The 55,985-nt window shown below is 67.5% G+C and carries 49 protein-coding genes and 2 pseudogenes (1 of these 51 running past the window's edge); 24 read left to right on the top strand and 27 right to left on the bottom strand.

Going from position 1 to position 55,985, the window contains the following annotated elements; genetic code table 11:
* Positions 1-291, top strand: a pseudogene (locus AE618_RS28550) (hypothetical protein); the annotation flags it as partial.
* Between the two features lie 243 nt (positions 292-534).
* The gene (locus tag AE618_RS20300; protein ID WP_054210909.1) at positions 535-2,295 is read left to right on the top strand and encodes a mucoidy inhibitor MuiA family protein; all 1,761 of its coding nucleotides are present in this window, start codon (positions 535-537) and stop codon (positions 2,293-2,295) included.
* Positions 2,296-2,415: 120 nt separating this feature from the next.
* Here the strand turns inward: AE618_RS20300 and AE618_RS20305 are convergent, their stop codons facing one another.
* Both AE618_RS20305 and AE618_RS20310 read right to left on the bottom strand, forming a co-directional pair.
* On the bottom strand, positions 2,416-2,994 hold the full coding sequence (locus AE618_RS20305) for a tyrosine phosphatase family protein (protein WP_054210910.1): 579 nt from the start codon (positions 2,992-2,994) through the stop codon (positions 2,416-2,418).
* A 286-nt stretch (positions 2,995-3,280) separates the two neighbouring features.
* Complete coding sequence (locus AE618_RS20310) at positions 3,281-4,492, bottom strand: amidohydrolase (protein WP_054211014.1); 1,212 nt, start codon at positions 4,490-4,492, stop codon at positions 3,281-3,283.
* 290 nt (positions 4,493-4,782) lie between these two features.
* Here AE618_RS20310 and AE618_RS20315 point away from each other — a divergent pair, with 290 nt between their 5' ends.
* From AE618_RS20315 to AE618_RS20330, 4 genes are all read left to right on the top strand, one after another.
* Entirely contained in the window at positions 4,783-6,075 is a 1,293-nt protein-coding gene (locus tag AE618_RS20315; RefSeq protein WP_054210911.1) for an adenylosuccinate synthase, read from the top strand.
* A gap of 118 nt (positions 6,076-6,193) precedes the next feature.
* On the top strand, positions 6,194-7,462 hold the full coding sequence (locus tag AE618_RS20320) for a hypothetical protein (protein WP_054210912.1): 1,269 nt from the start codon (positions 6,194-6,196) through the stop codon (positions 7,460-7,462).
* Between the two features lie 200 nt (positions 7,463-7,662).
* The gene (locus tag AE618_RS20325; protein WP_054210913.1) at positions 7,663-8,136 is read left to right on the top strand and encodes a hypothetical protein; all 474 of its coding nucleotides are present in this window, start codon (positions 7,663-7,665) and stop codon (positions 8,134-8,136) included.
* Positions 8,133-8,774: a hypothetical protein gene (locus tag AE618_RS20330; protein WP_156330390.1), complete on the top strand. Its 642-nt coding sequence runs from the start codon at positions 8,133-8,135 to the stop codon at positions 8,772-8,774. The genes AE618_RS20325 and AE618_RS20330 overlap by 4 nt, the downstream gene beginning before the upstream one ends.
* A gap of 51 nt (positions 8,775-8,825) precedes the next feature.
* On the opposite strand, the gene AE618_RS20335 is transcribed toward AE618_RS20330, so the two are convergent.
* Positions 8,826-9,776, bottom strand: a complete 951-nt coding sequence (locus AE618_RS20335) for a polyprenyl synthetase family protein (RefSeq protein ID WP_082365425.1) — start codon at positions 9,774-9,776, stop codon at positions 8,826-8,828.
* A gap of 153 nt (positions 9,777-9,929) precedes the next feature.
* Between AE618_RS20335 and mtgA the strand changes: the two genes are divergently transcribed.
* Together mtgA and rpmF are read left to right on the top strand one after the other, a co-directional pair.
* A complete protein-coding gene (mtgA, locus tag AE618_RS20340) occupies positions 9,930-10,631 on the top strand; it encodes a monofunctional biosynthetic peptidoglycan transglycosylase (RefSeq protein WP_248310959.1) in 702 nt (233 codons plus the stop codon).
* A 276-nt stretch (positions 10,632-10,907) separates the two neighbouring features.
* Positions 10,908-11,093 carry a 50S ribosomal protein L32 gene (rpmF, locus tag AE618_RS20345; protein ID WP_054210915.1) on the top strand — a complete coding sequence of 62 codons (186 nt, stop codon included), beginning with the start codon at positions 10,908-10,910 and terminating at the stop codon, positions 11,091-11,093.
* Positions 11,094-11,207: 114 nt separating this feature from the next.
* Here the strand turns inward: rpmF and AE618_RS20350 are convergent, their stop codons facing one another.
* Positions 11,208-11,405 carry a hypothetical protein gene (locus tag AE618_RS20350; RefSeq protein WP_054210916.1) on the bottom strand — a complete coding sequence of 66 codons (198 nt, stop codon included), beginning with the start codon at positions 11,403-11,405 and terminating at the stop codon, positions 11,208-11,210.
* Positions 11,406-11,585: 180 nt separating this feature from the next.
* Between AE618_RS20350 and AE618_RS20355 the strand changes: the two genes are divergently transcribed.
* The gene (locus AE618_RS20355) at positions 11,586-13,277 is read left to right on the top strand and encodes a bifunctional diguanylate cyclase/phosphodiesterase (RefSeq protein ID WP_054210917.1); all 1,692 of its coding nucleotides are present in this window, start codon (positions 11,586-11,588) and stop codon (positions 13,275-13,277) included.
* A 91-nt stretch (positions 13,278-13,368) separates the two neighbouring features.
* Here AE618_RS20355 and AE618_RS20360 read toward each other — a convergent pair whose 3' ends face one another.
* Positions 13,369-14,460 (bottom strand): alpha/beta hydrolase, encoded by a 1,092-nt coding sequence (locus AE618_RS20360; protein ID WP_197280841.1) that lies wholly within the window; start codon positions 14,458-14,460, stop codon positions 13,369-13,371.
* A gap of 151 nt (positions 14,461-14,611) precedes the next feature.
* Positions 14,612-15,205, bottom strand: a complete 594-nt coding sequence (gene phaR / locus AE618_RS20365) for a polyhydroxyalkanoate synthesis repressor PhaR (RefSeq protein WP_054210918.1) — start codon at positions 15,203-15,205, stop codon at positions 14,612-14,614.
* Positions 15,206-15,523: 318 nt separating this feature from the next.
* Here phaR and AE618_RS20370 point away from each other — a divergent pair, with 318 nt between their 5' ends.
* Genes AE618_RS20370 through phbB form a run of 3 tightly spaced genes read left to right on the top strand, consistent with a single transcriptional unit; the run spans position 15,524 to position 17,683 of the window.
* Positions 15,524-16,702, top strand: coding sequence for an acetyl-CoA C-acetyltransferase (locus tag AE618_RS20370; protein WP_054210919.1), 1,179 nt, complete (start codon positions 15,524-15,526; stop codon positions 16,700-16,702).
* A 7-nt stretch (positions 16,703-16,709) separates the two neighbouring features.
* Positions 16,710-16,925, top strand: coding sequence for a DUF1737 domain-containing protein (locus AE618_RS20375; protein WP_054210920.1), 216 nt, complete (start codon positions 16,710-16,712; stop codon positions 16,923-16,925).
* 35 nt (positions 16,926-16,960) lie between these two features.
* Complete coding sequence (phbB, locus tag AE618_RS20380; protein WP_054210921.1) at positions 16,961-17,683, top strand: acetoacetyl-CoA reductase; 723 nt, start codon at positions 16,961-16,963, stop codon at positions 17,681-17,683.
* Positions 17,684-17,686: 3 nt separating this feature from the next.
* Here the strand turns inward: phbB and AE618_RS20385 are convergent.
* From AE618_RS20385 to AE618_RS20395, 3 genes and pseudogenes are all read right to left on the bottom strand, one after another.
* Positions 17,687-18,145 (bottom strand): annotated as a pseudogene (locus AE618_RS20385) (NAD(P)H-dependent oxidoreductase); the annotation flags it as partial.
* A gap of 223 nt (positions 18,146-18,368) precedes the next feature.
* The gene (locus AE618_RS20390; protein ID WP_054210922.1) at positions 18,369-18,665 is read right to left on the bottom strand and encodes a putative quinol monooxygenase; all 297 of its coding nucleotides are present in this window, start codon (positions 18,663-18,665) and stop codon (positions 18,369-18,371) included.
* A gap of 262 nt (positions 18,666-18,927) precedes the next feature.
* Entirely contained in the window at positions 18,928-19,635 is a 708-nt protein-coding gene (locus AE618_RS20395; RefSeq protein ID WP_054210923.1) for a peroxiredoxin-like family protein, read from the bottom strand.
* A gap of 143 nt (positions 19,636-19,778) precedes the next feature.
* On the opposite strand from AE618_RS20395, the gene AE618_RS20400 reads away from it, so the two are divergent.
* Entirely contained in the window at positions 19,779-20,648 is an 870-nt protein-coding gene (locus tag AE618_RS20400; protein WP_054210924.1) for a LysR family transcriptional regulator, read from the top strand.
* Between the two features lie 179 nt (positions 20,649-20,827).
* Here the strand turns inward: AE618_RS20400 and AE618_RS20405 are convergent, their stop codons facing one another.
* A complete protein-coding gene (locus AE618_RS20405) occupies positions 20,828-22,018 on the bottom strand; it encodes an MFS transporter (RefSeq protein ID WP_054210925.1) in 1,191 nt (396 codons plus the stop codon).
* A gap of 330 nt (positions 22,019-22,348) precedes the next feature.
* Here AE618_RS20405 and yddG point away from each other — a divergent pair, with 330 nt between their 5' ends.
* A complete protein-coding gene (gene yddG, locus AE618_RS20410) occupies positions 22,349-23,233 on the top strand; it encodes an aromatic amino acid exporter YddG (RefSeq protein WP_054210926.1) in 885 nt (294 codons plus the stop codon).
* Between the two features lie 166 nt (positions 23,234-23,399).
* Here the strand turns inward: yddG and AE618_RS20415 are convergent, their stop codons facing one another.
* The 4 genes from AE618_RS20415 to argH all read right to left on the bottom strand — a co-directional run bounded on the left by AE618_RS20415 (position 23,400) and on the right by argH (position 29,327).
* Complete coding sequence (locus AE618_RS20415; RefSeq protein WP_054210927.1) at positions 23,400-26,096, bottom strand: TIGR02302 family protein; 2,697 nt, start codon at positions 26,094-26,096, stop codon at positions 23,400-23,402.
* Between the two features lie 128 nt (positions 26,097-26,224).
* Positions 26,225-27,514 (bottom strand): diaminopimelate decarboxylase, encoded by a 1,290-nt coding sequence (gene lysA / locus AE618_RS20420; RefSeq protein WP_054210928.1) that lies wholly within the window; start codon positions 27,512-27,514, stop codon positions 26,225-26,227.
* A 9-nt stretch (positions 27,515-27,523) separates the two neighbouring features.
* Complete coding sequence (gene lptM, locus AE618_RS20425) at positions 27,524-27,787, bottom strand: LPS translocon maturation chaperone LptM (protein ID WP_054210929.1); 264 nt, start codon at positions 27,785-27,787, stop codon at positions 27,524-27,526.
* Between the two features lie 154 nt (positions 27,788-27,941).
* Positions 27,942-29,327: an argininosuccinate lyase gene (gene argH, locus AE618_RS20430; protein ID WP_054210930.1), complete on the bottom strand. Its 1,386-nt coding sequence runs from the start codon at positions 29,325-29,327 to the stop codon at positions 27,942-27,944.
* Positions 29,328-29,354: 27 nt separating this feature from the next.
* Between argH and tlpA the strand changes: the two genes are divergently transcribed.
* The 3 genes from tlpA (at position 29,355) to AE618_RS20445 (ending at position 32,125) form a co-directional block, all read left to right on the top strand.
* The gene (gene tlpA / locus AE618_RS20435; protein ID WP_054210931.1) at positions 29,355-29,984 is read left to right on the top strand and encodes a thiol:disulfide interchange protein TlpA; all 630 of its coding nucleotides are present in this window, start codon (positions 29,355-29,357) and stop codon (positions 29,982-29,984) included.
* Between the two features lie 85 nt (positions 29,985-30,069).
* Positions 30,070-31,800, top strand: a complete 1,731-nt coding sequence (locus AE618_RS20440; RefSeq protein WP_054211018.1) for a carbamoyltransferase family protein — start codon at positions 30,070-30,072, stop codon at positions 31,798-31,800.
* A 76-nt stretch (positions 31,801-31,876) separates the two neighbouring features.
* Positions 31,877-32,125 carry a DUF1272 domain-containing protein gene (locus tag AE618_RS20445; RefSeq protein ID WP_054210932.1) on the top strand — a complete coding sequence of 83 codons (249 nt, stop codon included), beginning with the start codon at positions 31,877-31,879 and terminating at the stop codon, positions 32,123-32,125.
* A 24-nt stretch (positions 32,126-32,149) separates the two neighbouring features.
* Here the strand turns inward: AE618_RS20445 and grxD are convergent, their stop codons facing one another.
* The 4 genes from grxD to purL are packed head-to-tail and all read right to left on the bottom strand — an operon-like array spanning position 32,150 to position 35,505.
* Positions 32,150-32,485 carry a Grx4 family monothiol glutaredoxin gene (grxD, locus tag AE618_RS20450; RefSeq protein ID WP_054210933.1) on the bottom strand — a complete coding sequence of 112 codons (336 nt, stop codon included), beginning with the start codon at positions 32,483-32,485 and terminating at the stop codon, positions 32,150-32,152.
* A 12-nt stretch (positions 32,486-32,497) separates the two neighbouring features.
* A complete protein-coding gene (locus AE618_RS20455; RefSeq protein WP_054210934.1) occupies positions 32,498-33,019 on the bottom strand; it encodes a DUF29 family protein in 522 nt (173 codons plus the stop codon).
* Between the two features lie 27 nt (positions 33,020-33,046).
* Positions 33,047-33,283, bottom strand: a complete 237-nt coding sequence (locus tag AE618_RS20460; RefSeq protein WP_054210935.1) for a BolA family protein — start codon at positions 33,281-33,283, stop codon at positions 33,047-33,049.
* Positions 33,284-33,294: 11 nt separating this feature from the next.
* Positions 33,295-35,505, bottom strand: a complete 2,211-nt coding sequence (purL, locus tag AE618_RS20465; protein WP_054210936.1) for a phosphoribosylformylglycinamidine synthase subunit PurL — start codon at positions 35,503-35,505, stop codon at positions 33,295-33,297.
* A gap of 170 nt (positions 35,506-35,675) precedes the next feature.
* Between purL and AE618_RS20470 the strand changes: the two genes are divergently transcribed.
* Positions 35,676-36,905: a vWA domain-containing protein gene (locus tag AE618_RS20470; protein ID WP_054210937.1), complete on the top strand. Its 1,230-nt coding sequence runs from the start codon at positions 35,676-35,678 to the stop codon at positions 36,903-36,905.
* Here AE618_RS20470 and AE618_RS20475 read toward each other — a convergent pair.
* The 3 genes from AE618_RS20475 to AE618_RS20485 are packed head-to-tail and all read right to left on the bottom strand — an operon-like array spanning position 36,880 to position 39,126.
* Positions 36,880-37,332, bottom strand: a complete 453-nt coding sequence (locus AE618_RS20475) for an acyl-CoA thioesterase (RefSeq protein ID WP_054210938.1) — start codon at positions 37,330-37,332, stop codon at positions 36,880-36,882. The two genes, AE618_RS20470 and AE618_RS20475, sit on opposite strands and share 26 nt — an antisense overlap.
* The gene (locus tag AE618_RS20480; protein WP_054210939.1) at positions 37,329-38,216 is read right to left on the bottom strand and encodes a methyltransferase domain-containing protein; all 888 of its coding nucleotides are present in this window, start codon (positions 38,214-38,216) and stop codon (positions 37,329-37,331) included. The genes AE618_RS20475 and AE618_RS20480 overlap by 4 nt, the downstream gene beginning before the upstream one ends.
* Positions 38,217-38,244: 28 nt before the next feature.
* Entirely contained in the window at positions 38,245-39,126 is an 882-nt protein-coding gene (locus AE618_RS20485) for a UTP--glucose-1-phosphate uridylyltransferase (RefSeq protein ID WP_054210940.1), read from the bottom strand.
* A 174-nt stretch (positions 39,127-39,300) separates the two neighbouring features.
* On the opposite strand from AE618_RS20485, the gene galE reads away from it, so the two are divergent.
* Positions 39,301-40,290, top strand: a complete 990-nt coding sequence (galE, locus tag AE618_RS20490) for a UDP-glucose 4-epimerase GalE (protein ID WP_054210941.1) — start codon at positions 39,301-39,303, stop codon at positions 40,288-40,290.
* Positions 40,291-40,302: 12 nt separating this feature from the next.
* On the opposite strand, the gene rnk is transcribed toward galE, so the two are convergent.
* On the bottom strand, positions 40,303-40,728 hold the full coding sequence (gene rnk, locus AE618_RS20495) for a nucleoside diphosphate kinase regulator (RefSeq protein WP_054210942.1): 426 nt from the start codon (positions 40,726-40,728) through the stop codon (positions 40,303-40,305).
* A gap of 372 nt (positions 40,729-41,100) precedes the next feature.
* Between rnk and AE618_RS20500 the strand changes: the two genes are divergently transcribed.
* Both AE618_RS20500 and AE618_RS20505 read left to right on the top strand, forming a co-directional pair.
* Positions 41,101-42,345 (top strand): lytic murein transglycosylase, encoded by a 1,245-nt coding sequence (locus tag AE618_RS20500; RefSeq protein WP_082365428.1) that lies wholly within the window; start codon positions 41,101-41,103, stop codon positions 42,343-42,345.
* Positions 42,346-42,409: 64 nt separating this feature from the next.
* Positions 42,410-43,630 carry an SGNH/GDSL hydrolase family protein gene (locus AE618_RS20505; protein WP_054210943.1) on the top strand — a complete coding sequence of 407 codons (1,221 nt, stop codon included), beginning with the start codon at positions 42,410-42,412 and terminating at the stop codon, positions 43,628-43,630.
* Between the two features lie 147 nt (positions 43,631-43,777).
* Here AE618_RS20505 and AE618_RS20510 read toward each other — a convergent pair whose 3' ends face one another.
* Together AE618_RS20510 and gltB are read right to left on the bottom strand one after the other, a co-directional pair.
* Entirely contained in the window at positions 43,778-45,202 is a 1,425-nt protein-coding gene (locus AE618_RS20510) for a glutamate synthase subunit beta (RefSeq protein WP_054210944.1), read from the bottom strand.
* 114 nt (positions 45,203-45,316) lie between these two features.
* Positions 45,317-49,936, bottom strand: coding sequence for a glutamate synthase large subunit (gene gltB, locus AE618_RS20515; protein WP_432704518.1), 4,620 nt, complete (start codon positions 49,934-49,936; stop codon positions 45,317-45,319).
* 700 nt (positions 49,937-50,636) lie between these two features.
* On the opposite strand from gltB, the gene AE618_RS20520 reads away from it, so the two are divergent.
* Both AE618_RS20520 and AE618_RS20525 read left to right on the top strand, forming a co-directional pair.
* On the top strand, positions 50,637-51,692 hold the full coding sequence (locus AE618_RS20520; protein WP_054210946.1) for a threonine aldolase family protein: 1,056 nt from the start codon (positions 50,637-50,639) through the stop codon (positions 51,690-51,692).
* 94 nt (positions 51,693-51,786) lie between these two features.
* Positions 51,787-52,725: a hypothetical protein gene (locus AE618_RS20525; RefSeq protein ID WP_054210947.1), complete on the top strand. Its 939-nt coding sequence runs from the start codon at positions 51,787-51,789 to the stop codon at positions 52,723-52,725.
* Between the two features lie 94 nt (positions 52,726-52,819).
* Here AE618_RS20525 and AE618_RS20530 read toward each other — a convergent pair whose 3' ends face one another.
* Positions 52,820-53,293: an Hsp20 family protein gene (locus tag AE618_RS20530; RefSeq protein ID WP_054211020.1), complete on the bottom strand. Its 474-nt coding sequence runs from the start codon at positions 53,291-53,293 to the stop codon at positions 52,820-52,822.
* Positions 53,294-53,508: 215 nt separating this feature from the next.
* On the opposite strand from AE618_RS20530, the gene AE618_RS20535 reads away from it, so the two are divergent.
* Positions 53,509-54,594 carry an alpha/beta fold hydrolase gene (locus tag AE618_RS20535; protein WP_054210948.1) on the top strand — a complete coding sequence of 362 codons (1,086 nt, stop codon included), beginning with the start codon at positions 53,509-53,511 and terminating at the stop codon, positions 54,592-54,594.
* Here AE618_RS20535 and hisN read toward each other — a convergent pair.
* Together hisN and AE618_RS20545 are read right to left on the bottom strand one after the other, a co-directional pair.
* A complete protein-coding gene (hisN, locus tag AE618_RS20540; protein WP_054210949.1) occupies positions 54,493-55,281 on the bottom strand; it encodes a histidinol-phosphatase in 789 nt (262 codons plus the stop codon). The two genes, AE618_RS20535 and hisN, sit on opposite strands and share 102 nt — an antisense overlap.
* A gap of 353 nt (positions 55,282-55,634) precedes the next feature.
* A protein-coding gene (locus AE618_RS20545; RefSeq protein WP_082365430.1) for an N-formylglutamate amidohydrolase crosses the window boundary here: on the bottom strand, positions 55,635-55,985 show its final stretch. 570 nt of this gene lie beyond the right edge of the window; 351 of the gene's 921 nt are visible here — the last part of the coding sequence; its start codon lies off the right edge, out of view; its stop codon occupies positions 55,635-55,637.

A 55,985-nucleotide genomic window follows, 5' to 3' on the forward strand; every position in this document is an offset into this window, starting at 1 on the left:
GCCCTCTCCGAGCAGAGCGCAGCTTCGGCCGGCTCGCTCTCCTCCCGCATCGCTCAGCTGAACGCGCTGGTCGCGGCCTTCAGGACCGGGAACGAGGGCGCGGGAATGGCTGGCAGCGCACCAAGCCATGCGCCCGCCGCTCCCGTTCTGGTCAGGCCCGCCGTCGAGCCCGCTCCGTCGGAACCGGCCCGCCTGCGCCAGCTCGCCGAGACCGCCTTCGTCCAGTCCCGCGCACCGGCCAAGAAGGTCGCCAACAGCCGCGCCAGCGACTCCGGCTGGGAAGAGTTCTAGAACCGGCCGCGCCCAAGCCGACGCCACCAACGAAGCCCGGCCCGTTGCGGCCGGGCTTTCGCATGTCTGGAAAGGCGTCGGGCCGCTGGCAGAGCCATTTAGCCTCCTGCCTCCCTCAAATGCAGGATGCCGCGCGGCAGGCATTGGATGACGCTATCCCCAGTCCGGCCCAATTCAGCCTTGGCCGCGCCGAAATCAGACCTGCCTATCACGGCCTCGTGATTGTCGGAGGGGATAGCACAGATGATGACCAGACTTGCCGCCGCCCTGTTTCTCGCCCCGAGCCTGGCCGGCGCGGCCGAGACGGAACTGGCCTCCCGCATCGAGCGCGTCACCGTCTATCCCGACGGCGCGGTGGTGACGCGCCTGGGCAAGGCGGACCTGCTGCAAGGCGCCTCCCAGATCGTCCTGCGTGGCCTGCCGGCGACGGTCGACCCGGCTTCGATCCGCGTCGAGGGCAAGAGCTTTGCCCCAGGATCCGGCAATGGCAGCTTTTCGGTCGGCTCGGTCGATGTCCGCCTGACGCCAGGCGAGACCCGCCCGCCCGGCCTGGATCCGGTGATTCAGGCGAAGCTCAGGGTTTTGCGCGAGGAGCGCGGCGTTCTGGCCGGCCGCGTCAGCGCGATCGAGACCAAGCGCGCCGCCATCGAGCGCTTCGCCCAGACCACGCCCGACAAGCTCGGCTCGGAGAGCAAGGCCCTGCCAATCACCGATTGGGTCGCGGTCTTTGACACCATCGGCACCGCGCTGCTCAAGGTCCATGAGGAGCTGCGCGGCAACAAAATCCGCCTCGACGAGGTGGATGTCGAGATCGCCACGCTGGAGCGGGCCGCCCCGGCCCCCCTGCGCACCGGCGCGCCCAAGCGCGACATCGCCATCGCCGTCGAGGCGACGGCGCCCGTCGCGGCCGAATTCGCCGTAACCTATCGCGTCGGCGGCGCCGGCTGGACGCCGCAATACGAGGCGAGGCTCTCCACCGGCAGCGGTGCGGAGAAGCCGGCGATCGACCTCGTCCGGCGGGCAGAACTGCGCCAGCGCACCGGCGAGGACTGGAGCGATGTCGCGCTGACGCTCTCGACGACGCGCGCGGCCGGCGGCACCCGCGCGCCTGAGCTTGCGCCGATGCAGGTGATGTTCTTCGAGCCGATCACGTCCGACTTGATGCGCGGCCGCAACATTGGCAGCGCGCCGCCCGCCCTGGCTCCGAGCCCCGCCCGTGCGGCCAAGGCGGCGGACGCCGAGGCCGAGGCGAGCGCCCGCAACATTCCGGCCGCCCGTCCCGCCGAAATCCAGACCGCGCAGGTCGAGGCGTCAGCTTATCAGGCGAGCTTCCAGGTCCCCGGCCGCGTCTCGATCCCGCAGGACGGCTCCTCCAAGACCGTTGTTCTGAGCCAGAACAAGGCCGAACCCATGCTCTCGGCCCGCATCACGCCCGAGATCGAGGAAACCGCCTATCTCGAGGCCGCCTTCACCCATGACGATCCTGCAGCGCTGTTGCCCGGCACGGTCGCGCTGCATCGCGACGGCACCTATATCGGGCGTGGCCGGATCGGGCTGGTGGCGCCCGGCGACAAGGTCGAGCTCGGCTTCGGCGCCGACGACAAGCTCAAGGTGTCGCGCGCACCCGTGCGCCGCCGCGAGAACGAGCCGACCTGGCTCGGCCAGACCCGCACCGACCTGCGCGAGTTCAGGACGGTGGTGAAGAGCCTGCATGCGCAAGCCGTCAAGGTGACCGTGACCGAACGCATCCCCTTCTCGGAAAGCTCCGCGATCACCGTCGAGACCATCGCCGCCCAGACCACGCCGCCGACGGAAAAGCAGGTCGGCGACAAGCGCGGCATCTCGGCCTGGACCTTCGACCTCGCGCCGGGGGCGGAAAAGGAGATCAAGGTCTCCTACCGCATCAAATGGCCGGGGGATCGCGAGGTCACCTATCAGCAGCAGCCTATGCCGAGGCCAGCCCCGCTGCCGTGGTCGCCGGCCGGCGAAACGAAGGGCGGCTGAGGCCGCGTCATTCTCGGGCGAAGCGAAGCGCAGGCCCGAGAATCTCTCGCCGGATAAGACACCGGCGCCTCCTGATCAGGTGATGCTCGGGTCAAGCCCGAGCATGACGCCCCGAGGCCTTCACACCGCCATCGCCAGCTCGCGCCCGCGCCCCAGCCGCGTCATCCAGTCGGTGTATTGCGGCTGGACCTTGAGCTGGTGGCCGTAATGCCGGCGCAGCGCCTCGGTCAGCCGCCCGCCGCGTCCAAGCTGCGCGTCGGCGAAGGCGATCATCACCGAATTCGGCCAGGCCTGCGGGCGCACGCCGCGCAGGCGCTCGAACAGCGCGTCCTCGTCAGCTTCGGCATCGTTTTGCGCCATCAGCATCAGCATCGCCGCCGTCGAGCGCGAGATGCCCATATGGCAATGGACGAGGAGATGGCCCTCGACGCGATCGCCCACACCCTCGCGCAGCCCCTCGCCGAATTGCAGGATCTGTTCGACATGACCAGGCTGAGGCGGGGTCATGCCCTGCGACGGGCCCAGGATGTCGTGGAAGCGCAGCGTCACGCGATGGTGCTCGCCATAGGTGCCGAAGGCGTCGATCTCCGGCAGGCCGGGATCGAGCAGCGACAGCACATGGCTGACGCGGCGGACGCTGTGGGTGGGCAGTTCCTCGATGCCGCAGATGGTGAGCGTCGAGATGGCGAGCGATTGCATGGGGTCACCGGCTGGTTGGCGCAGAGGTGCCGCTTACAGCCTCCCGCAGCAGGCGCGCAACCAACAGGAATGGAGGGGAGCCCTGCGCGATCATTGTCGTGCAGAGCTTGCGCCGGTCGAATCCGCTCGACCTCTGCGCCGTCATCCCGGACCAGCCGCGAAGCGGCGCCGATCCGGGATCCATGCCTGAACCGTTCCGGAATGGATCCCGGCTCTCCGCTTCGCTTCGGCCGGGATGACGCGTGCTTGACGACCGATGGGGACCGCCTGTTTGCGTGCAGGTCGCCTACGCTGCGACCGCCTGCGGCTGCATCCCCAGTTCCTCCGCGACGACATTGACCCAGTAGCGGATGCCGTCGGGGATGATCGCGTCGTTGAAGTCGTAGAGCGGCGTGTGCAGGCCCTTGAACGAACCGTCCGCCGCGACCCCGTTGCCGATGCGCATGAAGGCGCCGGGCTTGATCAGCATCATCTCGGCGAAATCCTCGCCGCCGGTGCCCGGCCGCAGCTTGGCATCGACATGGGCGGCACCGACAGAGGCGGAAGCCGCGGCGACCGCGACCTCGACCTGCTCGGCCTTGTTGATCAGCGGGCTCGTCCCGCGATGATAGGTGGCTTCCGCCCGGCAGCCCCAGGCCAGCGCCGTCGCGCTTGCGAGTTCGCCGATGCGGCGCTCGATCGTGTCGCGAATCTCGGCAGAGTAGGTCCGCGCCGTGCCGCCGAGCACGAGTTCGGAGGGGATGACGTTGGATGCGTTGACGTCGCCGCCATGGATGTAGCCGACGCTGATCACCGCCGTGTCGAGCGGCGGCACATTGCGGCCGACGATGCCCTGCAGGCCCAGCACGAACTGCGCCTGCGCATAGGTGATGTCGGTCGAGAGATGCGGCTGCGAGCCGCCATGCCCGCCGACGCCACGGAAGGTCACCTCCCAGCTATCGGCCGAGGCCAGGAACGGCCCGACCGCCGTGCCGAAATGCGAGGCCGGCAGGCCCGGCGTGTTGTGCAGCCCATAGATGGCGTCGCAGGGGAAGCGCTCGAACAGACCGTCCGCCAGCATCGCATTGGCGCCGCCGCGCCCCTCCTCCGCCGGCTGGAAGATCAGGATCGCCGTGCCGCCGAAATCGGGGTTCTCCGCGAGATAGCGCGCCGCGCCGAGCAGCATGGTGGTGTGGCCGTCATGGCCGCAGGCGTGCATCTTGCCGGGCGTGGTCGAGGCATAGGGCAGGCCGGTGTCCTCGACCAGCGCGAGGCAGTCCATGTCGGCGCGCAGCCCCACCGCCCTCTGGCCGGGACGGCGTCCACGGATGACGCCGACGACGCCGGTGCCGCCGACCCCTTCAGTGACCTCGACGCCCCATTCGCGCAGATGCTTCGCCACCAGCGCCGCCGTGCGATGCTCTTCGAGGCCGAGTTCGGGATGGGCATGGATGTCGCGACGGATCTCGGTGAAGGCGGCATGGTGCCGGTCGAGCCAGGCGTCGAGTTCGCTCGTCATCGTCTTCATATCCCCTTGGCGCCGTCGCGCGCATCCGTGATTCGGGCCATCGACCACAGCCCCGCGAGGCAAGCATGAAGCCTGCCAGCGCGGCGTGGTCATGGCGCCCGCATCCTGTTCTACACCCTGGCGGCGCCGCCATCCATGCGCGCAAAGCTTGACCTTGGCGCGCGGTTGGCTCATGAGGGCCTGCAAGAACCTGCCTTGGAACCCCGGTCTTGCGCCGGGGTTTTTCATGCGCGGCGCTTGCCGGAAAACGACACGAGCAAGACAGGCAGGAACCCCTAACCATGGCAAATGTGGTGGTGGTCGGCGCCCAGTGGGGCGACGAGGGCAAGGGCAAGATCGTCGACTGGCTGTCGAGCCAGGCCGATGTGGTGGTGCGATTCCAGGGCGGGCACAATGCCGGCCACACGCTGGTCATCGACGGGAACGTCTACAAGCTGTCGCTTTTGCCCTCGGGCATCGTGCGCGGCGGCAAGCTCTCGGTCATCGGCAACGGCGTCGTGGTCGATCCCTGGCATCTCGTCGAGGAAATCGCCCGGCTGCGCGCACAGGGCGTCGCGATCAGCCCTGAGAACCTGCGCCTCGCCGACAATGCCACGCTGATCCTGCCGCTGCATCGCGAGCTCGACCATTTCCGCGAGACCTCCAATGCCGGCCTGAAGATCGGCACGACCAAGCGCGGCATCGGCCCGGCCTATGAGGACAAGGTCGGCCGCCGCGCCATCCGCGTCATCGACCTGAAGGACCCCGCGATCCTCGAGGCCAAGATCGAGCGGCTGCTGGCTCATCACAACGCGCTGCGCCGGGGGCTTGGCATCGCCGAGGTGAACGGCGCCGAGCTGCTCGACCAGCTCAAGGAGATCGCCCCGCAGGTCCTGCCCTATGCCGACACGGTCTGGGCGCTGCTCGACGCGCAGCGTCGCGCCGGAAAGCGCATCCTGTTCGAGGGCGCGCAGGGTGCTCTGCTCGATGTCGACCACGGCACCTACCCCTTCGTGACCTCGTCGAACATCGTCGCCGGCCAGGCCGCGACAGGCTCGGGCCTCGGCCCATCGGCGGTCGGCTATGTGCTGGGCATCGCCAAGGCCTACACCACCCGCGTCGGCGAAGGCCCCTTCCCGACCGAACTCTTCGACGAGATCGGCGAGCTGATCGGCCAGAAGGGCAAGGAATTCGGCGTCGTCACCGGCCGCAAGCGCCGCTGCGGCTGGTTCGACGCCTGCCTGGTGCGTCAGACCGTGAAGACCTCGGGCATCGACGGCATCGCCCTGACCAAGCTCGACATCCTCGACGGCTTCAAGGAGATCAAGGTCTGCATCGGCTACAGGCTCGATGGCGAGATCCTTGAGCACCTGCCGGCCGGCCAGAGCGACCAGGCCCGTGTCGAGCCCGTCTACGAGACGATCGAAGGCTGGGAAGGCTCGACGGCGGGCGCCCGTTCCTGGGCCGATCTGCCGGCGCAGGCGATCAAATATGTCCGCCGCATCGAGGAACTGATCGGCGCGAGCGTCGCCGTGCTCTCGACCAGCCCCGAGCGCGACGACACCATCCTGGTGCATAATCCGTTCGAAGCGTGAGCCGGCATGACGGAGTGTCGATCTTCCGGAGCTGACGCCCTTCAAAAGTTGCCGGTCTTTGAAGCGCGCCGGCCTTTCCAGAGTTGACGCGGGCGCCCAACAACGACAAGTGAGGCCAATGGCCGACTTCTATCCCATCCTGGCGCGAGCGGTTGCCGGGCTTCCCGAGACATCGCCGGCGGCGCGCCAAGCCATCTACGAGCGCGCCAGGGCAGCCCTCGTGACCCAGCTCCGCAGTCTCGACCCGCCGCTCGGCGAGGCCGAGATCATGCGCGAGCGGCTGTCGCTCGACGAGGCCGTGGCGCGGATCGAGGCCGATTACGACACCACCCCGCCGCGGCTGGACATCGAGACACTACCGCGCCCGCCGCTGGCCGAGCCGCAGCCGCCCTCTTCGTTTCCCGCGCCCCTGCCGATCCAGCCGCCCAAACCCGCGCCGCGGCCCCAGCCGCCTGCACAGGCGCAACCTGCACAGGCGCAAGTCGAGCCGCTGCCCGATGATGCGCGCTATGACGACGCCCTGCCGGAGCCGGCCGAGCCGCAGCAGATGCGCCCGCGCCTCGCCCCGCCGCGCGAGAAGCGGGTCAAGCCCGGGCATCTTCGCACGGCGATCGTCGCGACCGGCGTCGCCATCGCGGTCGCGGCTATCGCCGTCGCCGCCTACTACGTCAACAAGGTCAGGCCGGAAACCGTCGCGCGTCCGCGCGTCGAGACGCCGAACCAGCCGGCCCAGGCCGACAATGCCGGCAAGATCAACGAGCGCGTCGGCGAGGCCGGTTCGGCCGCCCCCGCGACGCGGCCTGGCAGCGGCAGCACCTCGACGACGGCCCCTTCGCAGGAGATCGCGGTCGCGCAGCGCGCCATCCTCTACACCGAGGACCCCAACAGCCCGCAGGCGCCGCGCGCCATCAACGGCCGCGTGTTCTGGCGGCTCGACAGCGAAAGCGTCGGCCAGGGCCGCCCGGTCGAGACGATCGTGCGCGCCACCGTCGACATCGCCGAGATCGGCCTGTCGCTCGACTTCACCATCCGCCGCAACACCGATTCGGCCTTCCCCGCCTCGCACATCATCGGCATGCGCTTCACCTCGACGGGCGACCCGGCGACGGAGGCCGTGCGCGAGGTCGGCGTGCCGCAGTTGAAGACCGAGGAGGGCGAGCGCGGCGCGCCGCTCTCGGCGATCAATTCGGCGCTGGGCGAGAACCTCTTCGTCGCGGCGCTCTCGAACGTGCCTGTCGAGGTCGAGCGCAACACCGACCTGATCCTCAACCGAAGCTGGATCGACGTGCCCGTCCGCTTCGCCTCGGGCAAGCGCGGCATCATCACCTTCGAGAAGGGCGTCTCGGGCAACCAGACGCTGGCGGACGCGTTCGGGCGCTGGCGTTGAATTGAGAGGTGATCCGGCGCAGGCCACGCCCGCGCCCTGTCGCCGCCTCTTGGAATGCACGCCGCGGATATCGGCTTCGCGCGCTGCGGAACCGCCCCGCATCAGGGCGCTTGCACAATTGCCCATGGGTCGATCATGATCGCAGACGAGCGAGCCATACAGCGACGCTGAAGCGACAGGAGCAGGATTTGGGCAGTGTCATGCGCGCGCTGCTGCTGTCATCGATGTGCATGGCCTCGCCCACCGGCATGGCATCTGCCGCCGTACCGTTGGGATGCTTCGTCAGAACCTACGACGCCGCGCATTTGCGCAACCATCCCCGCCAGCAGGTTCGCCGTCTGTGGCTGCGCCTTGAAACCTCCCGCTACGAGGCCGGCAAGATCGAATTCGGCCTGAATATCTGGCTCAGGGGCCAGCCGCAGGTCTGGCGCGCAGGCGGGCGCTGTGAACCCGATCCCATCGCATTGAGATGCCAGCCGGATACCGACGGCGCCTCCGGATTGCTGATCACGCAAGTGGGCCGCAATATGCGCCTCTCGAACCCAGGCCGGCTGAAGATCGTCGACGACGTGACCGGGCCGGATCTGAACGACAGGCTTCTGGGCGGACCGGGTCATGCGACCTTTCTGCTCTCTCCGGCACGCGACAGCGCCTGCAAGGACAGCCGGCCATGACAGCCTGTCGCCATGCCGTTGTGAGCGCATCTCTGTTGGCTTGGCTGGCGGCGTCGCCGGCTTTGGCGCAGGGTGCCCCCTCGTCGCGCTATACGCGCGTCAACCTCGATCAGCCGCCGTGCAAGTCTGCACCGCCCCCCGTGGAGGGCTTCTCCTGCGTGGGGGTTGCAGGCTGGACCCTGAATGTCGGCTTCCCGGCTTTTGGCGCGACGCTGAACTTCAGCCGCGACAAGGGCCGAGTCTCTGCAATCTCGCCGACGGATGGCCGCCAGGTCCCGATCGACGAGCTCGCGGGCAAGACGACCACGATCGAATGGCGCGGCACGACCCGTGGCAGCGTCTTCGAGCCCTATGCGGCGATCATCCGCGTCCTGGTGCTCGATGCCCGCCAGAGGCAGGAGATGATCGAGCAGGGATCGCCGCCGCCATCGGCCCGGCGAGCGCAGATCCTGATGGTCACGCGCCTCGGCCGGGAAGGCTCCTGCGTGGTCGCCTATGTCGATGCGCAGGCCAACCCGGCGCCAAACGCCCTCGCCAGGGCAGCAGCGGATGCGGCCGGCAAGGCCAGACCCTGTCCGGTCGAACAGGTGGAGATCCGGGGCGTGGAAACCCCGGTCCTCAGCGGCTACATCAGGTAAGGCCGCCCGGATGACCCCGTGATCGACAAGGGTGTCGAGCCAGGCCTTCCCTCAACTCGCCCGCTCAGCCGCGAACCGCGCCGCAGCGCGCAGCACATCCGCCTCCGCCCCGAACCCCGCCAGCGCCGCGACCGCGGCCGCACTCAAGCCGTCGCGCTCCCGCTTCGCCGCATCCAGCCCCAGCGCCTGGACCAGCGTGCCCTTGCCCTTGCCCTGGTCCTTCGCGGTCGCCTTGCCCAACTGCTCGGGGCTCGCCTCGACGTCGAGGATGTCGTCGGCGACCTGGAAGGCGGCGCCCAGCGCCCGGCCATAGATCCCCAGAGCCGCGCGCTGTTCGGCCGAAGCCCCTCCAAGAACGGCGCCGATGTCGACGCTCGCCGCCAGCAGCGCGCCGGTCTTCATCGCCTGCAAGCGGCGGATCTCGACATCCGAGAGCGTGGCGGCAGCGCCTGCCCCGAAGCGGCCCTCGGCCGCGAGATCGAGCATCTGCCCGCCCGCCATGCCGCCGAGTCCGGAGGCGCGGGCGAGCGCCAGCACCAGCGCGGCGCGGATATCGCCGGACGCATGTGTGTCCGGGTCGGCCAGAACCTCGAAGGCGAGCGTCAGCAGCGTGTCGCCGGCCAGCATCGCGGTGGCCTCGTCATAGGCCTTGTGCACGGTCGGCCGGCCCCGACGGATGTCGTCGTCATCCATCGCTGGCAGATCGTCATGCACCAGCGAGTAGCAATGCACGAGCTCGACGGCAGCCCCCGCCCGCAGCGCCTGCGCGGGCGCGACGCCCAACAGCCGGGCCGTCTCCACCGTCAGGAAGGGCCGCAGCCGCTTGCCGCCGCCGAGCGCGCCATGACGCATCGCGGCCAGCAGCCGCGCCGGTCGCGCGATCTCGCCCTCGCGCACCGTATCCTTCAGCAGGCCGTCCAGCAGGGCCTCGATCTCGGCGGCGGTTTGCGCCAGCCGCGATGCCAGGTCGTCATTGCCGTCACCGGGCTGGGCGGAACTCATGGGGCGGAACTCATGGCGGAACTCATGGGGGTGGCCTCGCGTTCGCTCACCGGCGGCTTATCCCCGAGCGAAGATGGGACCGATCGGGCCGGGCTTGCCGGAGCGCGCACAAACCGTCAAGCCAATGGGAGCATGTCGCAGGGAATGACGGAGATGGCGGCAGCGCGCGTCCCAAGGCGGGGCAGCATCCTGATCCGCGCGCTGCGCTGGATCTGGCTGGCGGGGCTCGCCCTGCTCGTGGCTCTGGCTCTCGCGCTGATCCTCTATCGGTTCGTGCCTGTGCCCTCGACCCTGATGCTCGGGCGCTGGCTGACCTTCCAATCGGTCGAGCGTCAATGGGTGCCGCTCACGGAGATTTCGCCCACGCTGGTGCGCGCCGTGATCGCGGCTGAAGACCAGCGCTTCTGCAGCCATGCAGGCGTCGACTGGGTCGAACTCAACACCGTGCTGGAGGATGAGGACGGCCCGTCGCGCGGCGCATCGACGCTGACGATGCAGACCGCAAAGAACGTCTTCCTCTGGCCTGGCCGCTCCTATGTGCGAAAGGCGCTGGAGATTCCTCTCGCCATGGCGATCGACATCGTCTGGCCCAAGCAGCGCGTCATCGAGGTCTATCTCAACGTCGCCGAATGGGGCGAAGGGCTCTACGGTGCCGAAGCCGCCGCCCAGCGCTATTTCGGCAAGCCCGCGTCTCGCCTCAACGCCGCTGAAGCCGCAAGGCTCGCCGGCGCGCTGCCCAATCCGATCCTGCGCAATCCCGCACGGCCGAGCCGGGGCCTGCAATCGGCTGCCGGCCGGGTCCAGCGCCGCGTCGGGCAGTTGGGGCCGCTGGGCGATTGCGCCGTGCCGGGGTGAAGTACCCTTTCCGTCATTCCGGACAAGCCGCGAAAGCGGCGCCGATCCGGAATCCATGCCTGAGCCGTTCCGGCATGGATCCCGGGTCTCCGCTGCGCTTCGCCCGGGATGACGGCGCGGGTGAAGTGACCGAGGAGGATGCTGAAATCAGGATTCAGCACTAGCCATCGCGGCCGGCAGCGTGTATGGGCAACGCCTCACGAGATTGATCCGTCGTCGTGGCGGTGGCGTGGCCTCAGGGCAGCGCTTCCGAGCGGCGGCACGATGGAGAGTATCATGGCCGTTCCGAAGAGAAAGACGTCGCCGTCGAAGCGTGGCATGCGCCGCTCGGCCGACGCGCTGAAGCAGCCCACCTATATCGAAGACAAGAACTCCGGCGAACTGCGCCGCCCGCACCATGTCGACCTGAAGTCGGGCATGTATCGCGGCCGCCAGGTGCTGAAGGTCAAGTCCGAGGCCTGAGACCTTCGGGTCCGAGCCTCGGGGCGCTGCACGCAGCGTTGCAAGCCGGCCGCGAGGCCGGCTTTTTCTGTGCGCGATGCCAAGGCCGTGTGTTTGCGAGCGTCGCGAGAGCCTTCAGGCGCGGCGCGGGTTGCCGATTCGTGCCCGCATCGCAGCCGCCCGATAGAGCCGCGCCGCGACATCCGGCGTTTCGCGCTCGCGGCGGGCAAAGGGGCCGATCTCGGCTTGGCTGGCGGCAAGCTGCAGCAGCAGCATCGCGAAACCCGCGGTTGCGCGCTCGCCGCTCCCTTCCGGATATCCCGAATCCGTCATGTCCCACTCCGACACGCAATGATTGCGTCGAAGGGCAAAGTTGCAATCCGCCGGCCACCCTTAACGGTGTATTAAGGCGACGCGTCGCATCGTTTCGGAACAATTCCCTCCCTGTCCGGACAGGGCGGTCCGGCACATCAGAGCGATCCGGGCTGCCCGTCTCATCGAGGCCGTCAAGCGATGCCCGTGCCGTCGATCTTCAACGCTCGCGACGACAGCCGCGTGGATCCGCGCAACCTGCTCTCCTCGATCGGCGAAGTCGTCTACACCTGGGACATCCAGAGCGATGCCTTGACCTGGGGCCCCAATGCGGCCGACGTGCTCGGGCCGATCCCCGAAGGCGCCATGGCGCGGGGGCTCGGCTTCGCCGGCCTCGTCGAGCCCGGCAGCGGCCGCAGCCGCTATGATGCGGTCTTTTCCGCCGGAGGCCAGGACCAGGGCGAGGGCGTGATCTACCGCACGCGCTACGCCGCCGACCTCGCCGGCCGCAGGATGTGGGTCGAGGATGCCGGGCGCTGGTTTTCCGGCACGGATGGACGCGCGGCCTGCGCTCGCGGCATATTGCGACTGGAACGCCAGGTGCGACCCGACGAACTGGTGACGCAGACTGGCGATCTTGGCGACCGCTCCGCCCTGCTGGAGCGCATCGGCTCGGCGCTGGCCGAGCACCTGCCGGCAGATCGGGCCATCGTCGTGCTGGTCGGCGCGATCGACGAACTCGCCCGGCTGAACGACGATTTCGGCCACGAGGCCACCGACGAGATCATCTCAGCCGTGCAGGACCGGCTGCGCTCCGTGACGCGCCGGCGCGACCATCTCGTGCGCTATTCCAGCAATCGCTTCGCGATCCTCTTGACCGGCTGCCCGCACAGCCAGGTTGACGCCGCGGCGCGACGCTTCATCAAGGCGGTGGCGAAGACCGCCATCGAGACCCAGCGCGGCATCGCGCTTGTGCGCCTGCGCGTCGGGGCCGCCGTCGCGCCCGACATTTCCAGCCACGCCGGCACCTTGCTCTCCGCCGCGGAGAACGCGCTGGGCGGTGCCAAGGCCGCCGCCTGCGATGCCGCCGTGATCGCGCGGCGGCAGGAGAGCCGCGAGCCCCCCGACATGCGCCCCGGCTTCGATGTCAGCGCTTTGGCAGCCCTGAACGAGCGACGCGTCGAACTCGCGCTGCAGCCGATCGTTGGGGCGAAATCGCGCGAGGTCGCCTTCCACGAGGCCCTGCTGCGGGTCGCCCTCGGCAGCGACGGTGCCTTCTTCGCCACCGCCGAGCTGGTGCCCTTGCTCGAGCGTCGCGGACTCGTGCGGCTGTTCGACCATCGCGTGCTGGAGCTGGCGGTCGAGCTGCTCGCCACCAATCCGGCCATGACGCTCTCGATCAATGTCTCGCCACGCTCGCTGGTCGATCCGGAATGGCTCGACGCCTTCCTCGCCTGCACGGGCAGCGCGCGCGGCATCGCCCAGCGTCTCGTCGTCGAGGTCACCGAGACCGCGACGATCGACAATCCGCTGAAGGTCGCGCGGCTGCTCGGGCAGATCAAGGAGCGCGGCGCACGCATCGCCATCGACGATTTCGGCGCGGGCCACACCTCGCTGCGGCATTTGCGCGCCTTCCCGATCGACGTTTTGAAGATCGACGGCACCTTCACCCAGAATCTGCGCCGCTCGACCGACGACCGCTTCTATGTCCGCACCCTGATCGACCTCGCCCGCCATCTCGACGTCGAGACCGTGGCCGAATGGGTCGATGACGAGCTCCAGGCCAGCATGCTCGCCGATTGGGGCGTCACCTATCTGCAGGGGCATCTGGTGGGGAAGGCCGAGTTGTGCCCGAAACCGCTCCCGCTGCAGGCGCGCGCGATCGGCATGTGAAAACGTCCCGCGTGCAGCACGCGGGACGTCCTTCGTCATGGCCGGCAGGGCGGCTGCCGCGCAGGCATCCACGCGAAGCGGGAGGCCCCGGTCACATGCCGGTGCCGAAGCCCTTCTTGATCTGCATGACCGCGAAGTCCTGAGCCTCCTTGGCCTTGGCCACCACCGCGTCCATGCCGAAGAACTCGTGCGTCACGCCGGTGTAGAGCTGGTGGGTGGTCTCGACGCCGGCTTCCTTCAGCTTGGCGACGAGCATGTCGCCGTCTGACTTGAGCGGATCGATCTCGGCGTTGATCACCGTGACCGGCGGCAGGCCCTTCAGATCCGCGGCCACGAGGTTGAGGCGCGGGTCCTGGGTATCGCTGCCGCCATTGGTGGCATGCTTCACGAACCAGGCCATCATCGGCGTGTTCAGCGGCTTGGCGGCGGCCTGTTCCTTCTTTGACGGCGTGTCCATCGACGTCGTCGCCACCGGATAGACCGAGACGATGGCGACAGGCTTGGGCAGGCCCTGCTCGCGCGCGGCGATCGCCGTATTGATCGCGAGATTGCCGCCGGCGCTTTCGCCGACCAGAGCGACCTTGCCGGGATTGTAGCCCCAGCCCTGCGCGTTCTTCAGCACGTATTGATAGGCCTCGATCGCCTCGTCATGGGCGGCCGGGAACTTGTTCTCTGGGCCCATGGGATAGTCGACCGAGACCACGGCCGCGCCGGTCTTCCGCGCCAGTGCCGACGATGTCGCGTCATAGACGTCGAGATCGGCGATGACCCAGCCGCCGCCGCGGAAGAACACGATGATCGGGAGGTTGGATTCCTTGGTCGCGTTCTCCGGCACATACCAGCGCGTCCGCAAACTGCCCATGTCGGCGAAGCGCTGGTTGGAGACCTTCAGCCCTTCATGCGGCTTCACATCGAGCTTCTTGTCCTTGATGATCTTCATCACCGCATCGGTCGGCGTGGGCTGCTTGCGCGCCTCGCTCGGCTCAAGGGACTCGATCGGCTTGCCGCCGAGCCCGGCAAGGACCGACAGCACCTCGGCCATGTCGGCATCGGGCTTGGAGGCGGTCGGCTGAACGGCGGAGGCCGGGGCAGGCGCGGTCTGCGCGAACACCGGCGTCATCGCGCTGGTCGCGAGCAGGACAGCCGTGGAGAGGGTTCGAATCGTTTGGGAGAGCGGAGTCATGAAGCATCCTCAGTGAAGCATGCTCCACGAAACCGCCGCGGCGGTATCCTGTTCCCTCTAAGAGAGGCCTGGGCACCTCCAAGACCGAGTCAAGCCCACGCCTCACTCGGAACTCGGCTCGACCCTCACTCGATCGTGAAGATGCAGCGCTTCACTTGCCCTTCGCGAGCTTGTCCAGCCGCTCGCGCATCTCGCCGAGCTCGCGCTTGAGGTCGCCGAGATCGTCGCCCTTGGCGGCGCTGGCCGTGCTCGTCTCCTGCGCCTTGGCGGCGGCCGCCGCGGCGAAGGGGTTGAACAGCCGGAAGGCCTCGGTGAACATCGTCATGTTGGCGCGAGTCTGCGCCTGGATCGCATCCAGCGCGCCGCCCCCGATCGCTCCGCCCGAGAAGGCCTTGGTCATCTGCTCGCGGAACTGGCCCTGGTCCTTGGTCAGGCTGTCCATCGAGAATTCGAGATAGCGCGGCACCAGCGCCGACATGCTGTCGCCATAGAAGCGGATAAGCTGGCGCAGGAAGGCGATCGGCAGCAGGTTCTGGCCGTCCTTGGCCTCCTCGTCGAAGATGATCTGCGCCAGCACCGAGCGGGTGATGTCCTCGCCGGACTTCGCGTCATAGACGACAAAATCCTCGCCGCCGCGCACCAGTCCGGCCAGGTCTTCCAGCGTCACATAGGAACTCGTGCCCGTATGGTAGAGACGGCGATTGGCGTATTTCTTGATGACGGTCGGTTCTTTGTCGCTGGCCATCGGAACCCTGCATCGCGTTGGCACGTACCGCGCAGCGAAGATCGCGGCGCGGGAAGGCTGAACGGTTTCATCTGCGACGATCGTAGCCACTGCGACGTTCGTCGCAAGTTTTTTGAGCGTGCGGTGCAAAAACAAGACTAAAGCATGACGGCGATTGCCCGTCTTTGCGGCAACGCAAACCCGAACCGCCCAAGCTTCCGGCGATGCGATCTCTTTTGGCTCACTTGACGGCGGCGCGGCGGGCTTCGAATGTGGCCCCCGAACAGGCGGCCCCTTCAGCGAGCGGACCGTCACACCACCCAGCTAAGGAATTTTCCCATGGCCGATACGGACATCGTGATCGTCAGCGCGGCGCGTACCGCGGTCGGCGCCTTCAACGGCGCCTTCGCCAACACCCCCGCCCACGAACTCGGCGCGGCTGCAATCAAGGAAGCGCTCGCCCGCGCCAAGGTCGATGGGGCTGAAGTCGACGAGGTCATCCTCGGCCAGATCCTGACCGCCGGCCAGGGCCAGAACCCCGCCCGCCAGGCCGCCATGGCCGCCGGCATCCCGCAGGAGAAGACGGCCTGGGGCCTGAACCAGCTCTGCGGCTCCGGCCTGCGCACGGTCGCCATCGGCCTGCAGCAGATCGCCAATGGCGATGCCGACATCATCGTCGCTGGCGGCCAGGAATCGATGTCGATGGCGCAGCATGCCGCCCATCTGCGCTCCGGCACCAAGATGGGCGACCTGAAATTCGTCGACACCATGCTCAAGGACGGTCTCTGGGACGCCTTCCACGGCTATCACATGGGCACGACCGCCGAGAACGTCGCGACGAAATGGCAGATCACCCGCGAGGAGCAGGACGCCTTCGCCGTCGGCTCGCAGACCAAGGCGGAAGCTGCGCAGAAGGCCGGCAGGTTCAAGGACGAGATCGTTCCCTTTACCGTCTCGACCCGCAAGGGCGACATCGTCGTCGATACCGACGAGTACCCCCGCCACGGCGCGACCATCGAGGCCATGGCCAAGCTGCGTCCGGCCTTCTCCAAGGACGGCACCGTCACCGCCGGCAACGCCTCGGGCATCAATGACGGTGCGGCAGCGCTCGTCATCATGACCGCCAAGGAAGCGGCGAAGCGCGGCCTGACCCCGCTCGCCCGCATCGCCTCCTGGGCCACCGCCGGCGTCGACCCCGCGATCATGGGCTCGGGCCCGATTCCCGCGACGCGCAAGGCGCTGGAGAAGGCCGGCTGGAAGATCGCCGATCTCGACCTCGTCGAGGCCAACGAGGCCTTCGCGGCGCAGGCGCTTGCCGTCAACAAGGACCTCGGCTGGAACCCCGACATCGTCAACGTCAATGGCGGCGCGATTGCGATCGGCCACCCGATCGGCGCCTCGGGTGCCCGCGTGCTCGTCACGCTGCTGCACGAGATGGGCAAGCGCGACGCCAGGAAGGGCCTCGCCACGCTCTGCATCGGCGGCGGCATGGGCGTCGCGATGACGCTGGAGCGCTGAGACCGGCATGGCGCGTCAGACGACGCTCTACCGCTACCTGACCGGCCCCGATGACGCCTCCTTCTGTCATCGGGTCTCGGAGGCGCTGAGCCGGGGCTGGGTGCTTTACGGGCACCCGTCCCTGACATTTGATGCAGCGCAAGGCCGAGTCATCTGCGGTCAGGCCATTATCAAGGATATCGACGGCGCCTATGCGCCCGATCTGAAACTGTCTGAACAGTAATGCGGCGTTGAGACCGCCATCGAGGAGGGACGGGCATGACGAAGGTGGCGCTGGTCACGGGAGGAACGCGCGGCATCGGGGCGGCGATCAGCCGGGCCCTGCAGGCGGCCGGCCACAAGGTCGCCGCCAGCTATGCCGGCAATGACGAGGCGGCCGCCAAGTTCCAGGCGGAAACCGGCATACCTGTGTTCAAATGGGATGTCGGCGACTACGACGCCTGCGCCGCAGGCATCGCCAAGGTGGAGGCCGATATCGGGCCCATCGACATCCTCGTCAACAATGCCGGCATCACCCGCGACGGCTTCTTCCACAAGATGACCCGGGAGAGCTGGTCGGACGTCATCCGCACCAATCTCGATTCGCTGTTCAACATGACGCGCCCGGTGATCGAGGGCATGCGCGCCCGCTCGTTTGGCCGCATCATCGTGATCTCCTCGATCAACGGCCAGAAGGGCCAGATGGGCCAGGTCAACTACTCCGCCGCCAAGGCCGGCGATATCGGCTTCGTCAAGGCGCTGGCGCAGGAGAACGCCAACAAGAACATCACCGTCAACGCCATCACGCCCGGCTATATCGGCACCGACATGGTATCGGCGATGCCGGAAGCCGCTCTCCAGCGCGTGATAGCCGGCATCCCGGTCGGACGCCTCGGCAAGCCCGAGGAGATCGCGGCCATGGTGGTGTTTCTCGCCTCCGAGCAGGGCGCTTTCGCCACCGGCGCCACCTTCGCCGTCAATGGCGGTCAGTACATGGCCTGACGCCTAGCGTCGCATCGCCTCGGTGGCGAGCGTCTCGACGGTGAGCGTCCCCGGGGCGCTCACCGGTTGCGCCGCGCGCCGCTCGCTGTAGCGATCGACGAGATAGGCGGCGCGGTCGCGCGCCAGCACGGTGAACTTGATCAGCTCCTCCATCACGTCGACGACGCGATCGTAATAGGCCGAGGGCTTCATCCGGTCGGCGTCGTCGAACTCCTGAAAGGCCTTCGCGACGGAGGACTGGTTGGGGATCGTGATCATCCGCATCCAGCGCCCGAGCAGCCGCAGGCTGTTGACCGCGTTGAAGGATTGCGAGCCGCCGCTGACCTGCATCACCGCCAGCGTCCGTCCCTGCGTCGGGCGCACGGCGCCGATCTCCAACGGAATCCAGTCGATCTGCGCCTTCATCACCGCCGTGATCGCGCCATGGCGCTCGGGACTGCACCAGACCTGGCCCTCCGACCAGAGCCTGTCAGTCGAGCAGCCGCTGGTGGCTCGCGGCCGACGTATGGAACGTCTGCTTCTAGTTTGCCCGCCGGCGTTGGACGTCAAGCAGCCGAAGGTGGCCCCTATCCACTGAATGTCCTTTTGGGGAAGGGTGGGCTGGAACATGGGCGGCTGGCATCTCCGTTTCACCAAGCCGCCCAAGATCACGTCAGTGATGGCAACCAAGACCCAACGTGCGGCCTTACTTGTATGCGACCACCTGCAGGCGAAGGACCTTGGTCTCGATGAACAAGTCGTCTGCCCTCTCGACAAACTCTTGTCCTGCTGGGCCGGCCATATGGGCTTCGCCAGCAGCTTCATCGACGAACGAGTCGAACACCCGATAAAGGCCCGGTTCCCCTTCGACCTTCGAGCCGTGCCACGTCAAGGTTCCAGGCTCGTCTTTCACCAGCGACGCTTCTTTCTCAAGAAACGCCTCAACCTCCGTTTCTTTTCCAGGCTTGGCCTTAAGTTCAATCAGGAATGCAAACTCAGCCATTTCATAGTTCCTTCTGTTACATGGGTACACGGCTGCTCAATCAGTGCTGAGCTTGATACGCGTCGCCGGCTCAGTTTCTTTGACGTCGATATCGATTTACGTTCTCAAGAGAGTCTGCATGTCGCCTGCTGCGGATCCCATGCCGCACCGCATAGGCGCGGCATCCGGCACTGGCGGCGTGCAGGCGGGCCCTCAAATTGCCAATCGCTGCATCGCCCGCTCCTAGGCGCAGAGGTAGAGGTTGAGTGCCATTGAAGGGAAATCAGGCAACCGACTGACGCGCCAACTGGTCGAGGACCGGGAACATCGCCGACGGCTCGGGGCGCCGGGTGTAATCGCCATTCACCTCGGCGTAGACGATCGATCCGTCCTGCGCGATGATGTAGCGGGCGCTCATCGGCAGGGTCCAGCTGTCCTCGCCGTTGAACTGCGGCAGGTCGGCACCAAGCGTCCTATGGGCGACGCGCAGATACTCCGGCAGCGTCCAGCGCAGATTGAACTGGGCGGCGACTTCTCCTGCATGATCGCCCAGGATCGGGAAGCCGAGCCCGTTCTGTCGCTGCGACTTGCGGCTGTTGGGCGCCAGTTGCTGGGAGATCGCCACCAGGCTCGCACCGCGCGCCTCGATCTGCGAGCGCGCCGCCTCGAGCGCGGTCAGCTCGTAATTGCAATAGGGGCACCAGACGCCGCGATAGAAGCTGACGACGAGCGGCCCTTTGGCAAGGAGCGCTGCGGACGAGACCGGATTGCCATCCGGGTCGGGGAGCGTGAACGCTGGCGCGACGTCACCGACCTTCAGCGCGCGATCCGGCGCGCCCGACGCGATCAGTTCATCAACGGAGCGGTGCAAGGCCTCAACTGCCGCCGGGGGTGCTAGTCGCGTATCGAATTCGACCTTGAATGCATCCAGCTTGCCTTGCAGCGGGAGATCGGATCGCAGAATCTTGGCGAAAGTTTCCTGGAAATTCATCGAACGTCTCCTTGGCGGCTCAGCACCATCGCTGCCGAGCCGTCCAAATGAGCCATTCTCATGCATTGCAGTAGGATGACAGAAACGATATGATTTATGTAAATATGGAATAGGCGGTGTGTGGAATGGATCGATTGCATGCGATGGAGGTTTTTGTCCGCATCGTTGAGACCGGTTCCTTCTCAGCCGCCGCGCGAGATATGCAGATTGGCCAGCCCAATGTGTCGAAATTGATCGCAGCGATGGAGGAGCGCCTCCAAGTGCGGCTTCTGGTCCGCTCAACGCGCCAACTCTACCCGACTGAAGCTGGCCAAGCCTTCTACGAGCGGGCGCGCCGCACTATCGCGGAGGCCGATGAGGCAGAGACCGCTGCGCGCGGGTTGGGCAGAGGGCTCGATGGACGGTTGCGCGTCAGCGCGCCCGTCACATTCGCGAGACTGCATGTCGTTCCGAGGATCGGCGGTTTCCTGGACGCGCATCCAAATCTGCGTGTCGAATTCGTCCTGGACGATCGCTTCGTTGATTTGATGGGCGAGAACATAGACGTCGCGCTGCGTGGGGGAGAGCTATCGGATTCGAGCCTGACCGCGCGAAAGCTCGCAACCTGCGATCGATTGGTCGTTGCGAGCCCTACGTACCTCGCGCGGATGGGCACTCCCTCTACTCCAGATGATCTGCTCGAGCACACCGCGCTTGTCTACGCGCATGGGCTGATTTCGGAGGAATGGCGCTTTCGTAACCCGAGTGGGGATACTTCCGTTCGCGTTCCCACTCGACTGTCTTTCAGTGCCGCAGAGGGCGTTCGGGAGGCGGTCATTGCCGGCCTTGGCCTCGCGATCAGCTCACGGTGGGTGATGGCACCAGAGCTCGCGAGCGGAAGCGTGGTCCCGGTGCTGACAGACTGGAAGCTTCCCAACGCGGACTTGTGGGCGCTCTTTCCGGCTGGGAGACTGCCTACCGCGAAGGCGCGCGCGTTCGTCAGCTGGTTTGAAGAGGCCTTCTCGACGAACTAGCAGTCCACCTATCCGCCGAGCGCCCCTGAGAAGCACCTTGGTATCGAACGCCGGGACTTCGACCTCGTTATTTGACGCTCCCGCGGCCTTCCAAACGTCCGCAAGCAAGCAGGGCCGCACCGCTCGTGCCCAACGGTGACGACAGTCCCTGTCGGGCACCAAGCGTCTGCTTCAACCGCCTACCGCCCGCTCTTCGGCAGCAGGAAGGTCAGCAGCCCCAGCGCCGGCAGCCAGGCGCAGATCCTGAACACCTCGACGATGCCGACCCGGTCGGCCAGTGCGCCCAGCACCGCCGCGGCGATGCCGGCAAGTCCGAAGGACAGGCCATAGAACAGCCCGCCGACCAGCCCGACGCGATGCGGCACGAGATCGATCGCGGAGATCAGGATCGCCGAGAAGGCGCTCGCCATGACGAAGCTGATGATGACGCTGAGCACGCCGGTCCAGAACAGGTCGGCATGGGGTAAAAGCAGCGCAAACGGCAGCGAGCCCACGATCGAGAGCCAGATCACCCGGTCGCGGCCGATCCGGTCGCCCACCATGCCTCCGATGATGACGCCGAAGGTCGAGACCGCGAGATAGGCAAACAGCATGATCTGCGAGAGCTGCAGCGTGATCTCGAACCGCGTGATCAGGTAGAAGGTGTAATAGGAGGTGAAGGCGGCGTTGTAGCCGTTCTTCGAGACCAGCAGCAGGACCAGGATCGCCATCGCAAACAGCACGCGCCCGCGCGACAGGCCGTGGCGGGCGATCTCCTCGCCATGCCCTTTGGGTTGGCTGCGCCGGAAGGCGCTGTAGCGCGAGGCGGTCCAGGACATCAGCACCATCGCGATGAGCACGACGATCGAAAACCAGGCCAGGCTCGCCTGGCCGCGAGGCACCACGATCGCGGCTGCCAGCAGCGGCCCAATCGCATAGCCGGCATGGCCACCGACCTGGAACAGCCCCTGCGCCAGTCCCTGCCGTCCCGCCGCCGCATGGCGCGCCATGAGGGTGGCTTCCGGGTGGAACACGGCCGAGCCCAGCCCGACCAGCGCGGCGGCGATCAGCACCATGGCGTAGCTCGCGGCAAAAGCCAGCGTCAGCAGCCCGACCAGCGTTGCGCCCATGCCGGCGACCATCGCATAGGGCCAGGGCCGCTTGTCCGTGAGATAGCCGAGCAGCGGCTGCAGCAGCGACGAGGTAACCTGAAAGGCGAGCGTGATCAACCCGACCTGCATGAAATCGAGCCGATATGTCTCTTTGATCAGCGGATAGAGCGCCGGAATCATCGACTGAAGCGGATCGCTCAGAAGATGCGCGACGCTGAGCGCGACGAGGATCGGGATCAGCGGGCGGCGTTCGGTGGCCGGAAGCGAGAGCGTTGTCATCGCGGACGCATGATCCGCTGGCGCGGGATCGTCAATCCTGACGCACAGCGTACAGGTCATGGCGTCCATGGCGTGAAAGCCGTGCTGCGTCGCGGTGAGGGCCTATAGGGAGGCTGGTGTCGACGGAAACCAAGCCGTCATCCCGGACGCAGCGAAGCGGAGATCCGGGATCCATTCCGGAGCGCTTGCCGGAGAGGTTCCGGAATGGATCCCGGGTCTCCCTCCGGTCGCCCGGGATGACGGCGCATGTGTCTGCGCACTTCAGACTATCGGCTTTCGACGGCCCGCCTGCTATCGAGGCCGCCAGCCCGCTCCAACCCCGCCGCGCCCATGACCAGCCGCACCGCCACGCTCATCGGCTTCCTCGCCATCCTGCTCTGGTCGACGCTCGCCCTGTTCACGGCGATGAGCGGCCGCGTCCCGCCGTTCCAGCTCGTCGGCATGACCTTTGTCATCGGCGGGCTGCTGATCCTCGCCATCGCCGCCTCGCGCGGGCAGCTCTCCCGCATCCGCCCGACGCCGGCCTCCTTCGCGCTCGGGCTCTACGGACCCTTCGGCGACACCGCGCTCTATTATGCCGCCGTGAAGACGGCGCCTGCGGCGGAAGCCAACCTGATCCATTATCTCTGGCCGCTGCTGATCGTGCTGTTCGCGGCCTTTCTGCCCGGCGGCAGGCTGAAGCTCCGCCACCTGATCGGCGCGCTGATCGGGCTGGCCGCGACCGGACTGCTGATCTCCGGCGGGCTGGGTTCGGGCCAGGGTTTGGCGCTCGGTCATGTGTTGGCGGCGCTCGGCGCCTTCGTCTGGGCGAGCTATTCCGTGGTCTCGCGCCGCTTCGCTGACGTGCCCTCGGAAAGCCTCTGCATTACCATGCTGGGCTGCGCCATCCCCGCCTTCGCCTGCCATTTCGCCTTCGAGGCGACGCAGTGGTCGCTGACTCCTGTCGAATGGGCCGGCGTGCTGGGGCTGGGACTGGGCTCGATCGGGCTCGCCTTCGTGGTCTGGGACATCGGCATGAAGCAGGGCGACGTCGCCCTGCTCGGCGTCGCCTCCTACGCCGCCCCCGTGCTCTCGACGATCATCCTCGTGCTGGCCGGATACGCCCAGCCGAGCTGGCTGCTGGCGGTCTCCTGCGTCCTGATCGTGGTGGGCGCCCTGGTGGCGAGCTGGGAACCCCGTCGCTCAAAGGGAGCGCGGGGAACCCCTCTCCCGTAGGGAGAGGGGCAGGGGTGAGGGGTCGGCCCCTGGACCAGTTGAGCATCCATCTCACATCGCGGTAGCGGCAAGCGCACGGCAAACCGTCAAACGGCCGACCCCTCACCCTGCCCTCTCCCTACGGGAGAGGGTCCCCCGCGCCTGATTCGGCAGCGGGTTAGCTGTCTCAATTCCGCCGCAGCAACCGCTCCAGATAATCGAGCTCTTCCATCGGCCGCGACGGATCGCCGAGCCGCCGGCGCAGCTCTTCCAGGATGCGCCGCGCCCGCTGCGTCGCGCTCTCGTCGGCGCCCGGCACCCGCACCCGGCCATCGGCCCAGTCGCGCTGGCGCTGCGGCCGGCCGAGCGGATCCTCGCGGCCGCGCTGCTGCGCCGAGGGTCGCCCCCCCGGCTGGCCATCGGGCTCGCCAAAGGCGCCCTCGCCCGGTTCGCCACCCTCGCCGGGCTGGCCTTGCATCTGCTGCGCGAGGTTCTGGCCGCCCTTGCGAAGGGCCTCGAGCGCCCGCCCTTGCGCGTCGAGCGCGCCTTCGCCCTGGCCCTGGCCGAGCTGCTCGCCGGCCTCGCCCATCGCATCCTCGGCCTCGCCGAGCTCGCCCTGCTGGGGCGCGCCCATGCCGCGCATCCGCCGCTGCAAATCCTGCAGCCGCTCGCGCAATTGCTGCTGGCGCTGGGCGAGGCTCTGGCCGCCCTGGCCTTGACCGTTCTCGCCCTGCTGGCCTTCGCCCTCCTCGCCGTCCTCGCCCTGGTCTCCGGGCTGCTGGCCCGGCTGCTGCCCGCGCTGACCGCGTTGCCCCGGCTGGCGCTGGCCCTGCTGGCCGGGACGGGCCTGCTGCTGGCCGGGTCGCTGGCCGCGTTGCGTCCGGTTCTGGCGCTGCTGCTCCTGCTGGAAGGTCTCGTCGCGCAGGCCCTGCTGCTCGCGCGTCATCCGGTCGAGATCGCTCAACGCCTGGTTCATCTCGCGCTGGCGCGGGTCCTGTTGGCCCGGACGCGCCATCTGGAGATTGTTGAGCATCTGGTTGAGCTCTTCCATCAGCCGCTGCGCCTCGGCCAGGTCGCCGCGCTTCGAAAGCTCCTCGATGCGGTTGAGCATGTTCTGCAGGTCGCGCGGCGTCACCGAACGGAAATTCTCCGGCAGCTGCGACATCTGGTTGGGATCGGCGTTCTGCTGCTGGCGCTGCATCTGCTCGGCGAGCTGGCGCATGAACTGGTCCATCGCCCGCCGCATCTCCTCGGTGAGCTTCTTGATCTCCTCCTCGGAGGCGCCGCGCTCCAGCGCCTGCTGCAGGTTCTCCTGCGCCGCCCGAAGCGCGCGCTCGGCATCCGACAGGTCGCCATCCTCGAGCTGGAGCGCCAGCGCCCACATCAGCTCCGCGACATCGCGCAACTGGTCGTCGCTGCGGGCCCGGCGCAGCCGCTCGTTGATCATGCGCATCCCGAGATAGACGCCGGTCTCCTTCATGAAGAGCTCCGGCTCGATCAGCAGCGCATCCATGGCGAGCTGCACCTTGCGGCGGTCCTCGACATCCATGACGAGCTTGCGGCGCTGCTCGACCAAGGCCTTCGGCAGCGGCTTGGCGAAGGTGCGCTGCGGCAGCACGACCTCGACGGGGTCGCTGCGACCCTCCTGGCCGGCCTCGTCGCGCGCGACCAGCGTCATCTTCACCTTCGCGCCGGCCCAGGGATGGGACGAGAAATCGACCGTGCTCTTCATCTCCTCCTCGCCATCGGCCGAGGAGGGCACGCTGAGCGCCTGCTTGGGCGCCTCGACCAGCGAGCGGCCGACTGACGGCGGACCGCTGCGCTCGACAGTGGCCTCCACCGAGGCCACGCCATAGTCGTCCTTGACGCGGTAGGCGATCGACAAGCCGCCGGGCTGGGCGCCGGTGACGGGCTTGGGCGGCTCGGCGAAGGAGACCCGCGGCGGCTGGTCGGCGACGGCGGTGATCGACAGGGTCGTCCCCGGCGCTCCGCCGCCGGTCAGGCGCAATGTGCCGTTGCCGGCGAGCGTGAAGCGCTTCTCGATCACGGCGGGCGCCGCCGCGGCAGCGGGCGCCTTGCCATCCGCCGGCTTGCCATCAGGCGGCGGCAGCAGGTCGAGCCTGCCGGTCGTCGCGACATCCATCGTGGTCTTGCCGGCGATGCGCACCACGATCGTCGATTTCTCGGGCGCGCTGATCTGCGGGCTCGCCAGCCTGGCGAAGTCGATCAGCACCGGCGGCAGCCTCGTATAGGCCGGCGGATCGATCCAGGCGTCGATCCGCACGGCCGGTGCCGGGAGCGACGGCCCGCGCCAGTCGAAGGCGGCCGACAGCCGCGGCATCGCCTCATGGCCGGCGACGAAGAAGGCGGTGACGGCAGCCAGCAGCGGCACGGCGCGCAGCGCGCGACGATCGCGCCCGGCCATGCGCGGCTGCGGCGCGGCGACGCTCAGGCCCGCGATCCGCGCGCTCTGGCGCTCGACATGAACAGACCAGAGCGCCTGCGAGACAGGGTCCTTGGCGCCGACCGCGAGGCTGTCCTCCAGCGCCGAGGCCGGACGGTGCCCGCCTGCCAGCGACTGGTCGAGCCGCGCCAGGGCATCGCGATGCGTCGGAAGCGCCGTCGTCGCCGCGTGCCAGAGGCCGGCAGCGAGCACGACGAGGAAGAGGGTAAGGCCGATCGCCCGACCCTGCCAGGGCAGATGCGTCCAGAGCCCGAACCAAGACACCGCGAGAAAGGTGAGGACAACCGCGAGGGGGAGCCACAGGCGTGGCCAGAACCGTTCCCAGCCGAGCGAGACGCGCGAACCCATGGCGAGGCGGGCCAGCCTGAGCCGGGCACCTTCGATCGGATCAGGCGCCTTGCGGCGCTGCGCCTCATTCATGCCATCGCTCCGAGCCGCCCCCGCTGCCGCCAGACTCTCACCTTATCCCGAAGGCTAGCACGGGAATGTGGCAAGGCCAGAGCGAAGGCGGGTCACCCACAGCCTGCTCGACGTTTCGTGAACGCGAATCAGGCGAGCCAGGGCGGTGCACGATCCGTGCCGAGCAGATCCTCATAGCTCTGCCGCGGCCGCGTCACGGCATAGTCCGCGCCCTTCACCAGCACTTCCGGCACCAGCAGGCGCTGGTTGTAGGTCGACGACATGCTGGCGCCATAGGCGCCGGCCGTCATGAAGGCGATCAGGTCGCCGGGCCGCAGCGTCGGCAGAAGACGCCCAGTGGTGAAGGTGTCGCCCGATTCGCAGATCGGCCCAACCACGTCATAGGCGATCTCGGGCGCGCCGGCCTCCGGCTCCGACACCGGCCAGATCTCGTGATAGGCCTCGTACATGGCTGGCCGGACGAGATCGTTCATCGCGGCGTCGACGACGAGGAACTGCTTGGTCGGGCGCGGATTGAGATGCAGCACCCGCGTCATCAGGATGCCGGCATTGCCGACGATCAGCCGCCCGGGCTCGAAGCCGAGTTCGACATCGAGCCCCTTTGTCACCCGTCCGACCATCGCCGCATAAGCCTCGATCAGATCGGGGCCGTGGTCGAAATCCTTTGGGATGTCATAGGGAATGCCGAGCCCGCCGCCGAGGTCGAGCCGCTCGACCCGGTGGCCCTCAGCCCGCAGGTCGCCGACCAGCGCCACCATCTTGGCGTAGGCGGCCTCATAGGATTCCGTCTCGCGGATCTGGCTGCCGATATGCAGCGCCAGCCCCATCATACGCACGCCGGGCATATTGGCGGCGCGGGTGTAGAGCCGTCCGACCTCCTCGAAGGAGACGCCGAACTTGTTCTCCGACGAGCCGGTGGTGATCTTGGCATGGCCGCCGGCACCGATGTCGGGATTGACCCGGAACACCGCCTCCTGGCGCTTGCCGAGCGCGCTTGCAACGCGCGAGAGCAGGTCGAGCTCGCCCTCGGTCTCGATATTGACCTGGTAGATCCCCTGCTCGACGGCGTAGCGCAGCTCGCTCTCGCTTTTGCCGACCCCGGAAAAGACGATGCGATCGGGCGGGAAGCCTGCCGCCAGCGCCTTGCGGATCTCGCCCTCGGAGACCGTGTCGGCGCCGGCGCCGAGCGCGGCCAGCGTCTTCAGAACGCCGAGATTGCCGTTGGCCTTCATCGCATAGAAGACATGCGCCTTAGCTGTGGGCGCGGCAGCCTTCACCGCCGCCGAAAACAGCCGGTAGTGCCGCTCGATCGTGGCGGAGGAATAGACATAGACCGGCGTGCCGACCGCGTCGGCGACCTCGCGCAGATCGACGTCCTCCGCGAAAAGGGAGCCGTCGCGATAGCTGAAATGATGCATTGGATGCCCTTAGAGGATCGCGTCGAGCACGAAGGGCTTCTCGGGGACGGTGACCTGTCGGCTGGCCTTGGGCGGCTTGGCGAGGATCGAACTCTGCGTCAGCGAGTCCGCATCCCGCTGGACGGCGCCGATCTGCGAATCCGGCAGGTCGATGGCGCCGGTCGCGTTCGGCGGCGCCTCGAGCGGCCCCTTTCGGCCACAGGCTCCAAGCGCGAGGGCGAGCAGGCTCGCGACCAGGACGGCGCGGCCGATTTTCAGGCGGGAGTGCAGCACGGAAGCGAACCTTGGGCCAAAGCAGAGATGGGGCAAAGCGTGGAGACGACTGTAGCGAAGGATGGCGGCGGAGGCGAGCCGCGCGTCAGTCTCGGGCTTGACCCGAGACTCTCCTGCCGGAGATGCCCGGGTCAAGCCCGGGCATGACGCGACCTTAGCCCTTCGCCAGCTTCTTCAGCCAGCGCTTCGCCTGCCGGCGGACATTGGCAGGCGCCGTGCCGCCATAGCTGACGCGGCTCTTGACCGACTGCTCGACGCCGAGCACGGCAAAGACCGCATCCGTGATTTGCGGCTCGACCGCCTGCATGTCGGCGAGCGTCAGCTTCTCCAGCCCGATCTTGCGCTCGGAGGCGATGCCGACGAGGCGCCCGGTGACGTGGTGAGCGTCGCGGAACGGCATCTTCAGCACCCGTACCAGCCAGTCGGCGAGGTCGGTCGCGGTGGCATAGCCCATGCCGGCCGCCTTCTTCATCACCTTGAGGTCGGGCTGCATGTCGCGGACCATGCCGGCCATGGCGGCCAGGCACAAAGACAGCGTCTGGAGCGCGTCGAAAGTACCCTCCTTGTCCTCCTGCATGTCCTTGGAATAGGTCAGCGGCAGGCCCTTCATCATCGTCAGCATCGCCTGGAGGTGGCCGAAGACGCGCCCCGCCTTGCCGCGAACCAGCTCTGCGGCGTCGGGATTGCGCTTCTGCGGCATGATCGAGGAGCCCGTCGAGAAGGCGTCGGAGAGCCTGACGAAGCCGAATTGCGGCGTCGCCCAGAGCACGATCTCCTCGGCCAGCCGCGACAGATGCATCGCGCAGATCGAGGCCGCGGCCAGCGTTTCCAGCACGAAATCGCGGTCCGAGACCGAATCGAGCGAATTGGCCGTCGGCCGAGCGAAGCCGAGCGCATGCGCCGTCATCTCGCGGTCGATCGGGAAGGATGTGCCGGCGAGCGCCGCCGCCCCCAGCGGGCTCTCGTTGAGGCGTTCACGCGCATCGGCGACGCGGCCGCGGTCGCGGCCCAGCATCTCGACATAGGCCAGCAGGTGATGTCCGAAGGTGACCGGCTGCGCTGACTGGAGATGGGTGAAGCCCGGCATCACCGAACCGGCATGAATCTCCGCCTTTTCGGCAAGCGCGAGCTGGAGATCGGCCATCTGCTCGTCGAGCTGGTCGAGCGTGTCGCGCACCCACAGCTTCATGTCGGTGGCGACCTGGTCGTTGCGCGAGCGGCCGGTGTGCAGGCGCCCGGCTGCGGCGCCGATGCGGTCCTTCAGACTGCTCTCGACATTCATATGAACGTCCTCGAGCGCGCGCGAGAACGTGAAGCTGCCGGCCTCGATATCCGCCTGCACCTGCTTGAGCCCGGCGCTGATCTCGGCGACATCCTCCTGGGTCAGGATGCCCGTCTCGCCCAGCATCGCCGCATGGGCGAGCGAACCGCGGATGTCCTGGCGCCAGAGGCGCTGGTCGAAATCGATGGAGGCGTTGATCTCCTCCATGATGGCATCAGGCCCCGTGGCGAAACGCCCACCCCACATGCGATTGCTCACGACGGTCTTTCCTGCTTTGAGGACGCGATGAGGTCCAGAACGAAAATAACGGCCGCGATCGGAGCACTCGCCCTGGTCGCTGTCGCTGGCGTTGCGGCCTTCTACTCCGTCGCGGGCAATGCCGGCAATTCCGCATCTTGCAGTGCAGCCAGGGCGAAGGCGGCGCGGATGGCGCCGCTGGCGCGCGGCGAGGTCGCCGCCGTGCAGGTCAATGCCACGCCGATGCCGACGCCCGACCTCGCCTTCAACGGCCCCGACGGCACGCCGACCACGCTTTCGGCCTTCAAGGGTCGCACGCTGCTGGTCAATCTCTGGGCGACCTGGTGCCCGCCCTGCCTGAAGGAGATGCCGGCGCTCGATGCGCTGCAGAGCACGCTCGGCGGCAAGGATTTCGCGGTGGTGGCGATCAATATCGACACCCGCAACCTCGACAAGCCCAAGGCCTGGCTGGCCGAGCGCAAGATCACCGCCCTGCCCTACTACGCCGATCCGCAGGCCAAGGTCTTCCAGGAGCTGCGCGCCGCCCGCAAGGTCGAGGGCATGCCGGTCAGCCTGATCGTCGACACCGAGGGCTGCGAACTGGCAATCCTGCAGGGCCCCGCCGACTGGGCCAGCGCCGACGCGAAGGCGTTGATCGGGGCTGCTCAACAACGCTGAGCGCCTGTCTGCATCCCGGATCGAAGCGGTTTTGGGAGGCCCCGTGATTGCCTCGACCCGCCGCCTGCGCCATATTCTGCCCGGCATGACCTACACGATCGGCCTCGCCACCACCTTCCACGACCCCGCGCTCGCGATCGTCGGCCCCGATGGCGACGTGCTCTTCGCCGAGGCGACCGAGCGCTATCTGCAATACAAGCGCGCGCCCAATTGCGAGCCCGATTCCGCGCCGCGCATGGAATCCCTGCTCAGGCGCTTCATCCCCGCCGACGCCGAGGTCAGGATCGCGACCAGCTGGGGCGAGGAGTTCACCGGCTTCCTCGACCAGATGAGCCGCGCCGGCTCCTTTTCGCTCGACGCCCTGCTCAAGCTCTCCCCGGAACTCAACCGCTCGCTTGTGCCTGAACGCACCGAGCGCGCGCTGATCGCCTCGCTGCACCTCGGCCAGCAGCGCGCCGGCATCGGCACGCTGCTTGGGCTCGACCGCGCCTTCGGCCGGGCTAATGTCACCGGCATCACGCGCCACGGCCATCATCTCAGCCATGCGGCCTATGCCTGCTGGTCATCGCCCTTCACGGACGCCGCCTGCCTCGTCGTCGACGGCATGGGCGAGACCGGCGCCTCGGCGATCTTCGCGCTGGAAGGCGGCCGCTTCCGCGAGGTCAAGCGTCACCGCGGGCGCGAATCGATCGGCTTCTATTTCGGCCTCGTCACCGATCTCGCCGGCTTCGACCAAGCCAAGGGCGAGGAGTGGAAGATCATGGGGCTGGCGCCCTATGGCCGGACGGACGACCGCCTGATGGCGCTGCTGCGGAAGCTCTACCGCATCGAGGGCCACAAGCTTTCCTTTGCGACAGCCGATGTCGTGCGCGAAGTCTGCGCCGAGATCCTCAGCCTGCGCCCGGCCGACGCGCTCGATCGGGGCTGGGCCGATCTCGCCCGCTGCGGGCAGGACGTCTTCGCCGAAATGATGGAGGCGCTGCTTGCGCAGACGGCCGCGCTGGTGCGCTCGCCGAACCTCGTGCTGGCCGGCGGTTGCGCGCTGAACTCCTCCTTCAACGGCAAGATCGTCGGCCGCCATGGCTTCGCAGAGGTCTTCGTGCCCTCCGCCCCGGCCGATGACGGCAATGCCATCGGCGCGGCCTGGCTCAGCCATGCCCAGGCCAATCCGGATTGGCGCGCGCCGAAGGGGCCGGCGTCACCCTATCTCGGATCGGGCGTCTCGACGGAACCGCTAGAGCGCATGCAGGCCTGGGAGCCACGCCTGCGCAAGCTCGCGCCCGACGAGATCGCCCCCGTGACGGCCAAGCTGCTGACGGAAGGCAAGCTGATCGGCTGGGTGCAGGGGCGTGCCGAATTCGGCCCGCGCGCGCTCGGCAACCGCTCGATCATCGCCGATCCGCGCCCGGCCGACGCCAAGGACATCCTCAACGCCAAGGTGAAATACCGCGAGGCCTTCCGCCCCTTCGCGCCGTCGATCCTGGCCGAGCACGGCCCGGCCTGGTTCGATCATTATCAGGACGCGCCCTATATGGAGCGCACCTTGGTCTGGAAAGAAGCCGTGCGCCACCATGTCCCCGCCGTGGTGCATGAGGACGGCACGGGCCGCCTGCAGAGCGTGACCGCGGAACGCAACCCGCGCTACCACGCGCTGATTTCGGCCTTCCACAGCCTCACCGGCGTGCCGGTGATCCTCAACACATCCTTCAACATCATGGGCAAGCCGATCCTGCACACGGCGGAGGATGCGATCCTGATGTTCTATACCAGCGGGCTCGATGCGCTGGTCATCGAGGACTGGCTGCTGGTGAAGTGATCGCGATCATCAACAGGATGCATTGGCAAGGCAGCGGCAAAGCCGGCATGCTCAGCCGATCCGGAGGAGCCACGCCATGCTGCAACTGCGCCCGAACTGCGAATGCTGCGACAGGGATTTAGCCCCTGAGGCGCGCGACGCGATGATCTGCTCCTTCGAATGCACCTTCTGCGCCGATTGCGCGGAAGAGCGCTTCAAGGGCGCCTGCCCCAATTGCGGCGGCGAACTGGTGCGCCGGCCGATCCGCCCCGCGGGCAAGCTCGCGAAAAACCCGCCCTCGAGAGAGCGGGTCCTGAAGCCTCATCGCGAATGCGCGGCCGCGTGAGGCCCGCCGCGCAGCAGGCGAAGCTCAGCTCGCCTGCTTGACCGTGATGCCCTTCTCCTCGAAGAGCGCCTGCAGTTCGCCGGCCTGGAACATCTCTCGGGTGATGTCACAGCCGCCGACGAACTCGCCCTTGACGTAGAGCTGCGGAATCGTCGGCCAGTTGGAATAGGCCTTGATGCCCTCGCGGATCTCCTGGTCCTCCAGCACGTTGACGCCCTTGAAGGGCGCGCCGATGTAGCTGAGGATCTGCACGACCTGGCCGGAGAAGCCGCACATCGGGAATTGCGGCGTGCCCTTCATGAAGAGCACGACGTCGGCGGACTTCACTTCGGCATCGAGGCGGGCGTTGATGTCGGTCATGGGATCGAACTCCTAGGAGAGTGTTGTAATGGGTTGTGCGATGCGGCCCAGGCGAACCGAAGCGATCGAGACAGCCTTGTCGAGGTCCATTTCCGGATCGACCAGTTCGTCGAGTGTCAGCGGACAGCGCGGGGGCAGATCCTGCGCCAACGCATCGCCATGAGCGGCCAGCGCACGCTTTGCCTGCTTGAGCGCGCGCGCCCATAATTCATCGACATTGACCTTCTGACGCATCGATTGGGTAAAGCGGTCGATCGCATCATCGTGAAAGTCGGATGCCTCGACGCCCCAATGTGGCAGGCTCGGCGACTGAGGCGCGGATAGGGCCTTGGCAAGATGAATCAGGAACTGGCGCGTCAGTCCCGTAAATTGATAGAAGAAATCCTGCGCCACGCCCTCGATCTCCTCGGCGACATGGTCCCAATCGAGAACGTTCGACAATTCGGGCCGCATCCGCGACAGTTCGCGGATCGCCTGCGCCTGCTGTTCGGCCCAAGCGACGATGTCGTCTTCGTAAAGTGTATCGGCCGGCATGGCAGCCTCCGCAGGAATCCCGATCCCCTAATTCTGGGGAACCGACGTCGTCAGCGCAAGGGCGTGCAGCACGCCGCCCATGTTCCCTTTCAGCGCGGCATAGACCATCTGGTGCTGCTGCACCCGGCTCTTGCCGGCAAAGGCAGCCGAGGTCACGGTCGCGGCATAATGGTCGCCGTCGCCGGCGAGATCCTTGATCTCGACGACCGCGTCGGGCAGCGCCGCCTTGATCATCGCCTCGATGTCGTGGGCATCCATCGCCATGGCGGGTCTCCTCAGGCGGCCTTGCCGGCCATATAGGCCGGCAGCCAGGCTTCATGGGCGGTCTTGAGATCGGTGATGGCGACGGGCGCCTCGCCCGGCAGGGCAAGCGTATCGCCGCCCGTCTGGCCAAGCGCCTGAGCCGGCACGCCGGCAGCACTGGCCTCGGACAGGATGGCTTCGGCTTCAGCGTTCGGCACGCTCACGAGATAGCGAGCCTGGTCCTCGCCGAAGAGCACGGCATGGACCGGCCCGGCAGGCAGCGCATCGATCGCAGCCCCGATGCCGTTCGCCAGCGCCATCTCGGCCAGCGCGACGGCCAGGCCACCATCGGACAGATCGTGGCAGGCGGAGACGCGGCCAGCTGTGATCAGCCCCCGCACGAAATCGCCATTGCGACGCTCGACGACCAGATCGACCGGCGGCGGCGCGCCCTCCTCGCGGCCGCAGATTGTCGCGAGATAGGATGACTGCCCGAGCCAGCCGGTGGTCTCGCCGATGAGGATGATCGCTTCGCCCTGCGCCTTGAACGCGATCGTCGCATGCTTCGTCACGTCCGCGAGAACGCCGACGCCGCCGATGGTGGGCGTCGGCAGGATCGAGACGCCGTTGGTCTCGTTGTAGAGCGAGACATTGCCGGAGACGACCGGGAAGTCGAGCGCCCGGCAGGCCTCGCCGATGCCGCGGATGCAGCCGACGAGCTGGCCCATCACCTCGGGTCGCTCCGGATTGCCGAAGTTAAGGTTGTCGGTGACGGCGAGCGGCGTCGCGCCGGTTGCGGTCAGGTTGCGCCAGGCTTCCGCCACTGCCTGCTTGCCGCCCTCGAACGGGTCAGCCTCGCAATAGCGCGGGTTGACGTCGGCGGTCATGGACAGGCCCTTCGGCCCGTCCTCGATCCGGATCAGGCCGGCATCGCCGCCCGGCGTCACCACGGAATTGCCGAGGATCAGCGTGTCGTACTGTTCCCAGACCCAGCGCTTCGAGCAAAGATCGGGCGAGCCAATCAGCCTGAGCAGCGCCTGCACGTTGCTCAGCGGCGCCTCGACGCTCTCCGGCGCGATCCGCTGCTGCGGCGGCGTCACGATCCAGGGCCGGTCGTATTCGGGAGCCTCGTCGCCGAGTTCCTTGATCGGCAGGTCGGCCATCACCTCGCCCTGATGCTTCACGACGAAGCGCAGATTGTCGGTGGTATGGCCGATGACTGCGAAGTCCAGCCCCCATTTGCGGAAGATCGCCTCGGCCGGTTCCTCATGGCCAGGCTTGATCACCATGAGCATGCGCTCCTGGCTCTCCGACAGCATCATCTCATAGGCGCTCATGCCCTCCTCGCGGCAGGGCACCGCGTCGAGGTTCAGCTCGACGCCGAGATCGCCCTTGGCGCCCATCTCGACCGCCGAGCAGGTCAGGCCCGCCGCGCCCATGTCCTGGATCGCATCGACATGGCCGGCCGCCATGATCTCGAGGCAGGCCTCCAGCAGGAGCTTCTCGGCGAAGGGGTCACCGACCTGCACGGTCGGGCGCTTTTCCTCGGCGCCCTCGCCGAAAGCGGCCGAGGCCATGGTCGCGCCATGGATGCCGTCGCGGCCGGTCTTGGAACCGAGATAGACGATGGCTTTGCCGACGCCCGAGGCCTTGGCATAGAAGATCTCGTCGGCCCGGGCGATGCCGACCGCCATGGCGTTGACGAGGTTGTTGCCGTCATAGCGGCTGTGGAAGCCGGTGAGGCCGCCGACATTGGGCACGCCGAAGGAATTGCCGTAGCCGCCGACGCCGGCGACCACTCCCGAGACGAGGTGGCGCGTGCGCGGATGCTCCGGCGAGCCGAAGCGCAGCGCGTCGAGCACCGCGATCGGCCGCGCGCCCATGGTGAAGACGTCGCGCAGGATGCCGCCGACGCCCGTCGTCGCGCCCTGATAGGGCTCGATGAAGGACGGGTGGTTGTGGCTCTCCATCTTGAAGACGATCGCCAGACCGTCGCCGATATCGATCACGCCGGCATTCTCGCCCGGCCCCTGGATCACCCAGGCAGCCTTGGTCGGCAGCGTCTTGAGATGGATCTTCGAGGATTTGTAGGAACAGTGCTCGTTCCACATCGCCGAGACGATGCCGAGCTCCGTGATCGAGGGTTCGCGCCCGATCAGATGCAGGAAGCGCTGGTATTCATCGGGCTTCAGGCCGTGTTCGGCCACGAGCTGCGGCGTGATCTTGATGTCGTTGGGAATCACAGGCGACGGTCCCTGGCGTTCTGGCGGCGCTGCCGATCTTCGGTTGCGCGGGGCATAGCGCGCCTGACCGCCTGAGACAACGCATTCCGGCGCTGCGCCTCCCCCTGCTGGCACGCGATCTGCGCTGTTGTCCACGACACGGGGCGCTCCGTGCCAGGGAGGAACAGTCGATGTCGCTTTTGTCCCGTTTCAGGAAAGATGCCTCGGGCACCACGGCCGTGTTGTTCGGCTTCGTCGCCATCCCGATGATCGGGATCGCCGGGGCCTGCGTCGACTATGCCCGCGCCAGCTCCGCCCGCGCCAGCCTGAACGCGGCGGTCGACGCGGCTGCGCTGATGGTCGCCCGCGACGCCACGAAGCTGACGGACGCGCAGCTGACGACCCGCGCGGAAGCGCTGATCCGCGCCAATCTCGCTGGCAATTCCGACGCCAAGCTCGGCACCTATACCGTTGCCATCAATCGCACCGCCCGCACGGTCAACGTGACCGCCACGACCGATGTCGAGACGACACTGACCAAGGTCATCGGCTTCGACACGATTCCGGTCTCCTCGACGGCCCAGTCGGCCTGGGGCACAAACCGCGTCGAACTGGCGCTGGTGCTCGACAACACCGGCTCGATGGCAGCGTCCAACAAGCTGACCGAGTTAAAGAAAGCCTCGCTCGACCTGCTCAAGATCATGAAGGAAGCCTCGACGGAGCCGGACCAGATCCGGGTCTCTGTCGTGCCCTTCGCCACGCAGGTGCGTCTGCCGACGACCTACAAGGATTCGCCCTGGCTGCGTTACGACCTGACGAAGGGCAGCGGCTGGAACAAGAAGACGATCACAAAGGCGACCTGGGAAGGCTGCATCAGCGACCGCGACAAGCCCTATGACGTGAGCGACGCCGGCGCGGTGACGGGCCAGAACGTCACGCTGTACCCGGCCGACTTCTGCGCCCAGTCGACGCTGACGCCGATCCGGCCGCTGACCAGCGACTGGACGGCGCTGGAGGGCACGATCAATGCGATGACGCCGGTCGGCTACACCAACGTCACCATCGGCGCAGCCTGGGGGGCAGCGAGTCTGAGCCCGATCGCGCCGCTGCCGGAAGCCGCGCCTGCCAACACGCCGCGACTGACCAAGTACATGATCCTGCTGACCGATGGCGACAACACCCAGAACCGCTTCGGCGACGGCCAGGCGACGATGGACCTGCGCACCGCCGCCGCCTGCACCAGCGCCAAGGATGCCGGCATCAGGATCTATTCGATCCGCGTCATCGACGGGAACAGCAGCCTGCTGCGCAGCTGCGCCAGCGACCCGGGCATGTATTACGAGGTCTCCAATGCCTCGCAGCTCGGGCCGATCTTCCAGCAGATCGCCCGCGAGATCAGCCAGATCCGCCTGACGATGTGAGGTCGGCGAGCGCCGCGCGCAGATCGGCCGGGATCGGCACCGGGCGCTGCGTGGCGCGATCGACATAGACATGGGTGAAGCGCCCTTGCGCCGCCGCAAGCGTGCCGCCCTGGCGAAAGATGCCGATCCGGTAGGTCACGGAACTGTTGCCCAGCCGCTCGACGCCGAGCCCGACCTCGACGGCTTCCGGAAAGGCGACGCTCTCGAAATAGCTGCAGGTCGTCTCGACGACGAGCCCCACGACCGCACTGCCGGCAAGATCGAGAAAGCCGCGCTCGATCACCCAGGCGTTCACCGCCGTGTCGAACCAGGAATAATAGACGACGTTGTTGACGTGGCCGTAGACGTCGTTGTCGGCCCAGCGTGTCGGCACCGTGCGAAACGGGCCGAAGGCGTCGCGGCGCAGCCGCTCCTGTTTTCCGCTCATGTCGGCCCCCCGGCTGTGTCGCCCGCGCCAATCTCCGGCACGCCCAGCGCCTCCGCCAGCCTCGCCTTGGCCGAGCCCGGCCGCAACGGCTTCTGCTGGCTTTCATGCGGCGCCCAGCCTGAAAGCCAGACGATCTCGAAGGTCGCGCGCAGGCGCCCATCCGCGTCGGCGAAACGCTCGGCATAAAGGCCAGCCGCCCGTAGCAGCGTATCGCGACGCATGCCGGCCTTGCGGCGGGCCATGAGCGCGTTGCCCCAACCCATCGCGTGCAGATCGCGCAGCAGGCCGAAGACGTCTCGATAGCGCACGGTCACGACCTCGCTGTCGACGACGGGCAGCGCGAAGCCGGCACGCTGCAGCAGGCTGCCGAGATCGCGCAGATCGGCGAAGGGCGCGATGCGCGGGCTGACGCCGCCCGTGGTCTCGGCCTCGGCCTCCAGCAGCACCTGCCTGAGTTCCTGCAGCGTCCGGCCGCCGAGCAGGCAGCCGATGAACAGCCCGTCGGGCCGCAAGGCGCGGCGGATCTGGATCAGCGCGCCCGGCAGGTCGTTGACGCCGTGCAGGGCCAAAAGCGAGGCTGCGAGATCGAGGCAGGCAGGCGCCAGCGGCAGGCGTTCGAGATCGCCGACGAGATCGGCGGCCCCGCTCGGGACCTCGGCCATGCGCAGCAGGGAATCCGCCTTGGCGAGGAGAACGGGTGCGGCGACCGGCAGGGGCGTGCCGAGATCGGCCGCCGCCGCGAAGCGCCGCAGCACCGCAGCCAGCCGCTCCTCCAGATCCTCAACCGCACGCTGGAGCAGGAAATCGGGATATCCCGCCGCGAGCGCCCGCTTCAGACGCAAGGCGCCGATCGCGCGATCGAAGACGACGCCGGCTTCGCTCACCGACGCGTGCCCTGACCTGCGAAAGCCATCAACGGTCCAGCAGCCGCTCGATCTCCTGGCGGATCTGCGGGCCGAGATCGCTGCGGTCGAGCGCATAGGCGATATTGGCCGTCAGGAAGCCGATCTTCGAGCCGGTATCGTAGATGTCGCCGTCAAAGCGCACCGCGTGGAACGGCTCCAGCCGCGACAGGGCGATCATCGAATCGGTCAGCTGGATTTCGCCGCCCGCGCCCGGCTCCTGGTTGGCCAGCAGATTGAAGATCGTCGGCTGGAGGATGTAGCGGCCAGTGATGTGCAGGTTCGAGGGCGCCGTGCCCTTGGCCGGCTTCTCGACCATCTTGGTCACCTTCGACACCTTGGCCTCGCGGTTCTCGACGCCGACGATGCCGTATTGATGGGTCTGGTCGTCCGGCACCGGCGCCACCGCGATATGGTTGCCGCCATGCTTGTTGTAGGCATCGATCATCTCGGCAAGGCAGCCCTTGCCATGGGTGTGATGCAGCATGTCGGGCAGCAGCAGCGCGAAAGGCTCGTCATCGCCGATGATGTCGCGCGCGCACCAGACGGCATGGCCGAGGCCCAGAGGCGCCTGCTGGCGGGTAAAGCTGGTCGCGCCGGCGGGAGGCAGATCGGCCAGCAGCGCCTCCAGTTCCTTGACCTTGTTACGCTTGCGCAGCGTGTCGTCGAGCTCGTAGGCCAGATCGAAATGATCCTCGATTACCGCCTTGTTGCGGCCGGTGATGAAGACGAAATGCTCGATGCCGGCCGCGCGCGCCTCGTCGATGACATGCTGGACGACAGGCCGATCGACGATGGTCAGCATCTCCTTGGGAATCGCCTTGGTGGCAGGCAGGAAGCGGGTGCCGAGACCGGCGACGGGGAAGACGGCCTTGCGGATGCGTTTCGTCATGGGAGGTCCAATTGGCGCCTGGGCCGGGCTTGCCTGTGGCGGTGCGGGTGGAGAGCGGCCGGCTCCTGACTTGCGGGGAGCCGGCCACGGCGACTAATAGCAGAACGAGCTTGAGAACCCGTCAACGCTTTTTGCGAGGAGGCGGTTCCGGGTGGCGGTAGCGGGCATTCGACCATGGCTGTACTTGTTTCGGGCGGTGCCGGCTATATCGGCAGCCACATGGTGCTTGAACTGCTCGACCGTGGCGAGAGCGTCGTCGTGCTCGACAATCTCTCGACCGGCTTCTGGTGGGCCGTGCCGAAGGAGGCCGTGCTGATCCAGGGCGACATCGCCGACCAGGAGCTGGTCGCGCGCGTCATCGCAGAGCATGCTGTCACCGAGATCGCCCATTTCGCCGCCAGGATCGTGGTTCCGGAATCCGTCGCCGATCCTCTCGGCTATTATCTCAACAACACCGTGAAGACGCGCAGCCTTCTGGAGAGCGCCGTGCGCGGCGGCGTCCAACGAATCATCTTCTCCTCCACCGCGGCGGTCTATGGCGAACCCGCGATCAGCCCGGTGCCAGAGGAGATCGAACTCCACCCGATCAACCCCTATGGCCGCTCCAAGCTGATGAGCGAGTGGATGCTCTCCGACGTCGCCCGCGCCCATGGCCTGAGTTTCGTCGTCCTGCGCTACTTCAACGTCGCCGGGGCCGATCCGAAGGGCCGCTCCGGCCAGTCATCGCCCAACGCCACCCATCTGATCAAGGTCGCAGGGCAAGCGGCACTGGGCCAGCGCGACGGGCTCGAGGTCTTCGGCACCGACTACCCCACGCCCGACGGCACCTGCATCCGCGACTACATCCACGTCACCGACCTCGCCCGCGCCCATCTCTGCGCGCTCGATCATCTGCGCACAGGCGGAAAAAGCCTGACGCTGAACTGCGGCTATGGCCGGGGCTATTCGGTCAACGAGGTCGTCGCGGTCGTGAAAAAGGTCTCGGGCGTCGATTTCCCGGTGAAGCTGTCGGGCCGCCGGGCCGGCGACCCCGCCTCGCTGGTCGCCAAGGCCGACCGCATCCGCACCGAGCTCGGCTGGACGCCGGAGCATGACGACCTCGAAGAGATCGTCCGCCAGGCGCTGGACTGGGAGCAGAGGCTGAAGACGCGCAACGCGGTGTGACGCAGCCGACCTTTAGCCCGCCATCGCCAGATCGGCCGGCTCCCTGACCTGCGTCACGGTCAGGCGGCGGCGCTCGCCCGAGCGCGTCGTCCAGTCGATCGACTTCCCGGCGGCCATGCCGATCAGCGCCACGCCGACCGGCGTCATCACCGAAATCCTGCCGGCATCGACATCGGCATGCTGCGGCGCGACCAGCGTGATCGTCGTCGCCTTGCCGGAGGCCTCGTCGCGGAAGGTGACGCCACTCCCGATGCGGACATGATCGGCCGAGTGGCGCCCCTCCGGCAGGATGCGGGCGCGGTCGAGTTCGCGGGACAGTTCGGCCGCGAGATCGGCCATGCCTTCGCCCGCGCCGGCGACGGTGCGGCTCAAAAGGAGATGGTCGCCAGCGGTCAGCACGATGGCGGGCCGCGACGGACGCTTCGGAGCGATGGTCATGACGAAATCCTGGGACTGAAACGGCAGCCGCAGCGGAGGTCCATCGACCGCGCCGTCTCGCGACTGTCCAAAAAAGGGAGGTGGTGAAGGCAGTAGCGCCGGATGGCGCGGCAAGGGCCCCGAACCCGGGGCGCGCTGCGCGGCGGGCGCGGGGCTAATGGCCCGCGATGAGATTGCCCCAGCGGTGCAGACCGCAGCAGAACCGGAGATGGCTGTTCATGCCCGCAAGGCTCGGCCAAGCACCGCGCTTTGTCAAATCGAGCCACTGTGACGCGCCGTGCATCGATGGCATTGCCGCCACGCTTAACCTTTGGTTAATCTTGTTCAGGCGCTCTGGAGCGACCCCGTTTTTGCAGCCATCCCGAGTGCCCCATGCGCCTGTCCGTCATCGCCGCCACGGCCCTGATCAGCTTCGCGCCGGCGCTCGCGCAGACCACGGGCTCGATCAGCACCTCCGCCGCTAAGGCGAGAGACGCCACGCCGACACCGGTCGCACGGCCTGCGAACTCCGGCTTCGACACCTTCTTGCAGCGACTTTGGCCGCTGGCGCAGGCGCGCGGCATTTCGCGTGCGACCTTCGACGCCGCCTTTCGCGGCGTCACGCCCGATCCTGCGATCACCGCGCTGACGCGGAAGCAGTCGGAATTCACCGCGCCGATCTGGGGCTATCTCAGCAGCGCGGTGGGCGGCACGCGCATCCCCCGCGGCCGCGACGCCGCCACTGAGAATGCCGGCGTGCTGGCGCAGGTCGAGGCGCGCTACGGCGTGCCCCGGGAGATCGTGCTCGGCGTCTGGGGCATGGAAACCAATTACGGCGCCTTCAAGGGCGACAAGGACACGATCCGCTCGCTGGCGACGCTCGCCCATCTGCGCTATCGCGGCGACTTCTTCCGCGACGAGCTTCTGACCGCGCTGGAGCTGATCGAGGAAGGCCATGTCGAGCGCCGCGAATTGCGCGGCTCCTGGGCCGGCGCCATGGGCCACACCCAGTTCATGCCGTCGAGCTACCGCAAATACGCGGTCGACTTCACCGGCGACGGCCATGCCGACATCTGGAGCTCGACCGCCGACGCGCTCGCCTCCACCGCCAACTACCTCAAGGGCTATGGCTGGGTGCAGGGCCTGCCCTGGGGCCTGGAAGTGACCCTGCCCGAGGGCTTCGACCACAAGCTCTACAAGACGAGCTTCTCGGCCTTCTCGTCGGCCGGCGTGCGCCGCGCCGATGGCGGCCGACTGCCCTCTTCTGGCGAGGCGAGGCTGTTCTACCCCGCCGGCCATCGCGGCCCGGTGATGCTGCTGACCGAGAATTTCGACGTCATCAAGAAGTACAATTCGTCGGACGCCTATGCGCTCGCGGTCGGCCATCTCGGCGACCGCATCATGGGCCGCGCGGCGATCCAGGCCGACTGGCCGGTCCAGGCGCCTCGCCTCGACAAATCGGGCATGCAGGACGTCCAGCGCCGGCTGAAGGCGCTCGGCCTCTACAACCACGACGCCGATGGCCGCATCGGCACCGGCACGCGCGAGGCCGTGAGGCAATATCAGCTCCGCAACGGCGAGATCGCCGATGGCTGGCCCACCCCGGCCCTGCTGGCAAAGATGCGCGCCGGAAGCTGACGTTCGCACCGTCCTGCACTATATTGCCAGGATGCCGCTCGCCGGCGCGGGATTTAAGAGCCCGATGCGTTTGTGCTCCCTGCTCACGCTGTTCGCAGCCACCTGCCTGCTGCTCCTGACCGGAGCGCAGACGACGCTCGCCCAACAGGCGCGTCAGCAGCAGCCGCAGCCCCAACCGCAGCGCGGCTTCTTCCAGTTCTTCTGGCAGCAGCCCGCGCCGCCGCCCGTCGTCCAGCCTCAGCGCCAGCGGGTCGCACCCGTCGTGCGCCGCCGCCCCGCGGCACCGGTCGTGGTCCGGGACGATCCCGTCATTCCCAAGGTCGATGTCGCGCATCATCTGCTGGTAATGGGCGATTCGCTCGCCCATCTGCTCGCCGGCGGCCTGGAGGACGCGCTGGAGGACCGGCCCGACCTTGCCGTCCTTACCCGAGCCAAGGCCGATTCGGGCCTCGTCCGCAGCGATTTCTACGATTGGCCCAAGGTGGCGGCCGATCTGCTGGCGGGCGACCAGAAGATCAGCCTCGGCGTCATGATGATCGGCCTGAACGACCGGCAGGCCATCCGCGAGGGCGACACGGTCCACGAGCCACTGAGCCCGCGCTGGCTCGAACTCTATCGCGAGCGCATCGCCGCGGTGACGCAGGTCTTCGCGGCTAAGCGCGTGCCGCTGATCTGGGTCGGCGCGCCACCCGTGCAGAACGGCAGGCTCTCGGCCGATTTCGTCACTTTCAACGAGCAGTACCGCCAGCAGGTCGAGCGCGCGGGCGGGCAATATGTCGATCTCTGGGGCGCCTTCGTCGATTCAGAAAGCCGCTACACGGCGATGGGCCCCGACGTCTCCGGCCAGACCATGCGGCTGCGGCTCGGCGACGGCATCCATTTCACGGCGGCCGGCGCCCGCAAGGCGGCGCATTTCGTCGATCTGCTGGTGCGCCGGATGTTCGAGCCGGGAGCGCAGGGCAGCGTGATCGCGCTGCCGGTCTCTCCCGACACCGGCGCACCCTCCAGCCCGGAACTGCAGCCCGGCGGCGTCGAACGCCTGATCGACCAGATGGTCGCGGGCCTGCCCACGATCAGCCTGCCGGCCGCGCTCCAGGCCAAGCCGGCGGCCGGGCCGATCCTGCCACTCACCGGCGCGACGACGGGCGAGCAGGCGCTGCTGGTCTCGATTCCCGACGCAAGGGGACGCGGCGAGATCGCCGGCCAGCTCGACCGCATCTTCGGCGAGGGCGTGCTGCCCGAGCCGAAGCCCGGACGCATGGACGATTACCGTTGGCCGCGGTGAGGGCATCACATCTGCCGTCATTCCGGGCGAAGCGCAGCGCAGACCCGGAATCCATGCCGGATGCTCAAAGGACCAGCGCTCTGGCATGGATTCCGGATCGGCGCCGCTGACGCGGCTTGTCCGGAATGACGGCGTACTGAGCAGATCTCACACCGGCAAAATCGTCTCGCCCATCAGATGCTTGTCGATCGCATGCGCCGCCTGGCGGCCCTCGCGGATCGCCCAGACGACGAGCGACTGGCCCCGCCGCATGTCGCCGGCGACGAAGACGTTCTCGACGCTGGTGCGGTAGTCGCGCTCATTGGCGATGACGTTGGCGCGCTTGTCGACCGCCACGCCCGACTGCGCGATCATACCCTCGATCAGCGATCCCGCGAAGCCAATGGCGAGGAAGCAGAGATCGGCCTGCAGGACGAATTCAGTCCCTGCGATCGGCTTGCGCTTCTCGTCGACGCGCACGCATTTCACCCCGGTCAGGCGGCCGTTGCGGCCTTCCAGCCCGAGCGTCGCGGCCTGGAACTCGCGCTCTGCGCCCTCGGCCTGCGAGGAGGAGGTGCGGAACTTCGTCGGCCAATACGGCCAGACCGTCAGCTTGTTCTCGATCTCCGGCGCCATTGGCCGAATGTCGAGCTGCGTCACCGAGAGCGCGCCCTGGCGGAAGGCCGTGCCGACGCAGTCGGATGCCGTGTCGCCGCCGCCGATGACCACGACATGCTTGCCCCCGGCCAGGATCGGCGTGATCTTCGAGACATCCTCGCCGCCGGTGCGTTTGTTCTGCTGGGTGAGATACGGCATCGCGTAGTGCACGCCCTGCAGGTTGGTGTCGGGCAGGCCGGGATCGCGCGGCGCCTCGGCCCCGCCGGTCATCAGCACGGCGTCGTGCTCGGCGGTCAGCGTCGCGAAGGGCACGGTGACGCCGACATGGACGTTGTAGTGGAAAGTGACGCCCTCGGCCTCCATCTGCTTCACGCGGCGGTCGATGTGCTTCTTTTCCATCTTGAAGTCGGGAATGCCGTAGCGCAGCAGGCCGCCGGCGCGTGCCTCGCGCTCATAAAGATGCACCTCATGGCCGACGCGCGCGAGCTGCTGCGCCGCCGCCAAGCCGGCCGGGCCGGAGCCGACGACGGCGATCTTCTTGCCGGTGCGGATCGTGGCGGGCTCGGGCACGATCCAACCCTCCTGCCAGCCCTTGTCGGCGATGGCCTGCTCGATCGTCTTGATCGTCACCGGCATATTCTCGAGGTTCAGCGTGCAAGCCTCCTCGCAGGGCGCGGGGCAGATGCGGCCGGTGAACTCCGGAAAGTTGTTGGTCGAGTGCAGATTGCTCAGCGCATCCTGCCAGCCCCCGGAGAAGACCAGCTCGTTCCAGTCGGGGATCTGGTTGTGGACCGGGCAGCCGGTCGGCCCATGGCAGAACGGGATGCCGCAATCCATGCAGCGCGCCGCCTGCTTCTTGATGTCGCGCTCCTCCAGCGGGAGCGTGAACTCCCGGAAATGCCGGATGCGGTCGCCGGCGAGCTGATACTTCTGCTCCTGCCGGTCGTATTCGAGGAAACCCGTGACCTTGCCCATGTCTGTGTCTCTCGCCGTCCTGCCCGGCTCTGAGCCGGGCATCCCCGTTTGGCCGAGGCGCCTGTCCTGATGAGGTTCCGGATCGAACGCGCCGACCGGAGCTGACGTCCCGTCCTATTCCGCCGCCTGCAAGGTGCGCGCCTGTTCCATCTCGCGCAGCGCGCGGCGGTATTCGACCGGCATCACCTTGACGAATTTGGTGCGGTACTCGGCCCAGTTGTCGAGGATGCGACGCGCCGTCTCCGAACCGGTATAGTCGACATGGTTCGTCAGCATCTGCATCAGGCGCTCCTCGTCGTGGCCCGACATGTTGGCCATGTCGATGCGGCCCTTATGCTCGAGATCGCCGCCGTGATGGTGCAGCCGCTCCATCAGGTCCTCCTCCTCCTCGACCGGCTCGAGATCGACCATGGAGAGGTTGCAGCGCGCCGCGAAGCTCTTGTCCTCGTCCAGCACATAGGCGATGCCGCCTGACATGCCCGCCGCGAAGTTGCGCCCCGTCGGCCCGATCACGGCGACGACGCCGCCGGTCATGTATTCGCAGCCATGGTCACCCGTGCCCTCGACCACCGCGATGGCGCCCGAATTGCGCACGGCGAAGCGCTCGCCGGCGACGCCGCGGAAATAGGCCTCACCCGCGATCGCCCCGTAAAGCACCGTGTTGCCCACGATGATCGAGCGCTCCGGCACGGCCTTCGAGGCCGGATCGGGCTTGACGATCAGCTTGCCGCCCGAGAGCCCCTTGCCGACATAGTCATTGGCCTGTCCGGTCAGCTCGACGGTGACGCCCGCCGCCAGGAAGGCCGCGAAGCTCTGGCCCGAGGTGCCCTTGAGCTTCACCGTGATGGTGTCGTCGGGCAGGCCGGCATGGCCGTACTTCTTGGCGACGACGCCAGACAGCATCGCGCCGACGCTGCGGTCGACATTGCAGATCGGATGTTCGAGCACGACCGGCGTACCGCCCTCGATCGCCCCCGTCGCGCCCGCGATCAGCTTGCGGTCGAGGACGTCGTCGATCGGATGCTTCTGCAGCTCGACATGGCGGATCGCCACGCCGGGCATGTCGACCTTGTGGAAGAGCCTCGAGAAATCCAGCCCCTTGGCCTTCCAGTGGTCGAGTGCCTCGCGCTTGTCGAGCAGATCGGACCGGCCGACGATCTCGTCGAGATGGGTGAAGCCCATCTGCGCCATGATCTTGCGCACGTCCTCGGCGACGAAGAAGAAGTAGTTGACGACATGCTCGGGCAGGCCCTTGAAGCGCTTGCGCAGCACCGGATCCTGCGTCGCGACGCCGACCGGGCAGGTGTTGAGATGGCACTTGCGCATCATGATGCAGCCGGCCGCGATCAGCGGCGCGGTCGAGAAGCCGAACTCGTCGGCCCCCAGCAGCGCGCCGATCACCACGTCGCGGCCGGTGCGAAGCCCGCCATCGACCTGAAGCGCGACGCGCCCGCGCAGCTTGTTCAAGACAAGCGTCTGCTGCGTCTCGGCGAGACCGATCTCCCAGGGGGAGCCGGCATGCTTCAGCGAGGTCAGCGGGCTCGCGCCCGTGCCGCCCTCGAAGCCCGAGATGGTGATGTGGTCGGCGCGCGACTTGGCGACGCCGGCCGCGACCGTGCCGACCCCGATCTCGGAGACCAGCTTGACCGAGACATCGGCCGCCGGATTGACGTTCTTCAAATCGAAGATCAGCTGCGCCAGATCCTCGATCGAATAAATGTCGTGATGCGGCGGCGGCGAGATCAGCCCGACGCCCGGGGTCGAATGCCGGACCTTGGCGATCTTGGCATCGACCTTGTGGCCGGGCAGCTGCCCGCCCTCGCCGGGCTTGGCACCCTGCGCCACCTTGATCTGCATGACGTCGGCATTGGCGAGATACTCCGCCGTGACGCCGAAGCGGCCCGAGGCGATCTGCTTGATCGCCGAGCGCTTCGAGCGCCCATCCGCCATCGGCTTGAAGCGGATCGCTTCTTCGCCGCCCTCGCCGGTGTTGGACTTGCCGCCGATCTGGTTCATCGCGATGGCCATCGTCTCATGCGCCTCGCGCGAGATCGAGCCGAAGGACATTGCCCCGGTGGCGAAGCGCTTCACGATCTCCGAAGCCGGCTCGACGCTCTCCAGCGGCACGGGCTGGCGCCCGTCCTCAAGCGCCTGCCTGAGCTTGAACAGCCCGCGGATGGTGGTCAGCCGCTGCTCCTCGTCATTGACCTGGCGGGCGAAGTCCTCATAGCGATCCTGCGCGTTCAGCCTGACCGCATGCTGCAGCGAGGCGACGACGTCGGGCTGCCAGACATGGTCCTCGCCGCGGATGCGGTACATGTACTCGCCGCCGATATCGAGGCTGTTGCGATAGACCGGCGCGTCGCCGAAGGCGTCCTTGTGACGGCTGACGCTCTCCTGCGCGATCTCGTCGAGGCCGACGCCCTCGATCGCGGTGCCCGTGCCGAAGAAGTAGCGTTCGACGAAGTCGCTCTTGAGGCCGACGGCATCGAAGATCTGCGCGCCGCAATAGGACTGGTAGGTCGAGATGCCCATCTTGGACATGACCTTGAGCACGCCCTTGCCGACCGACTTGATGTAGCGCTTCACCACCTCATAGGCGTCGACCTCGGTCGGGAACGCACCTTGCGCATGCTGGTCGAGCAGCGTGTCGAAGGCGAGATAGGGGTTGATCGCCTCCGCGCCATAGCCGGCCAGGCAGCAGAAATGATGGATCTCGCGCGGCTCGCCCGATTCCAGCACCAGACCGACCGAGGTGCGCAGGCCCTTGCGGATCAGGTGATGATGCACCGCCGCCGTCGCCAGCAGCGCCGGGATCGGGATGCGATCGGACCCGACCTGCCGGTCGGACAGGATGATGATGTTGTAGCCGCCATGGACCGCAGCCTCCGCCCGCTCGCAGAGCCGCTCCACCGCCTCGCTCATGCCGGCGGCGCCATCACGCGCCGGATAGGTGAAGTCGATGGTCTTGGTGTCGAAGCGGTCCTCGTAATGCCCGATGCAGCGGATCTTCTCGAGATCGTCGTTGGTCAGGATCGGCGTGCGGACCTCGAGCCGCTTGCGACGCGAGGTGCCCTCCAGATCGAGGATGTTCGGCCGCGGCCCGATGAAGGAGAGCAGGCTCATCACCAGCTCCTCGCGGATCGGGTCGATCGGCGGGTTCGTGACCTGGGCGAAGTTCTGCTTGAAATAGGTGTAGAGCAGCTTCGACTTGAGCGAGAGCGCCGAGATCGGCGTGTCCGTGCCCATCGAGCCGACCGCTTCCTGGCCGGTCACCGCCATCGGCGCCATCAGCAGGCGGACATCCTCCTGCGTGTAGCCGAAGGCCTGCTGGCGATCGAGCAGCGGCACGTCGGTGCGCGAGGCCCGCGCCTCGACCGGCGGCAGGTCCTCGAGCACGATCTGGGTGCGCTTCAGCCAGTCCTTATAGGGGTTGGCGAGGCATAAGCTCGTCTTGATCTCGTCGTCGCCGATGATGCGGCCCTGCTCGAGGTCGATCAGCAGCATCTTGCCCGGCTGGAGACGCCACTTCTCGATGATCTTCTCCTCCGGAATCGGCAGCACGCCGAATTCGGAGGCCAGCACCACGAGCCCGTCATCGGTGACGAGATAGCGCGCCGGCCGCAGGCCGTTGCGGTCGAGCGTCGCGCCGATCTGCTTGCCGTCGGTGAAGGCGATCGCGGCCGGCCCGTCCCAGGGCTCCATCAGCGCGGCGTGGTATTCGTAAAAGGCGCGGCGCTCCTCGTTCATCAGAGGGTTGCCGTTCCACGCCTCCGGCACCAGCATCATCATGGCATGGGCGAGCGAGTAGCCGCCCTGCACTAGGAATTCGAGCGCGTTGTCGAAACAGGCGGTGTCGGACTGGCCCTCATAGGAGATCGGCCAGAGCTTCGAGATGTCGGGCCCGAACAGCTCGGAATCGACCGAGGCCTGCCGCGCCGCCATCCAGTTGACGTTGCCGCGCAGCGTGTTGATCTCGCCGTTATGGGCGACCATCCGGTAGGGATGGGCCAGCCGCCAGGACGGGAAGGTGTTGGTGGCGAAGCGCTGGTGGACGAGAGCGAGCGCGCTCTCGAAGCGCTCGTCCTGCAGATCCTTGAAATAGCTGCCGAGCTGCGTGACCAGCACCATGCCCTTGTAGACGATGGTGCGCGCCGACATCGAGACCGGGTAATAGGTCGCGGTCGCCCGGTCCTTGAGCTTGTAGACCTTGTTGGAGACCGACTTCCTGAGGACATAGACCTTGCGCTCGAAATCCTCCTCGGTCTCGATCTCGGCAGGCCGGCCGACGAAAAGCTGGCGGTGGACCGGCTCGCTCTCCTTGACCGCCTCGCCGAGGTCCGAACCGTCGACCGGCACGTCGCGCCAGCCCAGGAAGATCAGCCCCTCCTCGGTCACCGTCTGCGCGACGATGTCCTCGCAGACCGTCCGGTCGATGACGTCCTGCGGCATGAAGAACTGGCCGATCGCGTAATGGCCGACCTCCGGCAGGGCGATGCCGAGCCTGGCGCATTCCTCGCTGAAGAAGCGATGCGGGATCTGGGTGAGGATGCCGCAGCCGTCGCCGAGCTTGGGGTCGGCACCGACCGCGCCGCGATGGTCGATGTTAAGCAGGATCTGAAGCCCCTGCTCGACGATGGCGTGGCTCTTGCGGTTCTTCATGTCGGCGATGAAGCCGACACCGCAGGAATCCTTCTCCATCGACGGATCGTAGAGACCCTGGCGCACCGGCATCGCCGGGTCGCGGACCTCCGGGAAGCGCTCGAAAGCCTCCGCGCCGCTGATCACGGCACCGCTCGACTGGCTGGTTTCGCTCATCGTCAAACCCCGCTTGCCCTAAAACCCGCTGGCGATGCCAAGCCAGCTTCCGCCGGGAGGCACCTTTGAGTCCATATAAACCTTCCGCCGCAGCAGGCCGCCACCACTCGCGCGCGGCTCCAGGGAGCCGGCAGCAAGGATGGGGCCAACATGGCCGAACCATTCGTCTGTCGGAGGCTTGCTTGCGCTGATCTCGGGGCGCCCGCGTCCTCCGCAGGCGCCGGGGCATGTCGCCCTGTCGCGCCTGTCCTAAGCCGCCGCTTTGCGGGCGGCGCGCGTGCGATTGGCTTTGGCGTGTTTTGCCGTACCCTTCGTCATCGATCCGCTCCGTTGCGATGGCGCGACAGCGACCTCCGGGAGGCTGCCATCGACGCGGCTGAAAATGGGACAGTAACACTGTCCTATCGCAGTGAACTTGCCAGAATTCCAATCTCCGCACAAGGGGCGATTCTGCGCTGATGCGACATTTTATTTCGGCGCCGAGCGTGAGCGAGACATATCCGGCACGAAAGCCGGAGTTGGGCAGCATGGTTCTTGTCGCGATGGGCATTTCGCGCATTGCGGCCCCGGCCCCTACGCGCTTGGCAGGCAGCCCCTGCGTCGCTAACGCAAAGGCATGAACTTCATCAGCGACAACACCGCCGGCGCCAGCCCAAACGTCATGGCCGCGATCACGGCCGCCAATGACGGCTCGGCCTCGGCCTATGGCGCCGACCTCTGGACGCAAGATGCCGAGAGCCGCTTCGCCGAGATCTTCGAGCACGAGGTTGCGGTCTTCCTGGTGACATCAGGCACGGCCGCCAATGCGCTCGCGCTGGCCAGCATCACCCGCCCCTGGGGCGCCGTGCTGACCCATGAGGAAAGCCATGTCGCCGACGATGAATGCGGCGCACCGGAATTCTTCAGCGACGGCGCCAAGCTGATCGGCCTGCCCGGCGCCGGCAACAAGATTTCGCCCGATCTGGTCATGCAAACGCTGGCGCGCTTCCGCGAGGGCGCCCTGCATCAGGTCCAGCCGCAGGCGCTCTCGATCACCCAGGCGACCGAATGCGGCACGATCTATTCCCTCGACGAGATCGGCGCCCTCAAGGCCGCCGCCGCGCCGCGCGGCCTGACCCTGCACATGGACGGAGCCCGCTTCGCCAACGCGCTGGTCACGCTCGGCTGCACGCCTGCCGAAATGACCTGGAAAGCCGGCATCGACGTCCTCTCCTTCGGGGGCACCAAGAACGGCGCCTGGGCGGCCGAAGCCGTGATCTTCTTCGACCCCGCCAGGGCCGGCGAGATGAAGTGGCGCCGCAAGCGCGCCGGCCAGACGCTGTCGAAAGGCCGCCTCATCGGCGCCCAGTTCGAGGGCCTGCTGGCTGACGGCCACTGGCTCGACCTCGCCCGCCACGCCAATGCCATGGCCGCCAGGCTGGCAAGCGCGATCGAGGCGAGTTCCCAGGCCCGCCTCGCCTGGCCCTGCCAGGCCAATGAAGTGTTTCCGATCATGTCGGCCGCGCTGCAGGACCGCCTCAGGGCGGCCGGCGTCGGCTTCCTGCCCTGGTCCGACCGCGCGTTGCCGGCAGGCGCCACGCTCGCGCAGGGCGAGATCGTCGGCCGTTTCGTGATGTCCTTTGCGACGCCGCAAGCGCAGGTCGAACAGCTGATCGCACTGATCGGCGCATAAGAAGGCTGACGTCCGTCCCAATTCCAGCCCCATGCATGCCGCAATCCCTAACGAAGACTGAAAACCAGACGTTCAGTCTTGGAAGGGACGACCCATGGCATTCCGTTCGACCGCGCCCAAGCGCGCTGCTGTGATGAGCATTGCCTTGATGGGCCTGGCGGTTGCCGGTGCATTGGCCGGCTCCGCAGGCGCCGCATCGGCGCAGATCTATCTCTATGAGGAAGACGCGCCCTATCTCGAACAGCGTTTCGGCTATCGCTATGCCGCGCCACGCCCACCTGCGCAGATCCCGCAGCGCGCGCTCAGCCGGATCGCGGCGCGCGATTTCGGCCTCGCCCAGGTCGATCGCACGGTCCGCACAGGCTCCGCCTATGTGATCGACGGCCGGACGCGGTCGGGCCGCCGCGTGCGGCTGATCGTCGACCCCTATAGCGGCCAGCTCCTCGACGAGATCCTCCTTCAAGGGCCGCCCCGTGCCGCGCCGCATGTCGCCCGCATCGACCCCCGCGGAGATGTCCGGCAGCCGCGCGCCGTGCAGCGCCCGGCGGAGCGCCCGCCGTCGCTGAAGACGCCGGGCCAGGCGAAGGCTCCCGCAACCGTGGTGCCGCCCCCGCCGGCCGCCCCGCCACGCGCCGAGCCCGCGCCTCCAGCCGAAAGGCCCCCGGCAGCGGCCACCGCACCGGCGACCGTTGCGCCCCCCTCGCCTTCAGCGCCCCCGCGCGCCGACCCCGCGCCGCCGGCCGAAAAGCCCCCGGCTGCCGCCAGCGCGCCCGCGACCGTCGTGCCGCCCATTCCCGCCGTGCCGGGGCCGCCGACGCCAGGCTCCAGCGACCCCGCCACGGGCGCCGACAAGCCCAGGCTGGTCAATCCCAGCGACGTGCGCGGCCCCGAGACAACCGAGCGCGACCCGCCGTTGGCCCGTACCGAACAGCCCGGCATCCCGGCTCAGCTCCCACCGGTCCAGACGCAGGATGCGACGCCCACGACGCCCAAACCCAGCACGCCGGAGGTGCCGGTCACGCCGTTGGATTGAGGCACAGCGCCGGCACCGCTCATCGAGGCAAAGAAGAGGGCGCTTCCGGTTTCCCGGAAGCGCCCTCTTCATTCAGATGGTGACGTCAGGTGCGTCAGGCGGCCTTGGCGGTCTCGACCTTGGCCTCGAGAACCTTGGCCTTGCCGCCGCCGATCGCGATCTGGCGGGGTTTCTTGGCCTCGGGAATCTCGCGCACGAGATCGATATGGAGCAGCCCGTTCTCGAGGCTTGCGCCGGTCACCTGCACATAATCGGCGAGCTGGAAGCGACGCTCGAAGGCGCGCGCCGCGATGCCCTGATGCAGGATCTCGCGGGTCTCGCCATTGTCGTTGGCCTGCTTCTCGCCACGCACCGTGAGCGCATTCTCCTTGCTCTCGATGGCAAGGTCGCCCTCGCCGAAGCCCGCGACAGCGATGCTGATGCGGTAGGCGTTCTCGCTGGTGCGCTCGATGTTGTAGGGCGGGTAGCTCGGCGCGGCTTCGGCACTGCCGGCCTGGTCGAGCAGCGAGAACAGGCGGTCGAAGCCGACGGTGGAACGGTAGAGGGGGGAAAGATCGAAATGACGCATGATGTCCTCCAAAGGAAGCGACGTTTAGGTCCAGCCCGCCTCTCATGAGCGCGGGCCTGGTTCAGGTTCGCGCAGCCGGTCTCCGGCCTGCGCATCACTGAGTTGGGAAGATGTTTTCGGCTTTTCAAGTGGCCGCTGCGGCAGGCATAACCGGGGCCGTTCACCCCGGCGTCGCGCGCGCCGATTCGACAGCCGCCGGAGCTTCGACACTCATCATGGCTTCGACATCGGCCCTGCCGGACGCGGACCTCTTCGCTCATCCCGACTACCCGGTCCCGGGCCATGGCAAGGTCTGGTTCGCGACGACGCGCGATCGCGCCCGTATCCGTTTCGCGAGCTGGCGGCCGACCGTCAAGACCGTTCGCGGCACGGTCGCCCTCGTGCAGGGCCGGGCCGAATTCATCGAACGCTACAGCGAGACTGTCGCCGAACTGCGCCGGCGCGGCTTTCACGTCCTGACCTTCGACTGGCGCGGACAGGGCGGCTCGCAGCGCTTCGTCTCACGCGAGCGCAAGGGCCATGTCGGCTGGCTGCGCCATTACGAGAACGATCTCGCGCTCGCCATGGCGCAGATGCACGAGAAGCTGCCTCGCCCCTATTTCGTGCTCGCCCATTCGATGGGAGCGGCGATCTGCCTCGATGCCGCGAGACAAAACGCACTGCCCGTCTCGCGCATGGTCGCGCTCGCGCCGATGCTGGGCCTGACCATCACCGAGAACCCCAAGGCCGCGAGCCGGCTGGCGAGTCTGCTCTTCTGGCTCGGGTTCGGCCGGGCCTTCGTGCCCGGCGGGGGAGACACCGCGATTGCGACCAAGCCCTTCGATGGCAACCGGCTGACCGGCGATCCTGATCGCTATGCCCGCAACAGCGCGCTCTCGGCGGCGGCGCGCCATCTCAGCATCGGCGACCCGACCATCGCCTGGGTCCACACCGCCTTCGCGCTGATGGCACGGCTCAATGCCCCCTCGGCCGCGCGCGACGTGCGCGTGCCGACGCTCGTCATCGCCTCCGGGCAGGACCGCGTCGTCTCGACGCCGGCGATCGAGCGCTTCGCCGCCCGTCTCAAGACCGGCCAGGCGCTGATCCTGCCGACGGCAAGGCACGAGATCCTAATGGAAACCGACGCGATCCGCGACCAGTTCTGGGCGGCCTTCGACGCCTTCATCCCCGGCGAGGATGCAGGCCTCGTTCCAGACCCCTCAACCCTGGCCGGCGAGCAGGGCGAGCGCAGCCTCATGCAGCGGCTTGCTGGCGGCGGCGATGACGCGCCCGCCCCCGGCGGCACTGCCGCCCTCCCATGAGGTGACGATGCCGCCCGCGCCCTCGATGATCGGGATCAGCGCGACGATGTCGTAGGGCTTCAGCCCGCTTTCGATCACGAGATCGACATGGCCGGCGGCCAGCATGCAATAGGCGTAGCAATCGCAGCCATAGCGGGCGAGGCGCACCTGGCTCTCGACGCGGGCATAGGCGGCCGCCTCGTCGCCCTTGAACAGCGCCGGCGACGTCGTCATCAGCGTGGCCGAGGCCAGTCCGGCGGCCTGGCGCGTGCGCAGCTTCCTCGCGCCGCCCGGCCCGTCATAGCGCGCCTCGCGCCCGTCGCCGGAATAGCGCTCGCCGGTGAAGGGCTGGTGCATCATCCCGTAGACCGGCGTGCCGGCCCGTGTCAGCCCGATCAGCGTGCCCCAGACCGGAATGCCGGAGATGAAGGCGCGGGTGCCGTCGATCGGATCGAGCACCCAGACATATTCGGCGTCGGTGTTGTCGTTGCCGAACTCCTCGCCGAGCACGCCATGGGCCGGGAAACTGCGCTTGATCAGATGGCGCATGATGTTCTCGCCGGCGCGGTCGGCCTCGGTCACGGGATCGAACACGCCGCCTGCCGACTTGTCCTCCATCGCATGATGCGCCCGGAAGAACGGCAGGATGGCCCGCCCGGACTCGCTCGCGAGCTCCGCCACGAAGGCTCCGAAATCGACCGCGCTCATCCAAGCCCCCGCATGTTGTGCCGCCCCGCGCGGCGCAGATATCCGTCGTTCTGCCCTGATGGGCGGGTCGCGCCGGAAAGACAAGCGGCAGGCCCGCAGGATCGCCCGTCCCGCGCCAGACGCATGCCCGTCCAACGCTCCATCCGTGACGATTTTGGTCAGGCCACTTGCGTTTTCGCACTGCAATGTCATATTGTGCACTGCGAAGGGGCGATCACCTCAAGCCTTCGTTGCCCTCCTTGGGCGTTTCCTCCCTAGACTTGGGCCGCCACGAAAGTGTGCGGCCCTTTTTTTTGCGTTGCGTCGGCAACTGCACCGAACGCCGTCGATGTCGCGTGCCTTGACCCGCGCGCCTACTCCGCCGCTTGCCTGAACTCGTCGAGCCAGCCGCTCCAGCGCGCGAAGCAATCCGCCATCGCCGAGGCGACCGCCTGTTCGAGCGCAGCAAAGCCGGCATGCGGCATCAGCGTGGTCTCGTTCATGTAGAGCGCGCGGTTGATCTCGATCTGCAGAGTGTGGACGCCCGAGCTTGGCGCCCCGTAATGCTCGGTGATGAAGCCGCCGGCATAGGGCCGGTTGCGCGTCACGCTCAGGCCGAGCTTCGCGAAGGCGGCCTCGGCGATATCGGTGATGTGGCCGGCCGCGCTGGTGCCGAAACGATCACCCAGAATGATGTCGGGCTTGGCCGCGCCGTCGCGGTCGAG

The organism is Allobosea vaviloviae, assembly GCF_001298265.1.
In the GTDB taxonomy this organism is placed as follows: Bacteria; Pseudomonadota; Alphaproteobacteria; order Rhizobiales; family Beijerinckiaceae; genus Allobosea; species Allobosea vaviloviae_B.

Coding starts and splice junctions, on each gene's coding strand:
- hisN (WP_054210949.1), bottom strand. CDS start 55,281: ATGAGCGCGGTCGATTTCGGAGCCTTCGTGGCGGAGCTCGCGAGCGAG.
- AE618_RS20350 (WP_054210916.1), bottom strand. CDS start 11,405: ATGACGGATTCGGGATATCCGGAAGGGAGCGGCGAGCGCGCAACCGCG.
- lysA (WP_054210928.1), bottom strand. CDS start 27,514: ATGCATCATTTCAGCTATCGCGACGGCTCCCTTTTCGCGGAGGACGTC.
- AE618_RS20460 (WP_054210935.1), bottom strand. CDS start 33,283: ATGGCGATGGATGCCCACGACATCGAGGCGATGATCAAGGCGGCGCTG.
- AE618_RS20475 (WP_054210938.1), bottom strand. CDS start 37,332: ATGAGCGGAAAACAGGAGCGGCTGCGCCGCGACGCCTTCGGCCCGTTT.
- AE618_RS20525 (WP_054210947.1), top strand. CDS start 51,787: ATGGCATTCCGTTCGACCGCGCCCAAGCGCGCTGCTGTGATGAGCATT.
- AE618_RS20330 (WP_156330390.1), top strand. CDS start 8,133: ATGACAGCCTGTCGCCATGCCGTTGTGAGCGCATCTCTGTTGGCTTGG.
- AE618_RS20505 (WP_054210943.1), top strand. CDS start 42,410: ATGCGTTTGTGCTCCCTGCTCACGCTGTTCGCAGCCACCTGCCTGCTG.
- AE618_RS20325 (WP_054210913.1), top strand. CDS start 7,663: ATGCGCGCGCTGCTGCTGTCATCGATGTGCATGGCCTCGCCCACCGGC.
- AE618_RS20405 (WP_054210925.1), bottom strand. CDS start 22,018: ATGACAACGCTCTCGCTTCCGGCCACCGAACGCCGCCCGCTGATCCCG.
- AE618_RS20300 (WP_054210909.1), top strand. CDS start 535: ATGATGACCAGACTTGCCGCCGCCCTGTTTCTCGCCCCGAGCCTGGCC.
- phaR (WP_054210918.1), bottom strand. CDS start 15,205: ATGGCCAGCGACAAAGAACCGACCGTCATCAAGAAATACGCCAATCGC.
- AE618_RS20470 (WP_054210937.1), top strand. CDS start 35,676: ATGTCGCTTTTGTCCCGTTTCAGGAAAGATGCCTCGGGCACCACGGCC.
- AE618_RS20400 (WP_054210924.1), top strand. CDS start 19,779: ATGGAGGTTTTTGTCCGCATCGTTGAGACCGGTTCCTTCTCAGCCGCC.
- AE618_RS20375 (WP_054210920.1), top strand. CDS start 16,710: ATGGCGCGTCAGACGACGCTCTACCGCTACCTGACCGGCCCCGATGAC.
- AE618_RS20510 (WP_054210944.1), bottom strand. CDS start 45,202: ATGGGCAAGGTCACGGGTTTCCTCGAATACGACCGGCAGGAGCAGAAG.
- tlpA (WP_054210931.1), top strand. CDS start 29,355: ATGAGGTCCAGAACGAAAATAACGGCCGCGATCGGAGCACTCGCCCTG.
- AE618_RS20395 (WP_054210923.1), bottom strand. CDS start 19,635: ATGAATTTCCAGGAAACTTTCGCCAAGATTCTGCGATCCGATCTCCCG.
- rpmF (WP_054210915.1), top strand. CDS start 10,908: ATGGCCGTTCCGAAGAGAAAGACGTCGCCGTCGAAGCGTGGCATGCGC.
- AE618_RS20485 (WP_054210940.1), bottom strand. CDS start 39,126: ATGACGAAACGCATCCGCAAGGCCGTCTTCCCCGTCGCCGGTCTCGGC.
- AE618_RS20320 (WP_054210912.1), top strand. CDS start 6,194: ATGGCCGACTTCTATCCCATCCTGGCGCGAGCGGTTGCCGGGCTTCCC.
- AE618_RS20360 (WP_197280841.1), bottom strand. CDS start 14,460: ATGACTCCGCTCTCCCAAACGATTCGAACCCTCTCCACGGCTGTCCTG.
- gltB (WP_432704518.1), bottom strand. CDS start 49,936: ATGCCGGTGCGCCAGGGTCTCTACGATCCGTCGATGGAGAAGGATTCC.
- AE618_RS20500 (WP_082365428.1), top strand. CDS start 41,101: ATGCGCCTGTCCGTCATCGCCGCCACGGCCCTGATCAGCTTCGCGCCG.
- AE618_RS20355 (WP_054210917.1), top strand. CDS start 11,586: ATGCCCGTGCCGTCGATCTTCAACGCTCGCGACGACAGCCGCGTGGAT.
- AE618_RS20455 (WP_054210934.1), bottom strand. CDS start 33,019: ATGCCGGCCGATACACTTTACGAAGACGACATCGTCGCTTGGGCCGAA.
- grxD (WP_054210933.1), bottom strand. CDS start 32,485: ATGACCGACATCAACGCCCGCCTCGATGCCGAAGTGAAGTCCGCCGAC.
- AE618_RS20445 (WP_054210932.1), top strand. CDS start 31,877: ATGCTGCAACTGCGCCCGAACTGCGAATGCTGCGACAGGGATTTAGCC.
- AE618_RS20370 (WP_054210919.1), top strand. CDS start 15,524: ATGGCCGATACGGACATCGTGATCGTCAGCGCGGCGCGTACCGCGGTC.
- AE618_RS20535 (WP_054210948.1), top strand. CDS start 53,509: ATGGCTTCGACATCGGCCCTGCCGGACGCGGACCTCTTCGCTCATCCC.
- AE618_RS20390 (WP_054210922.1), bottom strand. CDS start 18,665: ATGGCTGAGTTTGCATTCCTGATTGAACTTAAGGCCAAGCCTGGAAAA.
- AE618_RS20310 (WP_054211014.1), bottom strand. CDS start 4,492: ATGACGAGCGAACTCGACGCCTGGCTCGACCGGCACCATGCCGCCTTC.
- AE618_RS20315 (WP_054210911.1), top strand. CDS start 4,783: ATGGCAAATGTGGTGGTGGTCGGCGCCCAGTGGGGCGACGAGGGCAAG.
- rnk (WP_054210942.1), bottom strand. CDS start 40,728: ATGACCATCGCTCCGAAGCGTCCGTCGCGGCCCGCCATCGTGCTGACC.
- AE618_RS20520 (WP_054210946.1), top strand. CDS start 50,637: ATGAACTTCATCAGCGACAACACCGCCGGCGCCAGCCCAAACGTCATG.
- AE618_RS20335 (WP_082365425.1), bottom strand. CDS start 9,776: ATGAGTTCCGCCCAGCCCGGTGACGGCAATGACGACCTGGCATCGCGG.
- phbB (WP_054210921.1), top strand. CDS start 16,961: ATGACGAAGGTGGCGCTGGTCACGGGAGGAACGCGCGGCATCGGGGCG.
- mtgA (WP_248310959.1), top strand. CDS start 9,930: ATGGCGGCAGCGCGCGTCCCAAGGCGGGGCAGCATCCTGATCCGCGCG.
- AE618_RS20530 (WP_054211020.1), bottom strand. CDS start 53,293: ATGCGTCATTTCGATCTTTCCCCCCTCTACCGTTCCACCGTCGGCTTC.
- AE618_RS20440 (WP_054211018.1), top strand. CDS start 30,070: ATGACCTACACGATCGGCCTCGCCACCACCTTCCACGACCCCGCGCTC.
- AE618_RS20305 (WP_054210910.1), bottom strand. CDS start 2,994: ATGCAATCGCTCGCCATCTCGACGCTCACCATCTGCGGCATCGAGGAA.
- yddG (WP_054210926.1), top strand. CDS start 22,349: ATGACCAGCCGCACCGCCACGCTCATCGGCTTCCTCGCCATCCTGCTC.
- galE (WP_054210941.1), top strand. CDS start 39,301: ATGGCTGTACTTGTTTCGGGCGGTGCCGGCTATATCGGCAGCCACATG.
- AE618_RS20415 (WP_054210927.1), bottom strand. CDS start 26,096: ATGAATGAGGCGCAGCGCCGCAAGGCGCCTGATCCGATCGAAGGTGCC.